Annotated in this window: 60 protein-coding genes, 1 tRNA gene and 10 pseudogenes (2 of these 71 only partly in view); 69 read left to right on the top strand and 2 right to left on the bottom strand. The window is 46.4% G+C overall.

Going from position 1 to position 57,671, the window contains the following annotated elements:
• The 58 genes and pseudogenes from L0M14_RS14815 to L0M14_RS14535 all read left to right on the top strand — a co-directional run.
• On the top strand, nt 1-135 hold the 3' portion of the coding sequence (locus L0M14_RS14815) for a hypothetical protein (protein ID WP_235117512.1). 21 nt of this gene lie to the left of the window's left edge; only the last 135 of its 156 coding nucleotides appear in the window; its start codon lies beyond the left edge, outside the window; its stop codon occupies nt 133-135.
• Between the two features lie 155 nt (nt 136-290).
• A complete protein-coding gene (gene ypeB / locus L0M14_RS14810; protein WP_235117511.1) occupies nt 291-1,652 on the top strand; it encodes a germination protein YpeB in 1,362 nt (453 codons plus the stop codon).
• 131 nt (nt 1,653-1,783) lie between these two features.
• Nucleotides 1,784-2,437 carry a flagellar brake protein gene (locus tag L0M14_RS14805; RefSeq protein WP_235117510.1) on the top strand — a complete coding sequence of 218 codons (654 nt, stop codon included), beginning with the start codon at nt 1,784-1,786 and terminating at the stop codon, nt 2,435-2,437.
• Between the two features lie 397 nt (nt 2,438-2,834).
• The gene (gene cmk / locus L0M14_RS14800) at nt 2,835-3,518 is read left to right on the top strand and encodes a (d)CMP kinase (protein ID WP_235122761.1); all 684 of its coding nucleotides are present in this window, start codon (nt 2,835-2,837) and stop codon (nt 3,516-3,518) included.
• Nucleotides 3,519-4,100 carry a lysophospholipid acyltransferase family protein gene (locus L0M14_RS14795; protein ID WP_235122760.1) on the top strand — a complete coding sequence of 194 codons (582 nt, stop codon included), beginning with the start codon at nt 3,519-3,521 and terminating at the stop codon, nt 4,098-4,100. It abuts the gene before it with no gap.
• A gap of 175 nt (nt 4,101-4,275) precedes the next feature.
• Nucleotides 4,276-5,569, top strand: a pseudogene (gene rpsA, locus L0M14_RS14790) (30S ribosomal protein S1).
• A 62-nt stretch (nt 5,570-5,631) separates the two neighbouring features.
• A pseudogene (gene fni / locus L0M14_RS14785) lies at nt 5,632-6,691 on the top strand (type 2 isopentenyl-diphosphate Delta-isomerase).
• A 204-nt stretch (nt 6,692-6,895) separates the two neighbouring features.
• Nucleotides 6,896-7,405 (top strand): YphA family membrane protein, encoded by a 510-nt coding sequence (locus L0M14_RS14780; protein WP_235122759.1) that lies wholly within the window; start codon nt 6,896-6,898, stop codon nt 7,403-7,405.
• Nucleotides 7,402-8,316 carry a YIEGIA family protein gene (locus tag L0M14_RS14775; RefSeq protein WP_235122758.1) on the top strand — a complete coding sequence of 305 codons (915 nt, stop codon included), beginning with the start codon at nt 7,402-7,404 and terminating at the stop codon, nt 8,314-8,316. The genes L0M14_RS14780 and L0M14_RS14775 overlap by 4 nt, the downstream gene beginning before the upstream one ends.
• Nucleotides 8,316-8,495 (top strand): capping complex subunit for YIEGIA, encoded by a 180-nt coding sequence (locus L0M14_RS14770; protein WP_235122757.1) that lies wholly within the window; start codon nt 8,316-8,318, stop codon nt 8,493-8,495. The genes L0M14_RS14775 and L0M14_RS14770 overlap by 1 nt, the downstream gene beginning before the upstream one ends.
• Nucleotides 8,496-8,659: 164 nt before the next feature.
• Nucleotides 8,660-9,983 (top strand): annotated as a pseudogene (der, locus tag L0M14_RS14765) (ribosome biogenesis GTPase Der).
• Nucleotides 9,984-9,995: 12 nt separating this feature from the next.
• A pseudogene (gene plsY, locus L0M14_RS14760) lies at nt 9,996-10,596 on the top strand (glycerol-3-phosphate 1-O-acyltransferase PlsY).
• A gap of 29 nt (nt 10,597-10,625) precedes the next feature.
• Entirely contained in the window at nt 10,626-11,669 is a 1,044-nt protein-coding gene (locus L0M14_RS14755) for an NAD(P)H-dependent glycerol-3-phosphate dehydrogenase (protein WP_311198885.1), read from the top strand.
• Between the two features lie 73 nt (nt 11,670-11,742).
• Entirely contained in the window at nt 11,743-12,024 is a 282-nt protein-coding gene (locus L0M14_RS14750) for a stage VI sporulation protein F (protein ID WP_235122756.1), read from the top strand.
• 92 nt (nt 12,025-12,116) lie between these two features.
• On the top strand, nt 12,117-12,296 hold the full coding sequence (locus L0M14_RS14745) for a DUF2768 family protein (protein ID WP_235122755.1): 180 nt from the start codon (nt 12,117-12,119) through the stop codon (nt 12,294-12,296).
• A gap of 17 nt (nt 12,297-12,313) precedes the next feature.
• Nucleotides 12,314-12,607: a 2Fe-2S iron-sulfur cluster-binding protein gene (locus L0M14_RS14740; protein ID WP_235122754.1), complete on the top strand. Its 294-nt coding sequence runs from the start codon at nt 12,314-12,316 to the stop codon at nt 12,605-12,607.
• A 35-nt stretch (nt 12,608-12,642) separates the two neighbouring features.
• On the top strand, nt 12,643-13,224 hold the full coding sequence (locus tag L0M14_RS14735; RefSeq protein WP_235122753.1) for a nucleotidyltransferase family protein: 582 nt from the start codon (nt 12,643-12,645) through the stop codon (nt 13,222-13,224).
• Nucleotides 13,225-13,262: 38 nt separating this feature from the next.
• On the top strand, nt 13,263-13,607 hold the full coding sequence (locus L0M14_RS14730; RefSeq protein ID WP_235122752.1) for a 2Fe-2S iron-sulfur cluster-binding protein: 345 nt from the start codon (nt 13,263-13,265) through the stop codon (nt 13,605-13,607).
• A gap of 16 nt (nt 13,608-13,623) precedes the next feature.
• Entirely contained in the window at nt 13,624-14,376 is a 753-nt protein-coding gene (locus L0M14_RS14725) for a DUF3939 domain-containing protein (protein ID WP_235122751.1), read from the top strand.
• Nucleotides 14,377-14,654: 278 nt separating this feature from the next.
• On the top strand, nt 14,655-16,133 hold the full coding sequence (gene spoIVA / locus L0M14_RS14720) for a stage IV sporulation protein A (protein ID WP_235122750.1): 1,479 nt from the start codon (nt 14,655-14,657) through the stop codon (nt 16,131-16,133).
• 256 nt (nt 16,134-16,389) lie between these two features.
• Complete coding sequence (locus tag L0M14_RS14715; RefSeq protein ID WP_235122749.1) at nt 16,390-16,662, top strand: HU family DNA-binding protein; 273 nt, start codon at nt 16,390-16,392, stop codon at nt 16,660-16,662.
• A gap of 171 nt (nt 16,663-16,833) precedes the next feature.
• Nucleotides 16,834-16,910 (top strand) — tRNA-Pro (locus L0M14_RS14710).
• Nucleotides 16,911-16,987: 77 nt separating this feature from the next.
• Nucleotides 16,988-17,902: a phosphatase PAP2 family protein gene (locus L0M14_RS14705; protein ID WP_235122748.1), complete on the top strand. Its 915-nt coding sequence runs from the start codon at nt 16,988-16,990 to the stop codon at nt 17,900-17,902.
• Nucleotides 17,903-17,988: 86 nt separating this feature from the next.
• Nucleotides 17,989-18,216 (top strand): trp RNA-binding attenuation protein MtrB, encoded by a 228-nt coding sequence (gene mtrB / locus L0M14_RS14700; protein ID WP_235122747.1) that lies wholly within the window; start codon nt 17,989-17,991, stop codon nt 18,214-18,216.
• Nucleotides 18,217-18,333: 117 nt separating this feature from the next.
• Entirely contained in the window at nt 18,334-18,867 is a 534-nt protein-coding gene (locus L0M14_RS14695) for a hypothetical protein (protein WP_235122746.1), read from the top strand.
• A gap of 102 nt (nt 18,868-18,969) precedes the next feature.
• Nucleotides 18,970-19,833: a heptaprenyl diphosphate synthase component 1 gene (locus tag L0M14_RS14690; protein ID WP_235122745.1), complete on the top strand. Its 864-nt coding sequence runs from the start codon at nt 18,970-18,972 to the stop codon at nt 19,831-19,833.
• Nucleotides 19,834-19,846: 13 nt separating this feature from the next.
• Entirely contained in the window at nt 19,847-20,572 is a 726-nt protein-coding gene (locus L0M14_RS14685; RefSeq protein WP_235122744.1) for a demethylmenaquinone methyltransferase, read from the top strand.
• A 5-nt stretch (nt 20,573-20,577) separates the two neighbouring features.
• Entirely contained in the window at nt 20,578-21,453 is an 876-nt protein-coding gene (locus L0M14_RS14680; protein WP_235122743.1) for a UbiA-like polyprenyltransferase, read from the top strand.
• Nucleotides 21,450-22,055, top strand: a complete 606-nt coding sequence (locus L0M14_RS14675) for a UbiX family flavin prenyltransferase (protein WP_235122742.1) — start codon at nt 21,450-21,452, stop codon at nt 22,053-22,055. The genes L0M14_RS14680 and L0M14_RS14675 overlap by 4 nt, the downstream gene beginning before the upstream one ends.
• Nucleotides 22,042-22,908: a menaquinone biosynthetic enzyme MqnA/MqnD family protein gene (locus L0M14_RS14670; protein ID WP_235122741.1), complete on the top strand. Its 867-nt coding sequence runs from the start codon at nt 22,042-22,044 to the stop codon at nt 22,906-22,908. Before L0M14_RS14675 ends, L0M14_RS14670 begins: the two co-directional genes overlap by 14 nt.
• A complete protein-coding gene (locus tag L0M14_RS14665; RefSeq protein WP_235122740.1) occupies nt 22,905-23,882 on the top strand; it encodes a polyprenyl synthetase family protein in 978 nt (325 codons plus the stop codon). Before L0M14_RS14670 ends, L0M14_RS14665 begins: the two co-directional genes overlap by 4 nt.
• Nucleotides 23,883-23,980: 98 nt before the next feature.
• Entirely contained in the window at nt 23,981-24,424 is a 444-nt protein-coding gene (gene ndk, locus L0M14_RS14660) for a nucleoside-diphosphate kinase (protein ID WP_235122739.1), read from the top strand.
• 167 nt (nt 24,425-24,591) lie between these two features.
• Nucleotides 24,592-25,371 carry a CheR family methyltransferase gene (locus L0M14_RS14655; RefSeq protein ID WP_235122738.1) on the top strand — a complete coding sequence of 260 codons (780 nt, stop codon included), beginning with the start codon at nt 24,592-24,594 and terminating at the stop codon, nt 25,369-25,371.
• Between the two features lie 86 nt (nt 25,372-25,457).
• Entirely contained in the window at nt 25,458-25,622 is a 165-nt protein-coding gene (locus tag L0M14_RS14650; protein ID WP_235122737.1) for a hypothetical protein, read from the top strand.
• Nucleotides 25,623-25,869: 247 nt separating this feature from the next.
• Nucleotides 25,870-27,033, top strand: coding sequence for a chorismate synthase (gene aroC, locus L0M14_RS14645; RefSeq protein WP_235122736.1), 1,164 nt, complete (start codon nt 25,870-25,872; stop codon nt 27,031-27,033).
• Between the two features lie 2 nt (nt 27,034-27,035).
• A pseudogene (gene aroB, locus L0M14_RS14640) lies at nt 27,036-28,131 on the top strand (3-dehydroquinate synthase).
• Between the two features lie 3 nt (nt 28,132-28,134).
• Nucleotides 28,135-28,515 (top strand): chorismate mutase, encoded by a 381-nt coding sequence (gene aroH, locus L0M14_RS14635; RefSeq protein ID WP_235122735.1) that lies wholly within the window; start codon nt 28,135-28,137, stop codon nt 28,513-28,515.
• 343 nt (nt 28,516-28,858) lie between these two features.
• Nucleotides 28,859-30,406 (top strand): anthranilate synthase component I, encoded by a 1,548-nt coding sequence (trpE, locus tag L0M14_RS14630; RefSeq protein ID WP_235122912.1) that lies wholly within the window; start codon nt 28,859-28,861, stop codon nt 30,404-30,406.
• Nucleotides 30,407-30,434: 28 nt separating this feature from the next.
• The gene (gene trpD / locus L0M14_RS14625; protein WP_235122734.1) at nt 30,435-31,478 is read left to right on the top strand and encodes an anthranilate phosphoribosyltransferase; all 1,044 of its coding nucleotides are present in this window, start codon (nt 30,435-30,437) and stop codon (nt 31,476-31,478) included.
• Nucleotides 31,465-32,265, top strand: a complete 801-nt coding sequence (gene trpC, locus L0M14_RS14620; protein ID WP_235122733.1) for an indole-3-glycerol phosphate synthase TrpC — start codon at nt 31,465-31,467, stop codon at nt 32,263-32,265. The genes trpD and trpC overlap by 14 nt, the downstream gene beginning before the upstream one ends.
• A 19-nt stretch (nt 32,266-32,284) precedes the next feature.
• On the top strand, nt 32,285-32,983 hold the full coding sequence (locus tag L0M14_RS14615; RefSeq protein WP_235122732.1) for a phosphoribosylanthranilate isomerase: 699 nt from the start codon (nt 32,285-32,287) through the stop codon (nt 32,981-32,983).
• Nucleotides 32,980-34,176, top strand: coding sequence for a tryptophan synthase subunit beta (trpB, locus tag L0M14_RS14610; protein WP_235122731.1), 1,197 nt, complete (start codon nt 32,980-32,982; stop codon nt 34,174-34,176). Before L0M14_RS14615 ends, trpB begins: the two co-directional genes overlap by 4 nt.
• A 2-nt stretch (nt 34,177-34,178) precedes the next feature.
• The gene (gene trpA / locus L0M14_RS14605; protein WP_235122730.1) at nt 34,179-34,997 is read left to right on the top strand and encodes a tryptophan synthase subunit alpha; all 819 of its coding nucleotides are present in this window, start codon (nt 34,179-34,181) and stop codon (nt 34,995-34,997) included.
• 16 nt (nt 34,998-35,013) lie between these two features.
• Nucleotides 35,014-36,114, top strand: a complete 1,101-nt coding sequence (gene hisC / locus L0M14_RS14600) for a histidinol-phosphate transaminase (RefSeq protein ID WP_235122729.1) — start codon at nt 35,014-35,016, stop codon at nt 36,112-36,114.
• 23 nt (nt 36,115-36,137) lie between these two features.
• The gene (locus L0M14_RS14595) at nt 36,138-37,226 is read left to right on the top strand and encodes a prephenate dehydrogenase (RefSeq protein ID WP_235122728.1); all 1,089 of its coding nucleotides are present in this window, start codon (nt 36,138-36,140) and stop codon (nt 37,224-37,226) included.
• A gap of 669 nt (nt 37,227-37,895) precedes the next feature.
• A pseudogene (locus tag L0M14_RS14590) lies at nt 37,896-38,490 on the top strand (RNA polymerase sigma factor).
• Nucleotides 38,487-39,116 (top strand): anti-sigma factor family protein, encoded by a 630-nt coding sequence (locus L0M14_RS14585; protein WP_235122727.1) that lies wholly within the window; start codon nt 38,487-38,489, stop codon nt 39,114-39,116. Before L0M14_RS14590 ends, L0M14_RS14585 begins: the two are co-directional and overlap by 4 nt.
• A 264-nt stretch (nt 39,117-39,380) precedes the next feature.
• Nucleotides 39,381-39,955 (top strand): annotated as a pseudogene (locus L0M14_RS14580) (histidine phosphatase family protein).
• A gap of 183 nt (nt 39,956-40,138) precedes the next feature.
• Nucleotides 40,139-41,005 carry a hypothetical protein gene (locus tag L0M14_RS14575; RefSeq protein ID WP_311198884.1) on the top strand — a complete coding sequence of 289 codons (867 nt, stop codon included), beginning with the start codon at nt 40,139-40,141 and terminating at the stop codon, nt 41,003-41,005.
• 119 nt (nt 41,006-41,124) lie between these two features.
• Nucleotides 41,125-41,292, top strand: coding sequence for a hypothetical protein (locus L0M14_RS31545; RefSeq protein ID WP_311198883.1), 168 nt, complete (start codon nt 41,125-41,127; stop codon nt 41,290-41,292).
• 209 nt (nt 41,293-41,501) lie between these two features.
• Nucleotides 41,502-41,681, top strand: a complete 180-nt coding sequence (locus L0M14_RS14570) for an IDEAL domain-containing protein (protein ID WP_235122726.1) — start codon at nt 41,502-41,504, stop codon at nt 41,679-41,681.
• A gap of 197 nt (nt 41,682-41,878) precedes the next feature.
• Entirely contained in the window at nt 41,879-42,907 is a 1,029-nt protein-coding gene (locus L0M14_RS14565) for an LCP family protein (protein WP_235122725.1), read from the top strand.
• Nucleotides 42,908-42,978: 71 nt separating this feature from the next.
• Entirely contained in the window at nt 42,979-43,410 is a 432-nt protein-coding gene (locus L0M14_RS14560) for a DUF2487 family protein (protein WP_235122724.1), read from the top strand.
• A gap of 396 nt (nt 43,411-43,806) precedes the next feature.
• Complete coding sequence (locus L0M14_RS14555; RefSeq protein WP_311198882.1) at nt 43,807-44,238, top strand: QcrA and Rieske domain-containing protein; 432 nt, start codon at nt 43,807-43,809, stop codon at nt 44,236-44,238.
• A 17-nt stretch (nt 44,239-44,255) separates the two neighbouring features.
• Nucleotides 44,256-44,926 (top strand): annotated as a pseudogene (qcrB, locus tag L0M14_RS14550) (menaquinol-cytochrome c reductase cytochrome b subunit).
• Nucleotides 44,927-44,947: 21 nt separating this feature from the next.
• A pseudogene (locus L0M14_RS14545) lies at nt 44,948-45,839 on the top strand (c-type cytochrome).
• A gap of 89 nt (nt 45,840-45,928) precedes the next feature.
• On the top strand, nt 45,929-46,582 hold the full coding sequence (locus L0M14_RS14540; RefSeq protein WP_235122722.1) for a DUF1405 domain-containing protein: 654 nt from the start codon (nt 45,929-45,931) through the stop codon (nt 46,580-46,582).
• 68 nt (nt 46,583-46,650) lie between these two features.
• Nucleotides 46,651-47,532, top strand: coding sequence for a sporulation protein YpjB (locus tag L0M14_RS14535; protein ID WP_235122721.1), 882 nt, complete (start codon nt 46,651-46,653; stop codon nt 47,530-47,532).
• A gap of 252 nt (nt 47,533-47,784) precedes the next feature.
• Here the strand turns inward: L0M14_RS14535 and L0M14_RS14530 are convergent, their stop codons facing one another.
• Nucleotides 47,785-48,654: a YitT family protein gene (locus tag L0M14_RS14530; RefSeq protein WP_235122720.1), complete on the bottom strand. Its 870-nt coding sequence runs from the start codon at nt 48,652-48,654 to the stop codon at nt 47,785-47,787.
• A 120-nt stretch (nt 48,655-48,774) separates the two neighbouring features.
• Here L0M14_RS14530 and L0M14_RS14525 point away from each other — a divergent pair, with 120 nt between their 5' ends.
• From L0M14_RS14525 to L0M14_RS14495, 7 genes and pseudogenes are all read left to right on the top strand, one after another.
• Nucleotides 48,775-49,113: a nucleotide pyrophosphohydrolase gene (locus L0M14_RS14525; RefSeq protein ID WP_235122719.1), complete on the top strand. Its 339-nt coding sequence runs from the start codon at nt 48,775-48,777 to the stop codon at nt 49,111-49,113.
• A 102-nt stretch (nt 49,114-49,215) separates the two neighbouring features.
• Complete coding sequence (locus L0M14_RS14520) at nt 49,216-49,716, top strand: tetratricopeptide repeat protein (protein WP_235122718.1); 501 nt, start codon at nt 49,216-49,218, stop codon at nt 49,714-49,716.
• Nucleotides 49,717-49,745: 29 nt separating this feature from the next.
• Nucleotides 49,746-50,549, top strand: coding sequence for a 4-hydroxy-tetrahydrodipicolinate reductase (dapB, locus tag L0M14_RS14515; RefSeq protein ID WP_235122717.1), 804 nt, complete (start codon nt 49,746-49,748; stop codon nt 50,547-50,549).
• Between the two features lie 14 nt (nt 50,550-50,563).
• Nucleotides 50,564-50,992 carry a methylglyoxal synthase gene (locus L0M14_RS14510; RefSeq protein ID WP_235122716.1) on the top strand — a complete coding sequence of 143 codons (429 nt, stop codon included), beginning with the start codon at nt 50,564-50,566 and terminating at the stop codon, nt 50,990-50,992.
• Nucleotides 50,985-51,677 carry a bacillithiol biosynthesis deacetylase BshB1 gene (gene bshB1 / locus L0M14_RS14505; RefSeq protein ID WP_235122911.1) on the top strand — a complete coding sequence of 231 codons (693 nt, stop codon included), beginning with the start codon at nt 50,985-50,987 and terminating at the stop codon, nt 51,675-51,677. Before L0M14_RS14510 ends, bshB1 begins: the two co-directional genes overlap by 8 nt.
• A gap of 16 nt (nt 51,678-51,693) precedes the next feature.
• Nucleotides 51,694-52,867, top strand: a pseudogene (bshA, locus tag L0M14_RS14500) (N-acetyl-alpha-D-glucosaminyl L-malate synthase BshA).
• A 22-nt stretch (nt 52,868-52,889) separates the two neighbouring features.
• Nucleotides 52,890-54,059, top strand: a complete 1,170-nt coding sequence (locus tag L0M14_RS14495) for a CCA tRNA nucleotidyltransferase (RefSeq protein WP_235122715.1) — start codon at nt 52,890-52,892, stop codon at nt 54,057-54,059.
• On the opposite strand, the gene L0M14_RS14490 is transcribed toward L0M14_RS14495, so the two are convergent.
• Nucleotides 53,990-54,265 (bottom strand): hypothetical protein, encoded by a 276-nt coding sequence (locus L0M14_RS14490; RefSeq protein WP_235122714.1) that lies wholly within the window; start codon nt 54,263-54,265, stop codon nt 53,990-53,992. The two genes, L0M14_RS14495 and L0M14_RS14490, sit on opposite strands and share 70 nt — an antisense overlap.
• Before the next feature lie 154 nt (nt 54,266-54,419).
• On the opposite strand from L0M14_RS14490, the gene L0M14_RS14485 reads away from it, so the two are divergent.
• From L0M14_RS14485 to panD, 4 genes are all read left to right on the top strand, one after another.
• Nucleotides 54,420-55,388 (top strand): biotin--[acetyl-CoA-carboxylase] ligase, encoded by a 969-nt coding sequence (locus L0M14_RS14485; protein ID WP_235122713.1) that lies wholly within the window; start codon nt 54,420-54,422, stop codon nt 55,386-55,388.
• Between the two features lie 272 nt (nt 55,389-55,660).
• Complete coding sequence (panB, locus tag L0M14_RS14480) at nt 55,661-56,515, top strand: 3-methyl-2-oxobutanoate hydroxymethyltransferase (protein ID WP_235122712.1); 855 nt, start codon at nt 55,661-55,663, stop codon at nt 56,513-56,515.
• 26 nt (nt 56,516-56,541) lie between these two features.
• A complete protein-coding gene (gene panC, locus L0M14_RS14475; RefSeq protein WP_235122910.1) occupies nt 56,542-57,411 on the top strand; it encodes a pantoate--beta-alanine ligase in 870 nt (289 codons plus the stop codon).
• 5 nt (nt 57,412-57,416) lie between these two features.
• Nucleotides 57,417-57,671, top strand: the 5' portion of a protein-coding gene (gene panD, locus L0M14_RS14470; RefSeq protein ID WP_235122711.1) for an aspartate 1-decarboxylase. Its footprint extends 129 nt past the window's final position; only the first 255 of its 384 coding nucleotides appear in the window; it begins with the start codon at nt 57,417-57,419; the stop codon falls past the right edge of the window.

Below are 57,671 nucleotides of genomic sequence, written 5' to 3'. Positions count from 1 at the left end.
GTAATCATTCGCTGTAAGCAATGCGGGGAGCGATTTGTCTTGAAAGGTAAAAAAGAAAAAGGAAAAATAGAGACGGGATTCCGTCAATGCATTTGCAGCAACGAGCATGATTTTGATATTGAGACTGATGACTAGGATGAGGCCATTCTCCATGAATAGGCCTCTTTTTTATTCCTTAGCTCCGTATGTGTTGTATACGCTTGAAATGCGCGCTCGCTATGTATAAAGCTGAATCTCCAGGCAGAAACTAACGGCAAGTTTGACGGTATGAAAGGAGATTGGAAGTCGACATGTACAAAAGACTAAGCATCGTCATGTTCCCCTTTCTTGTTCTGGCTTTGATTGGGGCAGCGGTTTGGGGTTACCTAGAGCATCAAGAAAAAAACACAATCCTGATTAAAGCGGAGAATCAATATCAGCGTGCATTCCACGATCTATCTTTCCATGTGGATAAGCTACATAGCGAATTGGGTAAGACTCTGGCTGTTAATTCAACATCGGAGCCGTCTTACAGAAAAGGATTGGTCAATGTGTGGAGGCTAACGAGCCAAGCGCAAAGCGACATTAATCAATTACCGCTTACGCTTCTCCCTTTCAACAAGACAGAAGAATTTTTGGCGAATATGGCCAATTTCTCGTATCAGATGTCTGTTCGAGATATGACCAAGCAGCCGCTTAGTTCGGAAGAAATCAAAACACTCAACACGATGTATGATCACGCAAGTGAAATTACCAATGAGCTTCGCGGTGTACAGGATAAAGTTATAGCTAATAACTTGCGCTGGATGGATGTGGAGGTTGCACTGGCATCGCAAAAAGAGGTTCATGACAATGCCATTATTGACGGATTTGCAATCGTGGATAAAAAGGTCGGAGCTTACTCAGAATTGAATTGGGGACCGGGCAGTCTCAGCGTGTTTCAAAAAAATGACGTGCAGACGCTCCCAGGCAAAGAGATGACGGCGGATGATATTAAGCAGAAAGCTGCTCAGTTCCTAGGCGGGCAGGATGCATCCCATATTACTGTTGTGGAGAACGGCGGAGGTTCACCGGAGTATCAATCCTTCACGGCTATTCTGCCTGAGGCGGGCGGCAGCGATATTCATATGGACTTTACCAAAAAAGGCGGGTACCTGGTTTATTACATGAACCCTAGGAATGTGCAGGAAACGAAGTACGATCTGCGTCAGGCTAGGGATGTTGCGAACGAATATTTGGACCAGCATGATTATAAGGACATGAGTGCCGTCAGCTATGACCAGTACCAGAATGTTGCCAATATCATCTTCGCCAAGCGCCAAAATGACGTGACCATTTATCCTGAGCAGGTCAGTGTGAAGGTTGCCTTGGATAATTTGGAGGTAACGGGCATCCAGGCTACGGACTATATCTTCGGACATAAAGAGCGAACGATCGGACAGCCTAAGATCAGTGCGGAGGAAGCGCGGAAATCGACAAGCCCGAATCTGAAAATTTCAAGCCAATCCCTCGCAATTATTAAAAATGAGCTGGATCAGGAAGTACTGTGCCACGAAATAATCGGCCGCATGAACGGGAATATTTATCGTGTCTATATCAACGCAGATACAGGGTACGAAGAAAAAATAGAAAGCATTAGGCCCGAACAGGCGAAGCAAGCAGCTTCTGCTTGACTGGTGCAAGGAAGCGGGATGTTTCTCGCTTTCTTTTTTGCTTTCTAAATTTCATCGACATGATATAATCAGGTTGAACTAGTACTTAAGAAGCAGATTTTTGACAGATTACGCGTTGGAGGTGCAGACGATTGCTTCCTAAGGTAAATCAGATCTTACATATGCAAATCAATTCAATCGACGAGGAAGAATCCAAGATTGAATACAAATCCAGAATCGCCGATATTACTGATACAGCCATCGTGATTGAAGTTCCTTTGAATGAAAAGACAGGGCGACTCAAGAAGCTGTATGCAGGGGATGAGTTGAGCACATTTTTTATCTCCGATGGCGGTGTGAAGAATTATTTCAGCACGACAGTGACTGGCTTTCAAGAAGATGTGATTCGTCTTATCGAATTGAGAAAGCCTGAGCCCGAAGCGGTAACTCAAGTCCAGCGTCGCAATTTCCTCAGGGTGCTTGCCGAGCTGGAGATGGCTGTCAAGGTCTCAGATCAGATCCATTTTATTGCAGTAACCGATGATGTGAGCGGAGGCGGTATTTCCTTTATCTGCGAGCCACAGGTTCCAATTGGGTTAAACACCCCCATTTCCTGCTGGATTTTAGTGCCTTTTAAAAACGGTGTTATAGAACATATTCCGCTTAAAGGGGAGATTGTTCGTATTAAACAGCTAGATACAGGTAAACAGCTGGCAATGGTTAGATTTATAGAGATTACAGATCGAGACCGTCAGAAGCTGATACGGTTTTGTTTTGAAAGACAAATGGAATTTCGTAAAAGATAAGTTGGCATAAACCAAGTCCGCTCAGGTAATACTGTGATCATGATGAGAATGGTGGCAGGTGACCAAGGATGCGTTCTGGTGACGAACAAGATCAGATGGATTTCTACGAGCGGCTGTTTATCCTCTTTTCTACAAAGGTAGAGAAGGTGCTAATACGGCTCATGCTCGTTTTTTTCATTCTTCTGGTGAGTGTGCAAGCTTTGCTTCAGATTCCATGGATCAGGAAGCATATAACGAGAGTGGAGCCTTTAGAAGGGAAACCGTATACCACATCTCAACAGATAGACCCGAGGTGATTCAGGTTTTGCATATGGGTATAGGGTGTGGTATAATTTTCTACATTAGCAGGCAATGCCTGCTTTTTTGTTCGTAAGGTAGTGTTAGGAGGAACAGGAGCTTGGAAAAGTTCAATATTGCCATAGATGGTCCCGCCGGAGCAGGCAAAAGTACCATAGCGCGGTTGGTTGCAGGCGCACTGGGCTTTGTTTATGTGGACACGGGAGCTATGTATCGGGCAGTAACATGGAAGGTACAGCAGGAAGGTCTGTCTCCTCACCAAGAGTCAGAGGTTATCGCTCTAGCTAGGCGCATGCGCATTGAATTGATACCTCGTCCGGAGGGACAACAGGTTCTTGTGGATGGTATTGATGTGACGAAGGACATTCGCACGACAGCCATTACAGACCATGTCTCTCAAATTGCCAGCATAGGCGATATCAGACAGCTGCTTGTTGCTATGCAGAAACAAATGGCAGCATCCAAGGGCATTGTCATGGACGGCAGAGACATTGGCACGCATGTTTTGCCTGACGCAGAAATCAAGATTTTTCTGACTGCCAGTGTGAAGGAAAGGGCGGAGCGCAGATTCAAAGAAATGCAAGACAGCGGGAACAGCGAAATGACGCTTTCACAGCTGGAGCAGGATATTGCGCGACGGGATCAGTTGGACCAGGAGAGAGAAATCTCACCACTGCGCAAAGCTCAAGACGCCATCCTGATGGACAGCACATCCATGACAATCGATGAGGTTGTCGATCAAATTCTCGGGCTTTGTAAGGACAAGGTCGGAGGTGGCAAATAGATGCTGTACAGCATCGGGAAGTTTTTATTCCGAGTTATTTTTTCTGTATTCTTTCGCTATAAGGCCATTGGTACAAGCAATGTACCCGCTCAAGGGCCGGTTGTACTATGCTGTAACCATACTAGCCTGCTGGATCCGCCGCTATTGGGTTCTCCACTCAAACGCAAGGTGTACTTTATGGCGAAGGCGGAGTTATTCAATGTTCCGATACTTGGGACTTTGATCAGCAAGGTAGGGGCTTTTCCCGTGAAGCGTGGTGGAGTAAGCAAGGAATCCATACGCCTTGCAATCCAATTGCTGAAAGACGGCAATGCAATGGGGATATTTCCCGAAGGATCACGAAGCAATGCCGGAGGTATGGGGAAGAAAGGCGCTGCCAGTCTTGCGATCAAATCAGGAGCTGCTGTTGTTCCTGTCGCCATTGTTGGCAACTACTCTTTATTCCGCAGAATGACCATTATTTATGGCAGACCGATGGATATTCGTCAGTTTGAGGGAGCTAGCTCTGATGATTTGGAGCAAGCGACGGATCTGATTATGACGGAAATTCGTGCGATTCATGCTGCGCATAGCAAAGCTTAATATTCATGTATGGAATCGTACCCTTGGAATTATACTATCTCTAAAGAGAATGGAAGTTTTTGTGACAGCTTAGTACTTGTTTATGAAGTCTCAAGTAGAGTGCCTTCTACAAGATTGGACTTTTTAAACGATATGTATAAACTATAATGTAAGTGTTGAATGAGGAGGCCAAACCATGTCTGAAGAAGTAAAAGTTCAAGATCAATCCCAAGAGGTGCAGGAAACTGCGGTATCGCAGGCTGAAGCCGAGGAAGCTATGAGCAACGTAGCAGTCCTCAAAAAGGGAGCCACTGTTAAAGGTAAAATCGTGAAAGTGGATGCCGACCAAGCATTCGTAGATATCGGCTATAAATATGACGGCGTTATTCCTGTTCGCGAGCTTTCATCCGTAGCAGTTGACGATGCTAGTCAAGCAGTACAAGTAGGTCAAGAAGTTGAATTGAAGGTCGTTTCCATTAACGACGCGAAAGAAACTTTGGTTCTTTCCAAGCGTGTTGTGGACAGCGAGAAAGCATGGGAGACCCTGCAGGGTCAACAGGAAAGCAAAGAAATTATTGAAGCTACAGTTGCAGAGGTAGTAAAAGGCGGCCTTGTAGTCAATGTAGGCGTACGCGGGTTCGTGCCTGCTTCCATGGTTGAGCGTCACTATGTTGAAGATTTCAGCGACTACAAAGGACGTACATTGCGCCTTCGTGTGAAAGAAATCGACCGCGAGAAAAAACAAAGTGATTCTTTCTCAGAAAGATATTTTGGATGAAGAGTTCGAAGCGAACAAAAAGAAAATTATCGAGGGGCTACAAGTCGGACAGGTGCTCGACGGTACAGTTCAGCGTTTGACTCAATTCGGTGCGTTCATTGATATTGGCGGCATCGATGGACTTGTACATATTTCCGAAATGGCTTGGCACCACGTTGAACAGGCATCGGATGTTGTTAAAGAAGGCGACAAGGTGAAGGTTCAAATTCTGAAGCTTGACCCTGCGAACGAAAAAATCAGTCTGAGCATTAAGGCGACTCAAGAAGGACCATGGTCCAAAGTAGAGCGTGAATTCAGTGCAGGCGATATCGTAACAGGTACAGTTAAACGCCTTGCAACCTTTGGTGCATTCGTGGAAATCGCTCCTGGTATTGAAGGTCTTGTGCATATTTCCCAAATCGCTCACCGTCATATCGGCACTCCTCATGAAGTGCTGAAAGAAGGTCAAGAGGTTCAAGTGAAAATTCTTGAAATCAATGCCGGTGAACAACGCGTTAGCCTAAGCATTAAAGAAACAGAAGAAGCGCCAGAAGCACCTGCAGCGGCTGCAAAACCGGAAAGAGAAAGACAGCCAAGAGCTGACCGTGACCGTGGGAATAGTGCAAGTCATCAGAAGGAAATTGCTAATAATGAGAACGTATCGCTGAGCAATCAAGGTATGTCTCTCACACTTGGCGAGCGTTTTGGCGATAAGCTGGCAAAATTTAAATAAGAGCGCGAGATCATTTGTAGTGGACTGGGCTTTTCTTTGAAAAGCAATAGGAGGAAATGTATATGCGCATATCACGCAAGATGGAGCATGTCCATTATGCGCTGGAGCTTGGACAGTCGGGCCAGCAAGGCTTATCCGACTTCAAGCTTGTGCACAACTGTCTTCCTGAAACCTCAATGAATCATATCGTGTTAACGACCGAAATCGGCGATCTCAAATTGAGTTCGCCGATTTTAATTAATGCGATGACGGGCGGTGCTCAGGAGACAGAAGTCATTAATCGGGAGCTTGCCATTGTAGCTAGGGAAAAGGGTCTTGCGATGGCGGTGGGCTCTCAAATGTCGGCCCTCAAGGATCCAGAGGTAGCTTCTTCGTACCAAGTGGTGAGACAGGAGAATCCCAATGGAATCATCATCGCGAACTTAGGCAGCGAAGCAACTGTGGAGCAAGCTAAGCGGGCGGTTCACATGATTGAAGCCAATGCCATTCAAATTCATTTGAACGTCATGCAGGAGTTGATTATGCCGGAGGGAGACCGCAGTTTCGTCGGAATGAAGGAACGGATAGCAGCGATTGTGGACAATATTGGCGTGCCGGTCATTGTAAAAGAAGTTGGCTTCGGAATTCTACGCGAGAATGCGCAAGAGCTTTATGATATCGGGGTTAAGTATCTCGATATCGGCGGGTCGGGTGGAACGAATTTCGCTGCTATTGAGAATGCTAGGCGTGGAGCATCGATGAATTGGCTGAATGAATGGGGAAGCCCTACTGGCATCGCATTACTTGAGGCTCTTACTGTATATCCGAGAGGCGCTATCGTTGCCTCAGGCGGTATCACGAACGCTCTGGAAGCCATTAAAGCACTTTGTATCGGAGCATCGGCTGTCGGCATGGCAGGTGCTTTCCTGAAGGTGCTGCGTAACGAAGGGGCAGCGGCGCTGCATCGTTTTGTGGACGAGCTGGAGCAGGGTCTTGTCCTGACTATGACCGCTTTGGGGGGCGAGGTCGGTCAAGGAGCTGTGGAACCGTCCTATCGTCATTACCGGGGATACGGCACAGTGGTGCTCAAGCCGGGATATATCAATAACAGAATATGCCCGAAGAGGAAGCCGGAGTAAATAATCTTTTTTTTGCCATACTAAGAATCAGACGACGCATCTGAACAATCCACGTTTGGGTGCGCAAAGATTCTCAGGGTGGTAAACGAAGATGAACTCCGGCTATCTTTCTCTTATTCTCCTTTGCATCACATTGATTTTGTTTGCCAGTGGGTGGAAGGAACTGTATGTAAGAAGTATATCGCATAAAGGAGTACTTCTTTTTTTTATGGTTTGGCTCGGCGGCAGCTGGTTTTCATTTGAAGTTAAACAGATGCACATTTATGCCGTGTTTGTATGGATCGCTCTAATCAGTGCTTATATCCTGTTCTCACTGCAGGGATTTGTTCAGAAGCTGCACTTGCTGTCCATTGGTCTATTACTGGGCTCATTCCACTTCTTGCTGCAGCAGCTGATGGCCATGGATCCAATCCTCATCGTCGGTAATCCCAAGTGGGATACTGCATTGATACTGGCAGTGGTTGCCACGGTTATTCAGCGCAAAGAACTGGAGCAGATCGCAGGTTTATCAATAGCCTGCCTATTGGGAGATTTATACCAAAGCGGTATGCACTCATGGACCAATCTGCACTCACTTGGCGGCAGTGACTTTCGAGATCAGTGGTGGCTGTCGGTGTTTGCTGCTCGCACGTTGACTATCATTATGCAGACCGCTTATGGCGGATGTAAGGCAGTCGTACAAAGCTGGATGGATCGAAGAGGAGGCTGGAAAAAGTGATAGATTGGTTTTATGCGAACCGATACACAGTTGGGATCATAATTGGAGTCATTTTTGGCATATTGGCTAGACTGAACATGCTGCGCACCGATTATCGTCAATATCCCACCTACCCTCATGGGAAAATTATTCACATCTCACTTGGTATCATAGCTGCAGGACTAGGGGCTGTGGCTGTGCCGGCGCTTTTGGAAAAGAATTACACCGCTGTCACGTTCTTGTCTCTGGCTGCACAACAGTTTCGTGATGTCCGCAACATGGAGCGTCAAAGTTTAACCAAGATTGATGAGTTGGAATTAGTCCCCCGAGGGGCTTCTTATATCGAGGGAATAGCCATGGTCTTTGAAGGAAGAAACTATCTGGTCATTTTTGCAGCATTTGTCGCATCATTCTTCAGCATTCTATTTCCTTGGTATTGGGGGATCGTCGCAGGGATTTTATCCATTGGCGTAGCAAACTATTTCAAATCCGGGAACAGCTTGTCCACGATTGCCACGATTGAACCGGCGCCGATCCGATTGGATGGTCCAGATTTATTTGTAGGACCCATCTACATCATGAATATTGGCCTTGAGGACAGCCGGAGGCTCATTCAAGAGCATGCATTAGGATTCCTTTTGAAACCCAAGAACAAGAACTGTCGGGTAACTTTAGCTAACCTAGGGCAAAGACAAGCAATTTTGCATGATATATCAACGCTATTCGGCGTTTACCGCGATGAAGGCGAGCCTTCGCTGCTCCCTATGGCAAAGCTTGATATGAACGATGGTACGCTGGCGCTACTGCTTCTACCACAGGATAAAGACGAGGAAAGAGCACTTAAGGCGCTGCATCGTGTACCGGTATTGGAGAGCGCTGTCCGGATGCCTTCCGAAGCCGGTGTGAACCAACGTAAGGAGGCGCGAAGCTAATGGCTCAAATTCTTGCAATTGTTACAATGGACCGCGAGCGGATTGGTGGAGGTGCTCCAATTTTTATTGTAGAGAATCAGGAGCAGCAGCAGAAGGTTTCGTTTTCGCTGGAGAAGATTCTTGATGCAACGGCTCATGATTTGAAAAACGGCACGATGATCTTGGTGAAGCACTCCTAATCGTCTGGGAGGGAGGACTAGCTTGCCCAAATGAGAAATTTCTCATTTGGGATTAGCCAAGCCGTGTCTTTTTTGTTATGATGTAAGTTGTGAATTTTTTCAAAAACTCAGCATAATTTATGAAGAATGTTTTGCATGGGCAAAACGCTAGGGAGTGAACAACATTGGCTAGACCTGTAATTGCAATTGTTGGACGTCCGAATGTCGGCAAATCGACGATTTTTAATCGGATCATTGGTGACCGTCTTGCAATTGTCGAAGATAAACCAGGTGTTACACGAGATCGGTTATATGGGGTTGGAGAATGGCTCAATCAATCCTTCAGTGTCATTGACACGGGCGGTATTGAGATCGAAGGCGAAGATACGATTATGAAATCTGTTCGTGTTCAAGCGGAGCTTGCCATTGAAGAAGCGGACGTGATCATCTTTATGGTGGATGCCAAGGCAGGTGTCACGCCGTCGGATGAAGAGGTTGCGCAGCTGCTATTCCGTTCGAAGAAGCCGATTATTTTGGCTGTCAACAAAGTGGACAATCTGCAGCGCCAGGATGACATCTACGAATTCTACAGCTTGGGCTTTGGCGATCCCATCGGCATCTCCGGTTCCCACGGCATCGGTATCGGTGATTTGCTCGAAGCAGCTTGTGCGCTGTTTCCTGATATAAAAGAAGATGAATACGGCGAAGAGGTTATTAAATTCGCGTTGATCGGCCGACCGAACGTAGGCAAGTCATCACTGACGAACGCCATTCTTGGCGAGGAAAGAGTAATTGTCAGTAACATCGCGGGAACGACTCGAGATGCAATCGACACACCGTTCGAACGGGACGGGCAAAAGTTCGTAATCATTGATACCGCTGGTATGCGCAAACGAGGCAAGGTTTACGAGAATACGGAAAAGTACAGCGTCATGCGGGCGATGAAAGCGATCGAACGCGCAGATGTGATTCTCATCGTGATCGATGGAGAAGAAGGCATCATCGAGCAGGATAAACATATTGCAGGTTATGCGCATGAAGCGGGAAAAGCGGCGATTTTCGTCGTCAACAAGTGGGATATCGTTGAGAAAGACGATAAAACCATGCATCAATTTACACAAAAAAATCCGCGACCATTTCTTGTTTATGACGTATGCGCCTGTCGTATTCGTATCGGCGAAAACGACACAAAGATTACATAAGCTTCTGCCCGTTGTGGTCCAGGTTGCGGAGAATCATGCCCATCGTGTTCAAACTCATGTGCTCAACGATGTAGTCTCTGATGCAGTGGCCTACAATCCGCCGCCAACGGATAAAGGCAAGCGTCTTCGCATCAACTATGCCACACAAGTCGCAGTGAAGCCTCCAGTGTTTGTCGTGTTCGTCAATGAGCCGGAATTGATGCACTTTTCGTACGAGCGATACCTGGATAACAAGATTAGGGCAGCATTTGGTTTTGAAGGAACGCCAATTCGAATCTTGAGCCGAAGAAAAGCTTCGGATGAATAAGGGGGATGCAGCTTGATTTCAATCATTGGGATCATAGTAGCCTATTTGTTAGGCTCAATCAGCTTCAGTTACTTATTCGGCAAGTGGTTAAAAGGTATTGACATCCGAAAGCACGGTAGCGGAAACGCGGGTGCAAACGAATACGCTTCGCGTGCTTGGTAAAGGACCTGCCATATCTGTTCTTTTATTAGATGGGTTAAAAGGGGTAGCCGCCGTATTTATTGGAGTATGGGCGGCTCCTGATGAAATATGGATTCGCGTGTTGTGCGGACTAGCTGCTATCGTGGGTCATAACTGGCCTGTATATTTTGGCTTTCGCGGCGGCAAAGGAATTGCAACTACGATCGGCGTAATGGCAAGTCTATGCTTTATTCCTACCTTGATAGCCGGACTGACGGCCATTGTCATTATTGCCGTTACTCGTTTTGTATCACTCGGTTCCCTCATTCTTACTGCACTTTTACCTTTCTTAATCTGGGGAATGGACCGACCTCTTCCCGTATTGTTAATCAGTATTTTGCTTTGTTTGTTTGCTTTTGTCCGACATCGAACCAACATTGTTAAGCTAATTCAAGGCAAGGAAAACAAATTAGGCTCCAAGCGCGCATCGTAATGCCGAAAGCTGGTTAGGAGGATTCCACAATGTTGAATAAAGTCGCGGTTCTTGTAGCAGGAAGCTGGGGCACGGCACTTGCATCAGTGCTGGCTGATAATGGAAGAGAAGTGCTGCTGTGGTCACGGAATGAGGAACAAGTGAAAGAAATCAATGAAGAGCACCGGAATCGGCGTTTTCTGAATGACGTCGAGCTCTCTCCCCTGATTACAGCTACAAGCTCTCTTCAGCAAGCAGTGGAAGATGCAGACGCCATCTTAATGGTGGTGCCTTCTTCCGGCATGAGGGAGGTCGCTTCGCGCATAAAGCCCTTTGTTAAGAAAGACACGCTTCTTATCCATGCGACCAAAGGATTTGAAACCGGTACGCTGAATTCGATGTCGGAAGTTATCTCGGATGAGCTTCCGCAAATAAATCCTAAACGGATCGTCGTCTTATCCGGTCCCAGTCATGCGGAGGAGGTCATCCTCAAATGCCCTACTACGGTGGTGGTGGCCGCCGGGGAGCTGGAAGCTGCAGAGGCTGCGCAGGATCTCCTGATCAACTCCTATTTCCGCGTTTATACCAATCCGGATGTAAACGGGCTTGAGGTTGGAGGCGCTTTGAAAAATATTATTGCTCTAGGCGCGGGGTTGACGGACGGGCTTGGTTTTGGTGATAACGCCAAAGCGGCCCTTCTCACCAGAGGGCTTGCGGAAATAGCTCGGCTCGGAACGGCGATGGGTGCTAACCCATTAACCTTTGCAGGTCTTGCAGGTATTGGCGATTTGGTTGCAACCTGCACCAGCAAGCATAGTCGTAACTGGCGCGCAGGCTTCAAACTGGGTCAGGGGGCGGCACTCGATGATGTGCTGAAGGATATGGGCATGGTTGTAGAGGGAGTTAAGACGACCAAGGCCGCGTATGAGCTGTCACGCAGGTATGAAGTTACCATGCCGATTACTGACGAGCTTTATCAAGTTCTGTTTGAAGGAAAGTCTCCCAAGCTAGCCGCTCAGGATCTAATGGGCCGAGTCCGAACACACGAAATCGAAGAGGTAGCTAGTATCTCTTCGCCTAAGTGGCAGGGATAGCCTACACCATCTCGCACGCACCTTCATACTATACCTTAGGAATTAAGTTATCCGAGGAATGGAGGCGGCATGTGTGGCAAATAAAGATTTATCTAAAGATATCTTGAATGTGGTAAAGAAAAAGACTGGTAAATCCGTTACCTCTAAAGATATTCAAAAAATCGCTAGCGGTGTTAAGCCTTCCACAATGCAGAGTGAAGCCCAGCTCCGGCAGTTGATCAAGCAAGTATCTGGTCTAGTGAATGTGAAAGTGTCGGATGAAATGATGAATGAAATTATTCAAGCGGTGAAAAGCAGCAAGCTGGACACGAACAATATGCAGCAATTGATGAACATGATGCTCGGCAAAAAATGATGGCATAGAGGGGGCTCCCCTTTATGCTTTTTTTGTCGTCTTATGCTATAATAGGGGCTGCTGTTGCAAAAATCACATTAGGAGTAATACGTATGTCAAGTTTAGATAAGATGTGGGCCTCTTTCGTAGCGATTGGATTAATGGTTGTGGCTTCATTGCTGATTTCCTATGCTAGAACGCGAACGAAAGGTGCGGTTCGTGTTATTTTGTCTATAATCGCCTTTTGTTTGTTTATACCGATTCTATTGTATATGCTGCTATCCTTGCTATAAACACGGAGGGTTTCATAATGTTAGAGCTAAAGACACGCAAAGTTCAAACGAAGGTAGATATTGATGCGGGATTGACTATTCTAGACCTGGCACTTAAGCACGATGTTGATTGGGGCTTCTCTTGTACGAGAGGAACTTGCGCTAGATGCAGATGCTACGTATCGGAAGGCCGCGAATTACTTGCCCCGCCTACAGAAGCAGAGGAGGCAAGATTAGAGCCTGAGGAGCTAGAGCAAGGGTATCGACTAGCCTGTCAATCTATCGTGAAACAAAACGGCGCAATTACTGTTGTACATAAGCCATATTTCTAAACATCATGGGTGATGAACCGAGAGGAGTGGACTCCTTGCTGCTAAACGAGCCATTGCTCAGCGGGATTCAGAAAATGCAAGAGCTGCTGGAACCGCACCGCACGAAATGGGTGCTAGGAGGTAGCTGCGGCTTGCTATTGCATGACGTTAAGCTGGATCGCAGTCCCAGGGACATCGACATTTACGTCGATGAAAACGCAGTAGGAACCGTTTATGAAGCCATGCGGACGTATGCGACCGATCATCCCGAGTATAGTGAAACGCCTATTTATGCCTCCATTCTAAGTCACTACCAGCTTATGGATTGCACGATAGAAGCTGTTGGAGCTTTTCGAGTTCATGCACTGGAATCCAGCTATCAGGTGGAGGCGGGATACCTATGGGATCAATATAGCTTTCATACAGAGGTAGGCAACCGTAAGCTAAGAGTCATGCCGCTAGCGCATGAACTGCTTTTTAATTTGTTAAGATGCCGCGCGGATCGATATGAACGCATAGCTGAGGTGATGCGCCAAGCACCGGAAACACATTACCCTGCATTAAAAGCGCTCCTTGCAAGAAATAACTGGAGTGCTCCTGTTTTGAAGCACATCGAAGAATTACTTCAGTTGCGGTAATGGTATAGATATCTTTTGATAGAAAGGGCTTGGCATTTATGTCCTTCGTGGAAGTTCATTTTCTACCAGACAACAAGAAGATTACGGTTCGACCCGGGACTACCCTTCTGGATGCGGGAAGACGTGCGAAGGTAAACATCCGAACCCGCTGCGGAGCGAAAGCAGCATGTTTGATGTGTAAGGTTCATGTGGTCGACCAGTCGGGCCTTGCGCCCATGAACACGAATGAACGCTTGAAGCTGGGGACACAGGCAGATGAAGGGTATCGACTTGCCTGTCAGGCTAAGGTCGTTGGCCCGGTTCAGCTCACGGTTCCCGAGGACCCGCTCAAAGCCGCCATACGTGCTCAGCTGGCCAGGCAGCAGGAAGACAATTTTTTGTAAAAAGGGATGGTTCGAATTGAAGCGTCAATTATTATCGAAGCAGCTGGGGATATCCGTCCTTTTCATTTGTTTGCTCGTTGCTCTTAGCGGATGTGCTTATCCGAGCGAGCTGCGCATGGAGAATAAGATAAACCCTGCTGAATTTATTACCGTTGTACAGCAAGCTGTTGATCAATTTCATGAGAAAACAGGTGTACTTCCCATTAAGAACAGTGAGATGGATACACCCTTATATGAGAAGTATGTGATAGATTTCGGAAAGCTTCAAAAAGGTCATTTCTTAAGCAGTGTGCCTGCGAATGCGTTTGAAAGCGGCGGCATATTTATCTATGTCTTAATTGACGTGGAAACAAAGCCTCAGGTCAAGCTGATGGATTTATCCGCATATCAAAGCGTACCTGATGTTCAAACGAAGGTTGACGAATATAAGATGAAGCATAACGGAGAAGCTCCTGTAAGTATCTCCATCAACGACCAGTTCGGTTATGTAGACTTTGATAAAATGGGCATGAAATCTCCTGAGGTGAAGTCGTCTTTCGACAGACAATCCACGATCACCTACATCATACATAAACAAACCGGCACAGTAGCCATTGATTACGCACCTGACATCATGAAATTGATTCAAGGAAAAAGCGGTACTCTAACCGACTACTTGAAGCCGGATCAGGACTTGCGGAAGCTTCTGGCCGCTCAGTCTTATTTTGTACCTATCAAAAGCTATCCGTATCGTTGGAAAGATGAACAGCCGATTCCGGTTGAAGAATAAATAGTCACGGTAAGCCCCATGCGCATCAGCTGCGAATGGGGTTTATTTAATTTTTAGAATATGTAAGAGATTCCTCTCATATATTCATTCAGAGGTTCTATAAGGAAAGCCGTATGTGCTTTCACGAAATATGAGGCACACCATAAATAAATATACAAACAAAGAATCATATTTCTATTGAAAGTACATATATTTCTTACTAGTCCAAATGAATGTACGAGTAGTCAATTGTTATCGACGAATAGTCAGTTGACGACCAAACTGTAGGAGGGATTCTCTTGGAGAAAGTGGATATCTTTAAGGACATTGCAGAACGGACGGGAGGGGACATTTACCTGGGGGTAGTGGGCGCTGTCCGCACAGGAAAATCGACCTTTATCAAGCGTTTTGTGGAATCTGTAGTGCTTCCAAACATTCAAAGTGAAGCGGATAGGATCCGGGCTACCGATGAACTCCCGCAGAGCGCTGCTGGCCGCACAATTATGACGACCGAGCCGAAATTCGTACCCAATTCCGCTGTTCAAATTTCTGTAGCTGAGGGCCTTAACGTAAACGTTCGCTTGGTAGATTGTGTAGGCTATGCAGTCGATGGCGCCAAGGGCTATGAGGACGAGAACGGACCTCGCATGATCAATACGCCTTGGTTCGATGAGCCGATTCCTTTTCAGGAAGCAGCTGAAATCGGAACGAGAAAGGTCATTCAAGAACATTCCACGCTCGGCGTTGTCGTTACGACAGATGGAACGATCTCTGACATTCCGAGATCCTCATACGTGCTTGCAGAGGAAAGAGTGATTAATGAACTCAAAGAGGTTGGCAAACCGTTCATTGTCATTATCAACTCTCAAAAGCCGAATGCAGAGCCGGCGCTGGAGCTGCGCAGCGAATTACAAAGTCGATATGATGTGCCTGTCGTCACGATGAGTGTAGCCAATGCCGGAGAAGAGGAAATGGTTTCCGTACTCCGTGAGGTGCTCTACGAATTCCCTGTTCATGAAGTGAATGTGAATTTGCCAAGCTGGGTCATGGTGCTCGAAGAAAATCACTGGCTGCGCGGCCGATTTGAAAACTCGGTACGCGACACCGTTCAGGATATCCGTCGTCTCCGTGATGTAGAACGCGTGGTTAGTCAATTTGCTGAGTATGACTTTATTGATAAAGCGGCGCTAGCCGATATGAATATGGGGCAAGGCGTTGCCGAGATTGATTTGCACGCTCCAGACGAGCTGTACGACCGCATTCTTCAGGAAGTAGTTGGTGTCGAGATTCGCGGTAAGGATCACCTCCTTCAGTTGATGCAGGAATTTACTCATGCGAAGCGGGAATATGATCAATTTGCCGAGGCATTGGAGATGGTGAAGACGACCGGGTACGGGATCGCGCCTCCTACGCTGGCTGAGATGGCGCTTGACGAGCCAGAGCTTATCCGCCAAGGATCTCGCTTTGGTGTACGCTTGAAAGCGACTGCTCCTTCCATACATATGATTCGTGTGGATGTTGAATCTGAATTCTCGCCGATCATCGGGACAGAAAAGCAGAGTGAGGAGCTTGTCCGCTATCTGATGCAGGATTTCGAAGATAACCCGCTCAAAATTTGGGAGTCCGATATTTTTGGCAGATCTCTGCACTCCATCGTGCGTGAAGGTATTCAAGGTAAGCTTGCCATGATGCCGGATAATGCCAGATATAAGCTGCAGGAAACACTTGGTAGAATTATCAACGAAGGCTCTGGCGGTTTGATCGCAATTATTTTGTAAGAGCCATAAATATGGGCAAAAAAACACTCGACAGAGTGTTTTTTGTCGATTTATAGCAAAAATCTATACATAAAAAGGAAATCTATACTTGAAATTGCTGACTCTGTGTATTACTATGAATTTATTCGTCTATCAAGCGGATTCATTATATATCTAATGATTCTAACGATTTTAGTGTGCTTATGTATATTTTCTGACAAAACGGTAAAAACAGGAAGTAACGGTAGACAGAATTCTTGGGGGGGAGGTGAATGGCATGAATAAATCTGAATTGATCAATAAGGTTGCTGAAACTTCCGAACTTTCCAAGAAAGACGCTACGAAAGCAGTTGATGCTGTTTTTGATGCAATTTCCGAAGCTCTGCAAAGCGGAGATAAAGTACAGCTTGTTGGATTCGGTAATTTTGAAGTTCGTGAACGTTCCGCTCGTAAGGGACGCAATCCACAAACGGGTGATGAAATCGAAATCCCGGCAAGCAAAATTCCAGCATTCAAACCGGGTAAAGCGCTTAGAGACGGAATTCAATAATTGCTTGTCTTACATACGATTTTTTCTATAAATAAAGAAGCCGTTCGCACGTCAAGGTGCTGACGGCTTTATTTATTTTTTTCCAAACGTGAAAGAAATTTGCCTTTACATTTTTATGTGCTCCCACTATAATTACAATCGTAATTAAGTGAGTACGCTACGTATTCGCTTCGGGGTATGGCGCAGCCTGGTAGCGCGCACCCTTGGGGTGGGTGAGGTCGCACGTTCGAATCGTGTTACTCCGACCATGAGGAAGACATCGTCAAGCCGATGTCTTTTTCTTTTGTAGGAATGCTTCTTACTAGACTGGGGGACAGCATAGGACATGCTTAAATTAAACGAAAAGATTAGGTCTCTGGATTGGACGATGTATGGTATCATCTTTTCGATCTATTTGGTTTGGCGAATTGGAACCGTTGGTGGATGGAGTCCATCCTGCTGGGGCTTGCTGCTAATTTGCTTGCTTGGCGTGCGTACAGATCAAGTTGATGTGGACTGGAAGCGTTTTTTTGTCTTTGGTATTCCGCTGCTAGGTGTCTTTTATTATTTTTATGGATCGGGCAACAGCCTATGGTGGAAGATTGCCAATTGGATGTTTGAGAACAATCGTCATCCTTGGCACTGGGACGATTATATGAATGCGATACCGCTGAATACAGGCGGATGGGCCCGCTTAATCGCCAATCCTTATCTTGATAAGTCGATGGTTTGGATCTACAACTACGGATTTGTACTTTCTCTTTGGATTTGTATTGTGCGCAGCTTTTGGACTCGCAGTATCAAGAAGATGGTTTCCTATGCCTTATCCGGCCATATGCTGCAATTTCCGCTTATTTTGCCCTTTTATAATCTAATCTTGCTTCATGAGGTTTGGTATGTGAATAAGCAGCCTGATTTACTGCATCGGACGTTTGCGGACAATAATTCGCTTCTCGTTGCTGTAATGAATTGCTTCCCCAGCATGCATACATCCATATCATTTGCCATGCTGCTGTTAGCTTTACGTGAGAAGGACCGGATTTTTAAAACGATGATGGTTACGTATTGCAGCGCTATCATTTTCTCTACACTCTATTTACAGATTCATTGGCTCATCGATGTTTGTGCAGGAATGCTGTTTGCATTTGGTACGGTAAAGCTCGCAGATTTCCTGATTCGTATTGTGACGAATAAAGTGCTGCCGGGATCCATTAAGTTATTTTACCGGAAACGAAATATAGCACAGGAAACAGCTTTGTAAGATTAGATGCAGTTGACTTCCGCTTTTATTTTCTGCATCATAGAACCTAGTTATGCTTTAAGCATGAGAACGGAGGGTTTCTTATTATGGAAGGTAATGGAAATAACAATGATTTCTTTATCATTAAAGCGAAGGACAACGGCGTTCATGTGATCGGCTTGACCAGAGGTCAGGATACTCGGTTTCACCATACGGAAAAGCTAGACAAGGGAGAGGTGATGATTGCTCAGTTTACTGAGCATACCTCAGCTGTGAAGGTTAGAGGCAAAGCGATCATCATGACGAAATTTGGTACGGTGGATACAGAAGAATAATTTAACGAGGCAGGCATAGCCTGCCTTTTCTCATTGTACAATGGTGTATAAGCCTTTTGCTTAGCATGCAGTTTACAGTTTCGAATCAGCGAAACTCGTGGGAGGTGTTTTTGTACAGTGAATTGGACGGCTCGTATAGTAATTACAGCGTTCGTGTCCGCTGCTGTGGCGGGCGGTTTGTCCTTGCTGCCAAAGTTGGATCAATATGCAGGAGCCCCTTCTAGTCAAGCTTGGTCGACAGGAAGATCGGCTCAATTAACGAGTGATAACTTGGTCGATTTACTCGTACAAGTTCCTTTACAGCTTCGAATTCGGAAGGTTGAATTAAGCGATTCGATCTTATTTATAGATCTTAGTCTTCCAAAGAATGCTGATGCTGCAACCGTTTACCGTGATTTATATACAATTGCACAAACGATGAATGCAAAAACCAAGAATGTGAATCAGGTAATGGTAAGGGTCATGGACTATGCCGGCTCAGCAGACAGCTCTTCGGCCCAACTGGTGCTTGCGATGGTTGCGGATCGTGAACACGGGAAAGACTTAAAGGAGAAGGCGAGCGAGCTGACTCAGGTACAATTGGAGAGGCAGCTGATCGATCGCTTTCGGCTTACCTATACAACAAGATGGCAGCAGAGATATCCGCTCTAAGAATCGTATATAATTTCATTGTGCTTCTCAAAGCGGGTTATGATATAATTACTTGGATGAAAACATAAAGACACAACTGCATACGGTATCGGAGGCTTTTGCATGAACTCTTTTCGAATCCCAGAAATGGCCAAACAATATACGGAGTATGACATGATTCAGAATCATACGGACTTACCTGAATTTCCTGAGCTCCGCACACGTTTGTTGTTTGCATTCCTAAGCGGCAGCACCAAATATCATACATCAAGCGAATTATACAGCTTAGCAGCGTCGCTTGTTCAGTTAGGCTTGGACACGCATGATCAGGTAACTCCCAGCAATGAACAGAAAGAGAAGAAAGCGGCGCGGTCGAGACAGCTTCAAGTATTAGCCGGTGATTATTTTAGTTCACGCTTCTATCACCTGCTATCGCAAGCAGGACAGATCGATATGATTAAGCAGCTGGCTGGAGCTATTTGTGATGTAAACCGGATGAAAATGAGTTTATATACGAAAATGAAGCAGCTCAAAGTAACGGCAGAGGATTATCTCCATCAAACCGTGGAAATCAAATCTCAGCTGTTTTTGGCTTTTTCAGAAGTTATGGCTGAGGTGTATGATCAAACATGGCCGGAAATTTTGCAAGCCTACTCCAAATGTGAAGTGCTGTTTGAAGAAATATTTCGAATTGAATCCGCGTCTAACCTTCATGGAAGCTGGGGCTTCTGGCACATTCTTCAGCATGGTACGAAGGAAGAACGCAAGCAATTACATGCAGACGAGCCTGATCATGCCAAAATTCGGACACTCATGCATAAGTACCACATTTCGTCACTGCTTTATCAAATGCTCGAGACGCATATCAAGCAGTTACATAACAAGATCGGGCAGTTGGATTCCGATAAACTCGTAAGTGAACTGTTTCACATTGCTGAACCGTTTCTTCGATTTTTGTCTAAACCCAAAGTGCTTGAAGACATATGAGGTGAAATGACAGATGGCTACAAAATCAAAAGAGGAATTTGTTCATTCCGTATTTGAACGGATCGCGCCAAAATACGATATGATGAATAATATTCTTAGCTTTCGCCGCCATAAGGCATGGCGCAAATTTACCATGAACAAGATGAAGGTTAAGCCGGGCTCTACAGCCATCGATATTTGCTGCGGAACATGCGATTGGACGATCAGTCTCGCGCAAGCCAGCGGTAGCGGTGAGATGGTAGGGCTTGATTTTAGTCAGCATATGCTGGACTTTGGCGCGGAAAAAATCAAACAGCTTGATTTGGACAAGCAGATTCGTCTCATACGAGGAAATGCCATGAGCCTGCCGTTTGAAGATAACACCTTTGATTATGCGACAATCGGGTTTGCGCTGCGCAATGTACCTGATTTGGAGCAGGTTATCCGCGAAATGCAGCGAGTGGTGAAGCCTGGAGGACTTGTTGTGTCTCTGGAATTGTCAAAGCCTACTTGGGAGCCTTTCAAATCCATTTATTATTTTTACTTTCAGCGGGTGCTTCCTTTCATGGGCAAGCTGATCGCGAAGAGCTACGAGCAGTACAAGTGGCTGCCGGAATCATTGATTCATTTTCCCGATCACAAACAGCTGGCCGCTATTTTCGCCAAACAGGGCTTGCAAAATGTAGAAGCTTATCCGTTGACTGGCGGTATTGCGGCACTGCACATAGGCACCAAGGGGAAAACTAAATCGGGAGTGTAATAGCGATGTTTACTAAATTAAAAATATTTTTGGAAATGATTAAATTTGAGCATTCCATCTTTGCTCTGCCCTTTGCCTTTATGGGGGCTATCTTGGGTTCGGTTGTTCTTACAGGCCATTTACCAAGCTGGATGCAGATTTTATGGATCACTTTAGCGATGGTTGGGGCCAGAACAGCTGCAATGGCACTCAACCGGGTCATTGATCATGTCATTGATAAGAAGAATCCTCGGACATCTAATCGTGCCATTCCAGCCGGATTGATTTCGATTCGTCAGGTCATTATTTATATCATACTTTCGTTTCTTCTCTTGTTTTGGGCAACTTACAATCTAAGCTCGCTAGCCATGAAACTACTGCCAATCGCAGTGTTTTTTCTTGTGTTTTACTCGTATACCAAGCGCTTCACTTGGACATGCCATTTTTTCCTGGGTATTACGCTAGGGCTTGCGCCTCTTGGCGGTTGGGTAGCCGTAACCGGTCAGTTTACTTGGTCATCCATCATTTTTTATTTAACAGTCGTGTGCTGGAGCGCAGGTTTCGATTTGATTTATGCCTGTCAGGATGCAGAATTTGATAAGCAAGAGGGTCTTCATTCATTACCTAGCCGATTTGGCATTAAAGCTGCATTAATGACAGCGCGAGTTCTGCATGTGCTAACGGCCGTCGGACTCGTTACTCTGTTCTTTATGACTCATTTAAGTTGGTTATATCTTGTGGGTCTTGTGATCGCTTATGTCTTGCTTTACAAAGAACACAGGCTAGTTTCCCCGACTGACTTGTCCAAGCTGAATACGGCATTTTTCACGATGAACGGTGTCCTTAGCATCGTGGTGTTTGCTTTTACATTGCTGGATATTTTCTTTATACACCGTACATGAGCGGTAATTGGATTGTAGGGATTACCGGAGCTAGCGGCGCAGTCTATGGGGTGAGGCTGTGCGAAGTGCTGTTGGAGCAGGGCTTGAGTGTCCATCTGATCATAACTGAAGCAGGGTGGAGAGTCTTGCATGATGAACTGCAGTGGAATAGCAGCAAGCGTAAAGAGACCCTTCAGGAGAGATTCGGAAAGTATCCGGGAACCTTTGAGTATCATCCGATTTCGGATATAGGAGCTTCGGTCGCTAGCGGCTCATTCCGCACTCAAGGAATGGTTGTCGTTCCTTGTTCCATGGGAACCTTATCGGGGCTTGCTCACGGCTCATCGGATAATTTGCTGGAACGTGCTGCCGATGTGATGCTGAAAGAGGGAAGAAAGCTCATTTTGGTACCTAGGGAAACTCCTTTGCACTCGATTCATCTTGAGAATATGCTGACATTGTCCAGAATGGGTGTGCGTATGCTCCCAGCTATGCCTGCATTTTATACATTGCCGCGTTCGATTGATGAAATGGTTGACTTCTTGGTGGGTAAAGTGTTGGACAGCATGGAGGTTGAGCATTCCTTATTTCAAAGATGGGGAGAAAACCATGAGGGATCGTGATGGTAAAAAAATCCGCATTGGCCGTATTAATTACACCAATGTATGGCCGATATTTTATTATTTTCCAGAGATGATGGCCGATAGAGATTTAGATATCATCGAGCAGGTCCCATCCTCGCTGAATAAAGCGATGGCTGCCGGTGAGATTGACATGGGGCCAATATCGTCATTTGCCTACGGTCAGAATTTTGGTGAATATTTACTTTATCCGGACCTGTCTGTAAGTGCTTATGGCAATGTGAATTCCATCCTGCTGTTTCACGACAAGCCTCTAAGTGATATCGCGCACGGACGGATTAAGCTGCCGACAACTTCAGCAACCTCGGTGAATCTGCTGAAGATTATCCTGGAGAAGTTTTATGAAGGTAATCCTGAATATGAATACGCATCTCCCGAACTCGATCTGATGATGGCTGATGCAGACGGAGCCTTGCTTATCGGAGATGACGCGATTCGTGAGAGCTGGCGCAGCAGCAAGTATATGATTACTGATCTTGGGCAAGAATGGGCGAAATGGACCGGTCAATGGATGACCTTTGCCGTTTGGGCGATTCGCAAGGATACGGCGGAACGTTATCCGGATTTGGTTACACGAGTATTTGAGGCTTTTGTCAAAAGCAAATGCAAGGCGCATCGACAGCCTGACGAAATGATTAGGGAAGCGCAAAGCGTTGTAGGAGGCACGGAAGCTTATTGGCATCATTATTTTCATGCGTTATGCTATGATTTTGGTCCTGAACAATGGCAGGGCTTGCAATTGTATTACCAATATTGCTTTGAGCTAGGTCTACTGCCGTGCAGATCCCAAATTGAGATTTGGTCAGAGAAAGTAAAAGATCAGGTGACAGAATGAAGAACCTTTTGGATATTTATGCAAGAAAGAAAAAGGATATAGCAGCGATCGAACGCGAGCTGGAAGAAAGCATCTACACGGATCACTCTATGCTGAAAGAAGCTTCTTTGCACTTGCTTAAAGCAGGCGGCAAAAGAATTCGGCCCGTTTTTGTGCTGTTGGCGGGCGAATTCGGAGAATACAAGCTGCAAACGATGAAGCATATTGCAGTTCCGTTGGAACTTATACATATGGCATCCTTGGTTCATGACGACGTAATTGATGATGCGAATACAAGACGAGGTCAGCTGACGGTGCGCTCCAAATGGGATAACCGTATAGCGATGTACACAGGTGACTACATTTTTGCAAAGGCACTTAGTGTTATCACACAGATTCCTAAGCAGGCTGTTCATCAAGTCATGTCAAAGGCTATCGTCGAAATGTCCATTGGAGAAATGGAGCAGATCCGGTTCTTCTATGACCATGAGCAAACGATTCGGGATTATTTGCTGCGGATTCGCAGGAAGACCGCTTTACTGATTGCGATTAGCTGTCAATTAGGCGCTATGGCGGCAGATGCGCCGGATTGGATCTGCAACAGGCTGTATGCATTTGGCTACAATATCGGTATGGTGTTTCAGATCCGTGATGATGTGCTCGACTTAACGGGAACAGAAAAACAAATCGGTAAACCGCCTGGAAGCGATATTAAGCAAGGTAATATTACCATTCCGGTCATCTATGCGTTGAAAAATCCAGTTTTGAGGCCGCAGTTGTTAGGCGAACTGGAGCGCATTCAACAGCTGGACGGTCAAACGGATGTCAGTAGGTTTATTGATCTTATTCGGGGCAGTGAAGGTATTGTGCAGGCAGAGGAGCTTTCGCAAAAGTATTTAAATAAGGCGCTGACCGCTTTAGATGATCTGCCTGATAGACAAGCGAAGAAAGACCTGATCGAGGTCGCGCGATTTATCGGCGACAGAACTTATTAATCTTCTATCCCGCAATAAATTTGAGAAAAGCTTCCAAGAAGTGTACACTGATAATACATTAAAGAACAGTACACTACGGTCTCGGAGGCGAAAGAAACATGGAACAAACATTCTTAATGGTAAAACCTGATGGTGTTCAGCGCGGTCTGATTGGTGAGATCGTAAAACGCTTTGAGCAAAAAGGTTTTCAACTGATTGGATGCAAGCTGCTTGTGATGACGAGAGAGCAAGCCGAATATCATTATGCAGAGCATAAGGGTAAAGACTTTTTTGAAAGATTGGTAACGTTTATTACTTCAGGTCCTGTATTTGCCATGGTATGGGAAGGCGAGCAGGTCATTGCACTGTCTCGGACTATGATCGGGAAGACAAATTCTCTGGAGGCAATGCCGGGCACCATTCGCGGGGATTTTGCTGTACATACGAATTTAAACTTGATACACGGCTCGGATTCACCTGCTAGCGCCGAGCGTGAAATAAAAAACTTTTTTACGGAAGCGGAGCTTTGTCGATACAGCAAAGTGATCGAGAAATGGATCTAGCTGACTGTTTCGCTCATAGTAGTGATATTACAGCCCTCTGCCCTGGCAGGGGGCTGATTTTGCGTGCAGGTACGATGATTTTTGTAATGTTCTGTCGTCTCATGCAGGAATTTCGCTACACATTCAAGAAATAAGCACATAGCAAAATGCCAAGGCAGGTGTACATCATGGAAGATCAAGATTTCGCGTTATTTATAAAGAAAGTAAAGGACTTCACAGCCATTGATTTAGCACAATACAAAGAAGCGCAGATGAAGCGGCGATTAACGACTTTGCGTATGAAGCGAGGTTATCACACCTTTGTTTCTTTCTTTGATGCCATGATGAAGGACAAAGAAATGTTTTATGAATTTTTAGATAGAATGACGATCAATGTATCTGAGTTTTGGCGGAACCCGAACCGTTGGGAGCTTGTGGAACAGAGGTTTATTCCGGAAATGCTCCGCAACAACCGGCGGCTTAAAGTATGGAGCGCAGCTTGTTCAACAGGCGAAGAGCCGTATACACTAGCTATGATCTTAGCAGAGCAAGGAGCATTAGCTGATACGCATCTGCAAGCAACCGATATTGATGATGGCGCATTGGAGAAGGCGCGTAAAGGCGTCTACCTGGACCGTTCTCTAAGGGATGTTCCGGACAAATACGTCAAAAAGTATTTTCGTCAGGACCAGGTGTTGTACCATGTGTCCGATGAATTGAAACGCGCGGTCAAGTTTCAGAAGCAAAACCTGCTTGTTGATACGTTTGATACCGGATTTGATCTTATTGTTTGCCGAAATGTTATCATCTACTTCACGGAAGAAGCAAAGCATATCTTGTACCAAAAGTTTTCTAAAGCGCTTAAGCCGGGTGGACTGTTGTTTGTAGGCTCTACCGAACAAATATTTTCGCCAGGACAGTACGATTTTGAGCCTGCTGACACGTTTTTTTACCGGAAAAAAGGATAATAGTCTTCTTGAAGTTGTATAAGATTTGCCAATAATTCCTATACTAAGAATAATAGATGCAGCTGATTGTTCTTAGGAGGGTATTGATGGACAAGAGGAAAGTAATCACCGCGTATCGCAGAGGCATGATTTCGATTCAGGAATGTGCACAAATCCTCGGAATTGATTCCATGCAGATTATGGGCTTAATGAATGACCCGCAGATGGCGGAAGCGCCTCGCGTTATTCACAATCAACCGATGCACGGCTAAGAAATGGTTCTATGCATATGAAAAGCACGTTCTATCAGGAGAGCTTGAACTCTTGACAGGGCGTGTTTTTTATTTAGCAGGCACAGGTATATTCGGTTGCCAAACTGGTAGACCTATACTATAATGACAAAAGATAATTACGCGTCAAAGCGCTAAAGCGCTCTGCTTTCGCGTAAGGTAGAGGCAGAAATTGGCGAATGCTTGCGAGGCAAGAGATTCGATGAAAATCGCTCAGGGGGGAACGGATATGAGATACTTAACTGCAGGAGAAACGCATGGCCCGCAGCTTACCGCTATTATTGAAGGATTTCCAAGCAATGTGACACTAAATTTTGATGAGTTGAATTTTCAATTACATAGACGTCAAAAAGGCTACGGCCGCGGTCGACGGATGCAAATTGAGAAAGACACGGCTAATATCGTCGGCGGCGTTCGCCATGGTAAGACAACAGGAGCGCCAATCGCGCTTGTCGTCGAAAATAATGATTGGAAGCACTGGACGACTGTGATGGGCATTGAACCGGTTGAAGGTGATAACGAAGTGAAGCGCCGCGTGAATCGCCCGCGTCCTGGACATGCTGATCTCAACGGCGGTCTGAAATACAATCAGAAAGATCTTCGCAACATTTTGGAGCGCTCCAGCGCCCGTGAGACAACGATGCGAGTTGCTACCGGTGCAGTAGCCAGACAACTGCTTGCCGAATTCGGTATTAAAGTTGCTGGACAAGTTATCCGCATTGGAGATGTTGAAGCTCAGCGTCAAGAACTGCCGATCGACGAACTGATTCGGGTAACCGAAGAGTCGCCGGTTCGTGTGGTTGACAAAGATGCAGAAGCGAAGATGATCGCAGCTATCGATGCTGCGAAGGAAGATGGAGATACTCTTGGAGGTATCGTGGAAGTCATTATTGAAGGTGTTCCTGTCGGTCTTGGCAGCCACGTTCAATGGGATCGTAAATTAGATGGAAAGATTGCTCAAGCCGTTCTGTCCATTCAAGCATTTAAGGGCGTGGAATTTGGAATTGGCTTTGAAGCAGCCGAGCGCAGAGGCTCGAATGTGCACGATGAAATCTTGTACACCCAAGAAGGCGGTTTCCGACGTGCAACCAACCGTGCTGGCGGATTTGAAGGCGGAATGACAACAGGGGAACAGATTATCGTTCGCGGTGTTATGAAGCCGATCTCAACGTTATACAAACCGCTGCAAAGCGTAGATATTGATACTAAGGAAGTTTTCACAGCGCAAGTTGAACGTTCCGATACGTGTGCAGTTCCTGCTGCAGGCGTTATTATGGAAAATGTGGTGGCATGGGAAGTAGCGAATGCCTTCCTGGATAAGTTCGGCGGAGATTCCATTGAAGAAATTCGTGCGAACCTTACCAACTTCCTGGCTCAAGTGGAGAGCTACTAATTATGAGAGAACTCACAGTTGATTTGGGAGAGCGTTCTTATCCGATTTACATCGGTCAAGGCGTACTGAACGACATTGCCGCCCTCTTCGACAAGCACGCCATCAGCCGCAAGTCGCCACTTCTCGTCGTTACCGACGATGAAGTGGCTTCGCGCCATCTGGAGCGCATGATGACGCTGCTCGGCGAAGGCGGCTTCGCCGCTACAGCCTGCGTCGTGCCCGCAGGCGAAACCTCCAAATCCCTCGCGCAGCTCGAGGGAATCGTCCTCTGCCGCCCTCCAGGCGGGCCTCGATCGCAAATCTGCGATCGTCGCCCCTGGAGGAGGCGTAGTAGGCGACCTCGCCGGCTTTGCGGCGGCGAGCTTCATGCGCGGGATCCGCTTCGTGCAGATCCCGACGACGATCCTTGCCCACGACAGCAGTGTCGGAGGCAAGGTAGCGGTCAATCACCCGATGGCAAAGAACATCATCGGGGCGTTTCATCAGCCTGAGCTGGTCCTCTTCGACATCGATACGCTGCTGACCCTTCCGCTTCGCCAAGTGAAAGCGGGCTTGTCCGAAGTAATCAAGCACGGCTTGATCTGGGACGCTGAATTTACGCAGTGGTGCGACGATAACGCCGAGAAGCTGCTCAGCCTGGATACGGATGCGTTGGAGTATGCGCTTTATCAAGGGTGCAAAGTGAAATCGATCGTCGTTTCGCAGGATGAGAGAGAAAATGATCTCCGTGCTATTCTAAATCTGGGCCATACCATTGGCCATGCTTTGGAAGCAGTCGCTGGCTATGGCGAGCTGCTGCATGGGGAAGCCATCTCAATCGGAATGGTCGGTGCAGCTAAGCTGGCGCAGCAATTCGGCTACAGTGAGGATATCCATACGGTCACTCGGAATTTATTTGTGAAATTTGGTTTGCCGGTTGCCATTCCTGCTCACTTGGATACGGACAGTATTATGAGCGCTATGATGCATGATAAGAAGTTCCAGGAAGGGACTATGGTTTATATCGTGCCTACGGAGATTGGTAAAGTTGAAATCCGCAAGGACGTACAAGTCAGTCAGGTTAGGGATATTGTGAACCAACTCAAAGGGGAGAGCTAATCTATGTTCGCAAGGGGAATTCGCGGTGCCACAACAGTAGAGCATAATGAAGAACAAGAGATACTATCTGCAACATCCGAACTGCTTCATGCCATCATAGCTGCTAATGATTGCAGACCCGAAGATATTAGTTATGTGTTTATCACAGTAACCCAAGACCTAACGGCAACATTCCCGGCTCGTGCAATTCGTACGATGAGCGGTTGGGAGCTTGTGCCACTGATGTGCGCGCTGGAAGTGCCTGTAGAGAATAGTTTGCCGAAATGCATCCGTTTAATGGTTCAAGTGAACACAACAAAGAGCCAATCCGAGATAAACCACATCTATTTAAAAGCAGCCCAAGCGCTGCGACCTGACATAGTGAATTTGACAAATCCGCAATAGCGGTAGTATAGTGTTTATAGATGAGTAAGTAGTGAGTAGAGCCTAGAGTTAGTATAGTTGAGCAGAGAACAGTTGAGTTGAGAAAGCAGAGTGTTTACGAGCATATGGTGGAGCATGCCTATTTAGGTTGCCATTTTACATATGCAGACACATCTTCTTTATTCATTTCATACTACCCTTCAACTTAAACCTAACACCTCTACTTCGGTAGAGGTTTTTTTATTATATTCCATTCAAAACGGACCCAAACTAAATGGGATATGATGGTTCCTCCATCGTAAAGCTTGACTTAAAAACGAATGAGTCTCCTTAGTGAGGAGCCTGTTGGAAGGGGAGTTCGATGATGTACACACCGGAAATCCAAGAAGTGATTCGACTTGCCAAAGATTATAATTTGATCCCTGTCGTTCGCAACCTGCTGGCCGACACGGAAACGCCGATTCGTGTGTTTCAACATCTGTATGCAGAACGTCGCGCATTCCTACTGGAGAGCGTAGAAGGCGGTGTGAAATGGGCGAGATATTCCTTTATCGGGAGTGATCCTTTCCTGATGATTCGCGCCAAGCACGGTAAAACGGAAGTGGAGACGGCAAGGGAAACGATAGTTTCCGAAGAAAGACCGGTTGAAATATTGAAAGCCTACCTTCGTTCCTATTCCAGTCCTCAGATTCCGGATCTTCCTCGTTTCACAGGTGGAGCTGTTGGGTTTTTCGGATATGATCTGCTTCAATACTATGAAAAGCTTCCGGCTCATCAAATTGATGATCTGCAAATGAACGATATCCAGTTTATGTTTTGTGATCAAGTGATCGTATTCGATCATTTTAAACAGCAGATTAAGGTTATCGCCAACGTGCATGTACCTAACTTCGCAACAGATGCCGACATTGTTGAAGCTTATCATGCAACCTGCGCGAAGATAGATGCTACGATTGAAAAGATCAAGCGACCGCTTAGCTTTGATACCATGACGCATAATCCGATCAAGGAAGAGCCGGAACTTGGTGAAATCCGTTCAAATATTACGAAAGATAAGTATATTGCCAATGTCGAGAAAGCCAAGGAATACATCCGGGCTGGCGACATTTTCCAAGTCGTGCTTTCTCAACGTTTTGAAATAGAAACAGCGGTATCGCCGCTTCAAGTGTACCGAGTCCTTCGTACGATGAACCCATCCCCCTATATGTACGTTCTCAAAATGGATGATGAAGTCATCGTTGGAACATCACCTGAGCTGCTGGTGCGTGTTGAGGAAGATAAAGTAGAAACTAGACCGATTGCGGGTACACGGCCAAGAGGCAGGACTCCGGAAGAGGATCTGGCTTTGGAAAAAGAACTGCTGGCAGACGAGAAAGAACGTGCAGAGCATCTTATGCTGGTTGATCTCGGACGAAATGACCTCGGACGTGTGTCGGAGTTTGGTACAGTAAAATGCGACACTTTTATGGATATTGAGCGTTACTCTCATGTCATGCACATCGTATCCAATGTGTCTGGTAAAATAGCAGCCAATAAAGACTTCTACGATGCCTTCCTTTCATGTATGCCTGCTGGCACGGTTTCAGGTGCTCCGAAGCTGAGAGCCATGGAAATCATTGCAGAGCTGGAGCCTGAATCGAGAGGAGCTTACGCGGGTGCCATCGGCTACCTGGGCTTCTCCGGTAATCTGGATACGTGCATTACGATTCGTACGATTATCTTCAAGAATGGCAAAGCTTACGTCCAGGCGGGTGCAGGAATCGTATGGGATTCCGTACCGGAGAATGAATTCGATGAAACGGTGAATAAAGCCAAAGCGCTGCTCAAAGCGATACGCATGGCGGAAGCGATGTTTAGTCCGGTGCCGAAGCCGGTAAGCGATATTAATAAAGATTACTTTGTCAATTCGTAGAAGGTTGGGGAGAAAGGGGAACGGATGTATGAGCGAGCAAATGACGATTCAAGGCGCGATAGCAAAGGTCATCGGCGGCGGCCATTTGAACCGTGAAGAAGCGCGGAGTATCATGTCGTGCATTATGGAAGGAGAAGCTTCGCCAGCTCAAATTGGCAGCCTCCTTACGGCGCTGCGGATCAAAGGGGAAACACTAGAGGAGATTACGGGCTTCGCCGAATGTATGAGGAGCAAGGCCGTTTCGGTGCGAGTATCTCAATCCAATTTGCTCGATACATGCGGTACCGGTGGAGATGGCGCGGATACGTTTAATATCTCGACAGCGGCCGCTTTTGTTGCGGCAGCAGGCGGAATACGTGTTGCTAAACATGGAAACAGAGCGATGTCAAGCAAGAGTGGAAGCGCGGACGTTTTGGAAGCACTGGGCGTTAATATTTCTATTAGCGGTGAACAAGCGGCTGAAGTCTTGGATCGAATCGGAATTTGCTTCATGTTTGCTCAGGCTTATCATCAGTCGATGAAGCATGTTGCAGCTCCTCGTAGAGAGCTTGGTTTCCGTACCGTATTCAATCTGCTTGGTCCTTTAACGAATCCGGCTGGTGCCGATCGCCAAGTGCTTGGCGTATTTGACAGTACGAAAACAGAGCTGATTGCAGAGGCGCTGAAGAACCTGGGCTTGAAACGTGCTCTCGTCGTTGCCAGCGAGGATGGCTTGGACGAATTCAGCATATCGGCTCCTACTAAAGTGACCGAGCTGAAAGACGATACCATCACAACCTATCTCATTACACCAGATGACTTGGGACTGCGTGCTCACAGCATCAAGGATGTAGCGGGCGGCGATGCACATCTAAACGCCGAGATTATCCGTAACATTTATGCCGGAGAAAGAGGCGCTCACCGAGACATTGTGCTGGCTAACGCTGCTGCTTGCTTCTATGTGACTGGACATTGCGGCACTCTGCAGCAAGGTGTTAAGCTTGCGGCCGACTCGATCGATTCGGGCAGAGCGGCACAGAAGCTGAACGAATACATTCAATTTACGGGAGAATTTAGCCATGTTTCTAGATAAAATTGTCGCGACTAAACAAGCGGAAGTAGAAGCAATGAAGATGACCTTCTCGATTTCTCATGCAGAGAAGGAGATCGCTTCGCTTCCCCCCTGCTTGGGGTTTGAAAAGGCACTGACTGAGCGAAGAAACCGCTCGATGGGTCTAATCGCAGAAGTGAAGAAAGCTTCCCCTTCAAAAGGGCTCATTCGATCGGACTTTGAGCCAGTCGCATTAGCACAAGCCTATGAGCGCGCCGGCGCGGACTGCATCTCGGTACTTACTGATGTAGATTATTTCCAAGGCAGCAACGACTATTTAAGCGCGGTGCGTAAGGCTGTTAACGTGCCGCTGCTGCGTAAAGATTTTACAATTGATGTTAAGCAAATATATGAAGCTCGGATGATCGGAGCGGATGCGATCCTCTTGATTGCGGCCATCTTAACTACTTCGAAGATGAAAGAATTCTTGGCGCTTGCTTCCGATTTGGGACTAGACGCGCTGGTCGAGGTTCATAATCGGGAAGAATTAGAAAGAGCGTTGGAGCTGGATACACAGCTTATAGGTATTAACAACCGTAACCTAAAAACGTTTGTGACGGATTTACATACAACAGAGGAACTAATCAGTATGATTCCCAAGGGGAAAACGGTGGTAAGTGAGAGTGGTATCTCTTCGAAGGCTGATATGACTTATCTGGAACAAATCGGTTCCCATGCCGTACTTATCGGTGAGCATTTCATGCGTCAGCCTGTTGTAGAGCAAGCGGTATACGACTTGATGGGCGAGAAATTCAGCGGCAAAAAGTAAGGAAAAGAGGCGGACAATCATGGCATTGCAGGCAGTCCCCACCATAAAAATTTGTGGACTACAAAGCGTTGAAGTGATAAAATCAATCGTACATTTGCCGATAGATCATATCGGTTTTGTTTTTGCTCCCAGCAAGCGCCAGATCACGCCGGAGAAGGCGGGCGAGCTGATTGCTTATTTGCAGTCAGAAGCTGCTGCCGGACTTAAGACGCCCCTAACGGTGGGCGTTTTTGTAAATCCGACGAATGATGAGCTGGAGCGAATCATGGCTGTGGCGAAGCTTGATGTGATTCAACTGCACAGCAAAGAAACGCCTGATTTTTGCAGGTGGGTTCGCGAGCATTTTCAGGTACAAGTGTTTAAATCCGTATCCATTTCGAAAACATCTGAATCAGTGCCAACCCCGGAGATGGTTGCAGCACAGCTGGACCCTTTTAAAGAGGCGGTTGATGCCATTCTGTTGGATACGTTTGATCCTGTGTACGGCGGCGGCTCCGGAAAGACTTTCGCATGGGATTGTATTCCTGTTTATCAAGAATGGGCGCGCAGGAGCGGCGTACGTCTTTTAGTAGCGGGAGGCCTTCAACCGGATAATGTCGATCAGTTAACATCGGTCTATTCACCTGATGGAGTAGACGTTTCCAGTGGTGTAGAGACCAGCGGTGTCAAAGATATAGCTAAAATTACTGCATTTGTAGAAAGGGTGACCCGTAAGTGACGCAAATACCTGACGCTCAAGGCAGGTTTGGAAAGTTCGGGGGCCGTTACGTGCCGGAGACGCTGATGAATGCGCTCATCGAGCTGGAAGAAGCTTACCAACGATATAAGGATGATCCTGAATTTATAGAAGAAGTTCGTTATCTGCAAAAGCAATACTCGGGGCGCCCGACCCCTTTGTATTATGCAGAACGGCTGACAGAGAAGCTCGGCGGAGCAAAGATTTATCTCAAGCGGGAGGATCTGAATCATACCGGAGCTCATAAAATCAATAATACGATTGGACAAGCTGTGCTTGCCAAACGAATGGGCAAAAAGAAAGTCATTGCAGAGACGGGCGCCGGACAGCATGGCGTGGCTTCGGCAACTGTGGCTGCTCTGCTCGGTTTGGAGTGCAAGGTATTCATGGGTGAAGAGGATACCAAGCGCCAACAGCTCAATGTATTCCGGATGAAGCTGCTCGGGTCTGAGGTCATTCCGGTAACATCCGGTACAAGAACACTGAAGGATGCATGTAACGAAACCCTTCGATATTGGGTTAGTCATGTTCAAGATACCTACTATATTCTTGGTTCGGTAACCGGACCGCATCCTTATCCTATGATGGTTCGTGATTTTCAACGTGTCATCGGCGACGAATCCCGCGAGCAAATTTTGGAAACGGAAGGACGTCTGCCGGATGCTGTAATCGCATGTGTAGGAGGCGGCAGCAACGCGATGGGGATATTCTATCCGTTTGTTAACGATACGGATGTAAAGCTTATAGGTGTTGAGGCAGCCGGTCGCGGTGTCGATACGGATGAGCATGCAGCTACGATGACGATGGGAACTCCTGGAGTGTTTCAAGGGTCGATGAGCTACCTGCTGCAAGATGAATTCGGTCAAGTACAGCCTGCACATTCTATTTCTGCAGGTCTGGACTATCCGGGGATTGGTCCCGAGCACGCATATCTGAAGGATATCGAGCGCGCTCAGTATTTCCCTATTACCGATCAGGAAGCACTTGACGGATTGCAGCTCCTTAGCCGTACGGAAGGGATCATACCAGCTCTCGAGAGCGCACATGCCATCGCGCAGGTTGTGAAGGTTGCGCCAACCATGGATAAAGATCAAATTATCGTCGTCAGCCTGTCCGGTCGCGGAGATAAAGACGTAGAAGCCATTATGGGTTATTTGGGTGAGGGGAGAGAATAAGCATGAACCGTATTGATCAACGATTTGCTGAGTTGAAGGAGCGCGGCGAAACAGCTTTAATTCCCTTTTTGACCATTGGAGACCCATCGCTGGATGCTTCAGTCGAATTGATTCTTGAGATGGAGCAAGCCGGTGCGGATCTAATCGAGCTAGGTGTGCCTTATTCGGATCCGCTTGCGGACGGCCCCGTCATTCAACGTTCTTCCGAGCGCGCCCTGCAGCGCCGCATTTCTGTTTATGATGTGATTGAAGTTGCCAATAAAGCGCGTAAACGTGGCTCCAAGCTTCCGTTTATTTTGTTTACTTATTACAATCCCGTCCTCCAAATTGGACTTGATAAAATCTTTAAGCTCATGCAGGAGAATGAAATTAGCGGAGCCATTATTCCGGACCTGCCGCTGGAAGAAGACAGTGAGACAAGAGAGGTTGCAGAGCGTTACGGAATCCATCTCATTCCGCTTGTTGCACCGACATCAAATGAACGTGTCAAGCGAATAGCAGCAGGTGCTAAGGGCTTCGTATATTGCGTTTCGTCACTCGGTGTCACTGGCGTTCGTTCAGAATTTTTCGGAGGGATCGATGAATTCTTATCGACCGTTCGTGAAGCGGCTCAGGTGCCTATTGTCGTGGGATTTGGTATTTCCAACCGTGAGCAAGTGGAGCGCTTTGAAAAACAGTGTGACGGAGTCGTAGTGGGCAGTGCCATCGTAAGAACGATTGAGGAAGTGCTGCACCATTTACAGGCAGATAGCGCACATCCTGAAGGACTCTTGCAAATACGCAAGTTTGTGGGACAATTAAAAGGTACGACAATTCAATAAGAGGTGACCTGAACCTATGCAACCTAAACAATCGATCGTTCATTTACCAGTCTACCAGCCTGGCAAGCCTATTGAGGAAGTAAAAAGAGAGCTGGGTCTTTCTGAAATTATTAAGCTCGCGTCTAATGAAAATCCTTTCGGCAGCTCGCCAAAGGTGAAAGCGGCAATCGAAGCCGAGCTGGCTAATATCAGCCTATATCCTGATGGCGGAGCTGTTGATTTAACATCCGCCGTTGCCAAGTATCTTGGTGTAGAGACGAACCAACTTATTTTCGGAGCAGGTTCGGATGAAGTTATTTTGATGCTCGCCAGAGCGTATCTAGTCCCAGGGGACGACACGGTGATGGCGAAGCATACGTTTCCGCAATACAAGCATAACTGTGAGATTGAAGGGGCCAACTGCATTGAGGTGCCTTTGAATCATGGTACACATGATCTTGATGCTATGTTAGCGGCGATTACTGACCGTACGAAGATCGTATGGATTTGTAATCCAAACAATCCTACAGGAACTATGAATACGGATGAGGAAATTAAAGCTTTCTTATCCAAAGTACCTTCAAACGTGCTTGTTGTGCTTGACGAGGCCTACTGTGAATACAACACAACAGGTGAGTATCCTGACAGTATTGAATTGATCAAGCAGTATGAGAATGTGATTTCTCTTCGCACTTTCTCCAAGATTTACGGATTGGCATCTTTACGGATTGGATACGGCGTCGGTCATCCTTCGGTCATTCGCACGATTAATCAAGTTCGCGAACCTTTTAATACGACTCGCATGGCTCAAGCAGCTGCCATCGCGGCGATTCAAGACAATAAATTTATTGAAAAATGCCGAACTGCCAATTCTGCCGGATTGGCCTACTTGACGGAGCAGTTTGCCAAGCTTGGTTTAACGGCGTTCCCAGCACATGGCAACTTTGTGATGGTGGATGTTGGCCGCCCTGCAGCAGCAGTATTTGAAGGTTTACTGCGCAAGGGGATTATTGTGCGCGGTGGACATCAATTGGACTTCCCGACATCAATTCGTGTGACAATCGGCAGCAGCGAGCAAAATGAAAAATTCATTGCTGCATTAACTCAAGTTCTAGCTGAGACAGCAGTACAAGCATAATAAACACGTTAAAGGTTGATTTGATGATAAAAATTGCGATATTCGGCGTAGGGCTGATCGGCGGTTCGATTGCCTTGTGCTACAAAGGAAAACCGGGCTACACCGTAGTCGGTCATTCGCCCAATCCCAAGTCAGTAGAGAAGCTGCTCAAACGGAATGTTGTGGATATGGCGACAACTTCCATGCAAGAAGCTGTTGAGGGCGCAGATTATATATTCCTCTGTGTGCCAGTGGGAATGCTCGAAGACTACTTGCTGCAGCTATCCAAGCTTCCTCTTAAACCAGGCTGTGTGATTACGGATGTTGGCAGCACGAAGGCATCAGTGACTGAATGCGCGTCAAAACTTGCCTTAGAAGGCGTTTATTTCATTGGGGGCCATCCTATGGCAGGCTCTGAGAGGCATGGGGTAGAAGCCGCTTCATCTCACTTGTTTGAGAATGCATTTTATGTGCTTACACCGGCGCTTGGGACACCTCAAGAAGTCGTAGATAGGTTAACAGACCTGCTGAAGATTACGAAGGCGCAAATCGTTCAGGTTGAGGCCAAAGAGCATGACGATATTGTGGGCGCGATCAGCCATCTGCCGCATATCATTGCAGTAGCTTTAGTGAATCAAGTTCGAGGATATAACGAATCGAACCCTCTTTATCAGAATCTAGCTGCCGGCGGATTCCGCGATATTACACGTATTGCTTCTAGTGAGCCGACAATCTGGCGGGACATTTTATTGAACAATCGGGATGTACTCTTGCGGTTGCTCCGAGATTGGAATGTAGAAATTGATCGTTTTGTTGACTTGCTGAATAACAATGATGGAGATGGGATCGCCGATCAGTTCCGCATAGCCGGAGAGTTTCGGGGGCAACTGCCCGAGCGTCGAAAAGGTATGATAACGTCCTTATATGATATTTATGTAGATATTCCTGACCACCCTGGCATCATAGGTCAAATTACGACCTTGCTTGGTAATCAGAGGATTAATTTAAGCAACATCCAGATCATTGAAAGCAGAGAAGATGTTCCTGGAGTGCTAAGATTATCTTTCCGTAATCAAGAGGATGCGGATAGGGCCGCAGAATTGTTGAAAATCAACTATACAGTTCGAATTTAACAGAAGTAAAGACTGGGTGACCTTTTCTATGATAAATAGGAGAAGGGGACCCGGTCTTTTTTAGTAGATAAGAAAGTATAAGTTTTATACTTTTGCTTCGCATCAACCTTGATAAACGCGCTCGTCCTTTAAGGACGACGAAGTTCGTTTATCCTTGACATATAAGAATTTATAAGTTTCACTCCATAATTCGGCTTATATGTTTTATAAACGTACTCGTCATTAAAGGACGGAGTAAGCCGTTTATCTCACATCAAATAATTGTTGAATCCGTTTTCAAAAAAAGTATTGACATAATGAAAACGGATACATATAATAAAAGTACAGTATGGTTTCTCTCCACTCCTTATCCGATAATCGCACCATAAGTGCAGCCGCCAATTTGGCGGTTTTTTTTTGTCTAAATAGCCATATTTTAATAAATTGCTTGATACAATGAAAAGACGGGCTGTCATGCAAAGCATACAATAGAAAGATCTGTTCACGAACATTTTACATATTATTGTCGAAATAAGCAGGAATTTTGCGTTCGATCAAGAATGATAATAAACCGCCTTATTTGATGCTTATAAATTGTTGCGATTCACGCAACTTTTCATTCCCGCCGAAGTACAACATTGTATAGCCGGCTGGGAATTTATCAGGAATCGCGAGGAGGATCGCCGCGTAATGACCGATTCCCAGTTGATACGAGAAATCAAGGATGGCAACGTTCAGCTCTATAATGAGTTAATGCGTCGTTATGAGCGTAAAATCCTTGCATTCATCTACCATATGCTCAAAAGCACACAAATGGAGGCAATCGCTGAAGATTTGTGTAATGAGACATTTTACAAAGCATATCGGAGCTTACATTCATTTCGAGAGGTAGAAGCCTCTTTTTTCTACGTGGCTGTACACAATTGCTCGCAATACCGTACTGAGTGAGCTGCGTAAGAATAAGAGTATTCAGGTGTCTTTGGAGCAAAGCGGGCATACGCCTATTGCATCCTTTGATTCATTGCCGGAACAGACCATGCTGCGTAATGAGAAGGTTATTATGGTTAGAGAAGCAATTAACAGTTTACCGGAGAAGCAAAGATCGGCTTTAATCTTACGAGAATATGATCAGCTTGATTATCAAGAAATTGCAAATATACTTGGCCAGACGGTAAGCTCAGTGAAATCGTTATTGTTTCGGGCTAGAGCTTCTGTCAAGCTTCAGCTGGAGCCCTATTTCAGCGAATCAATATTTGAAGAGTACGAAGGGATGAAGCAACGATGAAGTGTAGTGACATTCAGGAGTTATTTGGTGTCTATTGGGATTTGCCGAATGATGACCTGAGACGCGCAGCGGTAGATCAGCATATTGCTGGTTGTCCGGATTGCGCGGAGGAATATCAAATCTGGGAAGAGAGCACGATTCTCATACGGAGCGCTTCGTTGGATAAAGAGCTTCCCGAGTACGAAGCCACGGTTTCGAATCATGTGATGAACCGGATCTATCAGGATGAATCATGGCGGATTCCAGTACCCGATCGTATGTATGCGATCTCGTATAAGCTCAGAAGAAACCTCACTGCGGTCATTGCGTTTTGTTTAGCTTTATTCATGTTTAGCTTTTTATTTGCGGTTGTTTATGGAGAATCGCCTGAGTCCTCTATGGCCAAAGCCGACAATTCTCTATACGATTTGCAAGCACCTCAAGCCTTGAAAAGCGACTCCTCCGAGTCGATGAACGGGCGTCAGATGGTGACTGCCGTTGCCAGCTTAAACAACAGCTTCATGGAGCCGCTAAGCTTTCATGTAGGACCGATCCATTCGTACCCGCATTATTTATTAGTAGTGTCAATCTTAGGGCTGATCAGTACCATGTTAATCATGAATTGGCTTTCACGTACGAAAGCGTAAGTATTGTGAAGAACAAAGTGCTCCCCGGTGGACCAGTCAACATCGATTAAAGATAAGCTAGTATGAAGAGCTCAGTAGGTTTCGGTGAAGCGTAGCGGTCGCCTTTGACAGTTTGTTATCACCTTATAAGGCCTTTAGTTCAAAGAGATAACGAATTGTTAACAGCGATCTGAGAAAAGCTACTGAAGCTCGTAATGACACCTATTTTATCAACAAACTGACTGCTCCGTAAGGAGCAGTTTCTATTTGCAGGGAGGATGTATCATGACGACAATTGGACTAATCCGACATGGGAGTACCGAGTGGAATCGATTAGGGAAGCTTCAGGGTCAATTGGATACGGAATTAACAGAGGAAGGCAGATTGCAGGCTCGAATGCTGGGTAGAAGGCTTGCTGATGAGAATTGGTCAGGTATGATCAGCAGCGACTTGAAACGTGCGAGTGAAACAGCAAGTATAGTCTCTGAGATCTCGGGTATTCCGTTTCTTCATACAGATGTAAGGCTTCGCGAGAGGAGCTTTGGGCTAGCTGAAGGTACTACGCTGGCCGAGCGACATGCTCGTTGGGGAGAGAACTGGAAGCAGCGGATTTAGGTGGAGAAAGCGATGAGCAAGTATGGGCTAGATGGGAGCAATTAATCAGTGAATTGACTCAACAGCACCCACAGGGCAGACTTCTCATTATTTCTCACGGTGGATTTATTGTACAAGTACTTCGCGGACTTCAGATGGAGCGAGAGGAGTTTTTAAATAATACGTCGTTGACAGTACTCAAGCGTTCGAATGACAAATGGGAGCTTGAGCTCTATAACTGCCAAGCACATTTAGCTGCATTATGAGAAACTTCTTTCCTTACCTGTAACTCTATTAGATTTAGGACGAATAATACTTTATTAGGAAACTGGCGTCGCTCTAACCATGAGCGGCGTTTTTTTGTGGTCAATCCGAATATTTTCGGAAAATAATCCCATAATGGTTACTAGAAACCTTGAAGGACAAGGTATCTAGCACTGGGGGATAACATGGAAATGAACCTAGCAGATATGCTCAGCTATGCCGACATCCATGATCTAAGCAGAATAGCGACTACTTATGAATGCGAGTGTAACGGACATTCGAAGAATGAACTGATTCAATCGATCCTAAGCACAGCGCTCCGAAAAGAGATTTTTGAAAAGCATGTGGAAAGCCTCAGGATCGAGGATGTACGGTTTCTGAATTCGTTATTATTTGATTCCAGGAATGCGTTCAGTTTAGAAGAATTAACGGCCAGAGTTCAGCAATCCCGCTTTTCGAAAGAAGCAGATGAGGGTTGGAATCCGCGTGATATGATTATCAAATTCAAACAGCGTGGATGGCTTTTCAATGGATATTCCCAGCAAACGAAATATTTGTATCATGTACCACATGATCTGAAGAAAAAATTTCGTGATGTGCTGATGAATCAATTTAAGCAAGATATGGCGTACAGCGGGGAACCGAATGTCTACCGGGACGAGCAGATGCTGATTGTTGACGATATATTTCATTTTCTCAAGTATATCTCCCTGCAGCAGGAAATTCCTCTTACAGCGGACGGTACCATGTATAAACGTCAGCAGCAGCAAATTTATGAAAGACTGTCCGTTCAGGAGGACATGGTACAAAAAGGGGTCTGGCGCTTTGGTTACGGGAGAATGTTCAAAGAATACCCAAACCGATTCTCACTTATATACGACTATTGCTATTATCACCATCTGATCGCTGAGAATCATCAAGGGCTTGTACTAACTCAAGAAGGTAGAGCACGGGTAGAGGAGAACAGGAAGGAAAATATATCTCATGTCTATCGTTTTTGGCTTCGTCTGTATAAAAATCCGATCCCGAATGTACATGTCATTGCGAATTGATCGACCGACTTGCCAGCCAATGGGTGACTTCGGATTCACTGGGTAAAGTTTTAACAAACCTGATCAAACCTTTTTATTATGATAACTCCGAATCCGTCTTTGAACAAAGAATTCTTCAGATGCTGATGCATTTGGGAGTAGTTCGGGTCGGAGATGATGAGAATCTGGGGACGGTTGTTCAAGTGACCAAATTGGGTAGCAGCTTGATTCAAGGAACGTTTGTTGCCGAGCATGATAAAGTTGAGTTAATTCTGGATCCAAACGGATCCATCCGTGCTTCGTTATAAAAAAGTAAGGTGATGATGCGGTAGGTAAAGACACATTCATGTGCGAAGAGGGCGTTTGCAGGAAACGCAGCAGGGCTAACTGAATATGCTTTAGTAGGGGCATTCACATTTGAATCCATAGAATGTGAGAAATCAACAGGAGACGCTCTTGCCATGAATGTTCCTGACAAACCGCGGACACAAAGTGGAGGTAGGTCCTATGGGAAAAAATGAATGTATCTAATGACGCGCTTTTGGCACTTTTCGCTGAAATGGTTTGGGACGACGCCATTCGCAAATATAAAGAAGAAAATCTCTATAAGGAGATAGACTGTGCTTTAGCCAAAGGCGATCAAGAAACGTTCCTGGCCCTAACTTCTGAGCTGAAAACACTACAATCGCTGGGTTAGAACGTGTTTGGTTATTGACGCATTATCGTCAAATTTCGGTACCTCAAAGACATGTGATGAAAAAATCATGTGTCTTTTTTTGCTATTCGAAAGCGATTTCCGAAAAAAATGTGGAATTTTCATCGAATTTCAGAACCAAATCAGGCTTTCATTCGTCAATACCTATGTTGATTTTACTGCGAGGAGTAGACATGAGAATGAAAGTAAGGAAAAGAAAACGAACAAGCAAGCTGTTGATAGTTCCCGTATTACTAATTGGCATCCTGATCGCTTCAGGCGGAACTTATGCGGCATATATGTACGCGAAAGTCAATACGACTTTAGAACAAATCTCTGTTCCTTCAGAGCCTTCCGAGCGCAATCAAACCGTGACTATGACGACGTATAATCAGGATCAGCAGATTGAATCGGTCGATAAGCCGCTAACGTTCCTTCTGACCGCAGTTGATGAGAGAGCAGGGAGCGAAGGCTCGCTCAATACGGACGTGATGATGCTCTTTAGCCTGAATAAGACTACGAAGAAAGCAACAATTGTCTCGATTCCAAGAGATTTGGAAGTGACACCTGAGCAGTCAGGTCTAGCTGAATCTCACAAAGCGAATTATTTTTATGCTTACAATTATAATAAAAACAAGAAGACCGCTTTGCAGCAGACCAAGCTTATGTACAGCCGCATCTATCAGGTTCCGATCGACTATATGGCAATTATAAATTTTGAGGGCTTCAAGCAGCTTGTCGATGAGCTGGGGGGCTTACAGGTCAATGTAGACATGGATATGAAATATACCGACACGAGTGATGGAACTCATATTGATTTAAGGAAGGGTGAGCAGCTGCTGAGCGGTAGTCAAACGCTTGATTTCATCCGTTACCGAAAATCTAATCAGGGTACCAAAGAATCCTCGGACGTAGCTCGTAATGAGCGAGAGCAGGCTGTGCTTGATCAAATTCTCGATAAACTAACCTCCTTCAGAGGAGTAACGGCTTGGAGTAAGCTGCTTGAGATCATTGGGAAAAATGTGAAAACCGACATGCCAGTCGATGAGCTGAAGGCGCTGGCAGCCTCTTATCAAGAGGTAAAGCCTGAAACGATTCATTTTATTCATTTGGATGGAGAATGGCACAGTCCCTATCTGGTTATCCCGCCTACAGACCTGAATCAAGCCCTGAATGAGCTTAAAGGTCACAATACGGTAGCAATTGACAGTTTCATAAGGACAGATTAAAGTAGCAAATAGAGCTTGGATGGCATACATAGCAAGCTCTTCTTCTGCAGAATATATATGGAGGGGATTCCATGAAATTCAGTGAGGTAGAGCAAGAGCAATGGTCCGAATTGGAGCCTTATTTGGATACTTGCTTATTGCCGCTTACAGGTCTAAACGGAACGGAAAAACCGTGGGAGGCAACCAAGGCGCTGGAGGACTTGAGAGATGCGCTTGAAACGATAGAGCTTCCATTCAAAGGGAGAGTAGTGACTTACCCGGCGCTTCATTATGTAACAGGTGTAGATGCGACCGGACAAATAAACGCTCTGACTCTTCAATTGAAGGAAGCGGGTTTTCGGTTTGTAATTGTCCTAACGGCTCAACACGAGGCATTTAGTGAAGTGCCCCAAGAGCCTGATTTATTCATTACAGTAAATATGAATGAATGGACAAGCCATGCTGCCGCATGCAAATCTGATATTTCAAAACAAGTCCAGCACTTATGGTATGGGGCCAACTAAATTTATCCGTATCCGCGTATCAATGGAAATAAAATTGCAAAGGATAAGGAGAGTAAACGGTTTTTGAGGTGGACAGAAGTTGTGACAATTTCGTTAAAATTTGTCCAAAGCCCGAGAATTACGTCATTGAAAACAAGCCGGGCATTCTTGACGCCCTAAGGGTCGTAGGCTATTATTAGTAATGTCCTAGTTATGTAGTGTAATGTCGAACGACACGTGATAGAGGTTTCTGTGCGTCCGCACCCGCGGACGCCGGCCAATGTAGGAGGGTAGACCTGAGAATGAGTGACCACAACAATCACAATGAAGAACAGCATGGAAAGAAACCGGGAAACAAAGCGCGAAATGTCCCGTCGACAATTTCTTTCTTACACCCTAGGTGGTGCTGGAGGATTCATGGCAGCCGGTATTTTCGTACCAATGCTGAGGTTTGCTGTTGATCCTGTGCTTCAACCAAAGAAAGCATCAGACTGGATTAAAGTTGTCGAAGAAAGCAAGGTTACGAATGAACCGCAATCGTTCACATTCCAAATCCATCAAATTGATGGCTGGTATGAGAGTGATGCAGAGCTAGTAGCTTGGATTTCTAAAGACAGCAGCGGCAAGCTGTTTGCTTTGAACCCAACTTGTAAACACCTTGGATGTACAGTTAACTGGAACGACAATCCTGCTTACAAGAATCAGTATTTCTGTCCTTGCCACGGCGCTCACTATACGCAAGACGGCAAAAACCTTGCGGTAGCGCCTAAGCCATTAGACGAGTACTCGGTAAAAGTAGAGAACGGATTCGTTTACGTGGGACAACTGCATGCCAACACAAGAGTATAAGGAGGCGTCACGATCAGATGTTTAAAAATGTATACAACTGGATTGACGAACGTCTTGATATTACGCCGATGTGGAGGGATGTTGCAGACCACGAGGTTCCTGAACACGTTAACCCTGCTCATCACTTTTCCGCATTCGTATACTGCTTCGGCGGTTTGACGTTTTTCATTACAGTGATTCAAATTTTGTCAGGTATGTTTCTAACGATGTATTACACGCCTGATATTATCAACGCATATGCGTCGGTAGACTATTTGCAGCATAAGGTTGCATTTGGTGTAATTGTAAGGGGATGCATCACTGGGGTGCCAGTCTTGTAATCGTCATGATGTTCTTACATACCTTGCGCGTGTTCTTCACAGGTTCTTATAAAGCTCCTCGTGAAATGAATTGGGTTGTTGGGATGCTTATTTTCTTCGTAATGTTAGGACTTGGTTTTACAGGATACCTGCTTCCTTGGGATAACAAAGCTTACTTTGCAACTCAAGTAGGTATCAAGATTGCCGCGTCTGTACCGTTCATCGGTCAATACATACAGACATTGCTTCAAGGTGGACAGATCGTTGGAGCTGAAACTTTGACTCGTTTCTTTGCAATTCACGTGTTCTTCCTGCCTGGCGTTCTGCTCGCTTTGCTTGCCGGACACTTCTTTATGATTCGCAAACAAGGTATTTCCGGACCGCTATAATTGAAAGGAGGGCCTACTAGCGTGGCGCATGGTCATAAGTCTGACGAAAAAGTTGTTTACGTTGGGGATTCCCGCGTAGTTAAAAAATCACCGGAGCAGCGTTTGATTCCTAGGGATTATTCAGCGTATCCGGGGAAATCAGAAGCTTTTATTCCTAACTTTTTGCTGAAAGAATGGATGGTAGGGGTAGTAGTTCTGGTTGGGATGCTAGTGCTCGTTATGTCGGATCCGGCACCTCTTGGTTATCCGGCTGATCCGAAGAATACACAATTTATTCCTATGCCTGACTGGTACTTCTTGTTCATGTACCAATTATTGAAATATCCGTATACTTCAAATCAATTCGTCGTACTCGGAGCAGTGGTTGTTCCTGGTCTTCTGTTTGGAGGATTGCTTCTTGCTCCATTCCTGGATACAGGCAAAGAACGTCGTTTCTACAAAAGACCGATTGCTTCTTCCTTGATGATCTTATCTTTGGTTGCATGTTCTTATCTGACTTACACATCTTGGGCACATTACCAAGAAGAGTTGAAGGAGAAAAAACATCATTCCTGAGCACATCAAGCGCGAAGAAGAGCTACAAGCTAATAAAGGTGCATCTGGAGGCGGAGCAGCTAAGACCCCTGCGAAAGCAGCGGCGCTTGTTGCGGCTGATGATCCTGCGGCTGAAATCTACAAAAAAGCTACATGTATTTCTTGTCACCAAGCTGGTCTTAAAGGTATGCCGGCATCCGGTGTTCCTGCACTGCTTGGAGTTGGAGACAAGCACTCCAAGGATGAAATTTTAGGTATTATTAAGAATGGTAAAGGCAACATGGGCACACAATATCAAGCAAATATTGATAAAGGTCTTACTGATGCCGATATCGATAAGCTTGCAGACTGGTTGTCCCGCCAAAAGAAAGCTGAGTAAGAACAGAACCTGACCGACAATTGCGGTCAGGTTTTTTTACCAAATAAGGATGCGGTTCATCGTTTCATCACATAAAAGGAGGAGCTCGTTTGCAGGAAGGATTCTCTATATCTTATTTTTGGAGTCAATCTTTTTTACGTTCCAGAGGTTTTCTATGGCTGCTGTTAATCTGTAATTTATTAGGTACGATTTACGGATACATTTGGTATTGGAATCAGATGGTGGATACGATTGCCGAAAGTCCAATTTGGTACGTTTTGTTTGTCCCTGATAGTCCAACGGCTAGCTTATTTTTCACTTTATCGCTCATTTACTTGTTAGCTGAGCATAATCCAGAGTGGAAGCCATCCAAACTCTCTCAGGCCATTCGAGGGTTTATTGACGCTTTTGCTCTTATTACCTCATTCAAATATGGGATATGGGCGGTAACAATGATCTGGATGGGGGCTTGGCAGGGAGTTCCGGTTGGTGGAGAAGGATGGATGCTGACCGCATCGCACTTAGCTATGGCAGTGGAAGCGTTATTATTTGCGAGATGGTACACCCATCGGCTGGCAGCAATTATACTGGTTGCCATTTGGACATTTTCTAATGATTTTATGGATTATGAGCGTGGAGTGTTTCCAAGATTACCTAGAGAGCTTTGGGATAATTTGGGCCAAATTCAGCTCTTTACAATTTGCCTTAGCATAATTGGAATCGTAATTGCAGCAGTCTTTTTAGTGCGTAGAAAAAATAGATAGGACCTTACGGTACTTGGTCTAATTTGGGACAATCCTCCATAAGATGATGGTGAAGGAGGGAATGTCCCATGTTTGTTGATTCAGGAATAAAACGGGTAACCGCTTTTCTGCTAATTATCATCATGGCATGCGGGATATCGGCTTGCAGCAGCGTGATCGGCCAAGACAAAGGACATGCATCTGTACAAACGGATCCTGAGCAGGCGAAGAAAATGGATTTATTAAATGAAGCAGCGGAAGATATGTACAAAAAAACCATGGAAGGCCAAGTGGTGGAGGCGCGCACCAGGCTTATGCAGATTTCGGATCAAATCCCTAAGATGCGTTTTGAGGGAGTAACATCTGTAGAAGGGCTGAATGCACTGACGGAGACCATCACACAGGCCAAACGTGTATATAATGCGGTTAGTTACTCCCAGAATGAAGGACAAGTTGCCGTAGCCAAACTAAGACTAGCCACGGATGCGCTTACGCATAAGAATCAACCGATGTGGCTCCAGTATTATAAAGTTTTAAAAAATGATGTGACCAATCTAGAGCAACAGGTGAAAGCGAATCAAAGCAATGAAGCAATTGCCAGCTTCAATAAGTTGTCTCAACACATCTCTGTTGTCCGTCCTTCCATGCTGATCAGCAGGGAACCCTCGGATGTAGAGAAGCTGGATTCGTTGATGACGTTTGTCCATAATAATTTGAACAGCTCCCCCATGGATGCGAAGAGGGTGGAAGCTGGCATTGAACAATTGAACAGAACGATTGATGAGCTTTTCATGAAGAAAGCAGAGACAGCCGCTTATGTACCGATTACGGATCCGAATCAGCCGATCCTGTGGTCGCTTGGAATAGGTCTCATTATTGTAAGTGTATTGTCATACTCCGGATGGCGGATGTTCCAATCGGGCCGCCATGTCGTTTCGGTGAAGCATAGCAAGGAAAGAGAACCCATGTAAGAGAAAACAAGTAAGTGTAGAGACACCAGGTCATTGAAATCCCATTACCGCCTTTGTGCGGGTATTGGGATTTTTTTATTTGCTTAGACAGTATAAGTTGTATACTTTGCTTCGCATCAACCTTTATAAACGCGACTGTCCTAATGGGATCAGTGAAGTCGTTTATCCTTGCATCATTTATTCTTTTGAGGCTTCTCGTAACATACAAGAAATATCTTGAAGCCAAGTATTCAGTTATGTAAGTGGGGGTTACTAGGGTGTTTTAAAGCCTTCGCCAAGAACATCATGTACATCGCCAATGATAATAAATGCACTAGGATCAATGGCTTTAATAATGTCTCTAAGCTTGCGGGTTTCATGACGGTAGACAACACAGTAAATGACTTCCTTATTTTTGCCAGAGTAAGCACCGCGGGCCGGAAAAAGGGTAACCCCTCTGTCCAGTTCTTTGGTAATTGTCGAAGCAAGGAATTCTGTGTGTTCGCTTATAATCGTGAACGCTTTGGCGGCATAAGCACCCTCAGAGATATAATCAATCATCTTTGAGGTGACGAAGACAGCAACCAGTGAATACAGCACCTTTTCCTTGGGCAAGTACAACAAGGAGGATCCGATTACGATTACATCGATGATTAAGATCACTTGCCCGACACTCCATCCCCGCTTTTTATGACCGATTCGAGCGACAATATCGGAGCCGCCAGTCGTACCTCCGTATCGAAATACTAGACCTAATCCTGTTCCAAGTGTAAGTCCTGCATATAAGGTGGCCAGAAAATAATCCTGAACCGTAGTAAAAGGGACGATCCAACCATTACGGATTAGCGATTCCATAACCCATAGAAACACTGAAAGAGAGATAACTCCGAAAATCGTATAGATCATCGAGCTTCTCCCAAATATTTTCCATCCCAAGTAAAACAAAGGTATATTGATGATTAGAGTAGATACAGAAGGAGGGATATGAAGCACGTAATTCAGAAGCAATGAGATTCCTGTCACTCCGCCCTCCATTAATTCGTTGGAAATTACAAAATAATGCAGACCAAATGCATAGATTGCAGTGCCAAGCATGATGGCAACGAATTGCGTGAGGCGATGGGGCAAATAATTCGTTAGCATGAAAGTATCCTCCAATAAGCAGGGTATGAGCAAAAAAACGAAAAAAATTTGTCAACTTTTCGTCTTTAGTTTAACATGGTAATGATATCCTCGTTTGTATTCAAGGAAAGAAGGGTGAGCATGTCAGAAAGAACACTTAAAGACCTCCAACAGGAGGTTGATACTTATATTTCCCAGTTTAAAGAAGGCTATTTCAGTCCGCTCGCTATGCTTGCGAGAATGTCGGAAGAAGTGGGCGAACTGGCTCGCGAAGTTAATCATCAATTTGGTGAAAAGCCTAAGAAGGCCACTGAAGCTGCCAATTCAATTGAGCTTGAGCTGGGAGACATTCTGTTCATTACGATATGTTTTGCCAACTCTCTTGGCATTGATTTAACGGAAGCTCATGATAAAATCATGCATAAATTCAATACACGAGACGCCAACAGATGGACGAAAATTAACACCGAAAACACATAACCTTCATAAACTGTACCATCCCACTATGCAAGGGACCCGGAAGAGCTGCGTTTGCAGAAGCTAATCTAGCCAGGGCAAAGCTATGGAAGGAGGATGGGCAGAATGGATGGAGAGCATGAAATACAAAAAGCATACGAATCCATACTTGGACATGATTTTCAGAAAGCCATAGAGTGGTTTGAAAAAGCGATCGCAGTCGAGCCTGACAACGCTGCCTATCATTATAAGTTATCAATTACTTATGCGAGAAGCAATAAGCTCCATAAAGCGATTGACCATGCGACCAAAGCCGCTCATCTGGAAGAAAGCAGTCAGGCATACAAATACCATTTACAAATACTACATGCAAGAGCTCTAGTTGAAGAAGCGCAGTATCATGTAAATGAAAAAGAAGAGCATCCAGAGAAGGCCATATTCCTGTTAAAGGAAGCGATAGCGCTGGATCCTTTAGCGATTGAGGCCTATCTGATCCTTGGTGAAGTGTTCGCAAAGAGACATGATTACCACCGCGCCCGTCAAACGGTGTTGGAGGCGCTGCGTTTGGAGCCGGATCACGAACTCGCCAAGCAGCAATTGGATCTGTATGAACGTCAAATGAAATAACATTACACGATAAAGGGGACCTAGCATATATGGATCGTAAGATTAGAGTTGCGGTAGTGGGAGCAAGCGGGAGAATGGGCCTTGAGGTGGTGAAGACGGTTCTAAGCGAACCTGATATGGAGTTGGTTGCAGGTGTAGCCCGTTCTACAGGTCCCGTAGATTTAGGTACATTAGTCGGTCTTGCGCCATGCGGAGTGACTATGACAAGTGATGTTGAGCTAGCTTTTGTAGAGTCGAAGCCGGATGTGGTTGTCGATTTTACAGGTCCTCACTCCGCCTTCTCCCATACTTCGCTTGCAATCCGTCACGGGATTCGTCCCGTTATGGGAACAACAGGCTTCACATCGCAAGACATCGAAGAACTGGACAAGCAATGTCAAGAGAAACAAATTGGAGGCATTATTGCTCCGAACTTTTCAATCGGCGCTATTTTGATGATGAAATTTGCTGCTCAAGCCTCTAAATATTTTCCGAATCTGGAAATTATCGAATATCACGGCGACCAAAAACTGGACGCTCCATCTGGAACTTCCATTAAAACTGCTGAAATGATCTCGGAGGTACGGGAGGAGCGGCGTCAAGGAAATCCAAAAGAGGAAGAAACGATTGAAGGTTCGCGCGGCGGCTATTACAATGGGTTCAGGATACATAGCGTCAGATTGCCTGGAATTTTTGCTCAGCAGGAAGTCATTATGGCGGAACCGGGCCAAGCGCTGAAAATTCGCCACGATTCCTATGATCGAGCAGCTTATATGCCAGGGGTTGCACTGGCTGTACGTAAAGTTATGACCTATACGGGCATGGTATATGGATTTGAGCATTTTATTGACTAAGGAGTGGAAGTTGGATGTTAAAAATAGCACTTATCGCACACGATCGAAAGAAGGACGAAATGGTCAATTTCGTTACAGCCTATGAGCATGTGTTTGATGGGCACAAATTATATGCAACAGGTACGACCGGCCAACGGATTATGGATAATACTAATCTGAATGTGCACCGGTTTATGTCAGGACCGCTCGGTGGAGACCAACAGATTGGCGCCCTGGTAGCCGAGAATGAAATGGATTTTATTATCTTTTTGCGTGATCCGTTGATGGCTCAGCCGCATGAGCCGGATATCATTGCACTGCTTCGTCTGTGCGACGTTCAAGGCATACCATGTGCAACAAATATCGCAACAGCGGAGCTGTTAGTTCGAGCACTGGACCGCGGTGATTTTGCATGGAGAGAGCTTGTCCACAAGTACAAGCCTGGTATCGACGCCAATGAGTGAGCAGCTGGACTTTCTTATTTTCGGGGCGCATGCCGATGATGCGGAGATCGGGATGGGGGCAACGATTGCGAAGCATTCAGCTGCCGGGTTGCGAATCGGCATATGCGACCTGACACTGGCGGAAATGTCATCCAACGGTGATGTTGAGACCAGAAAACGGGAAGCCGCTGAGGCAAGTCATGTACTCGGACTGGCGATGCGATCCAATTTGGAGCTGCCGGATCGCGGGCTCTTACCCAGTCCTGAATTCATAGAGAGGATTACACTCGAGATCAGGAAGCATCGTCCGCGTGTCGTCTTCGCCCCATATTGGCAGGACCGGCATCCAGATCATATTGCCTGTTCGCAGCTGGTTCAGGAAGCCGTATTTAATGCGAAGCTGCGCAAATTTTTGCCGGACTCGGAAGCTGTCAATGTGCAGCAACTGTATTTTTATTTCATCAATGATGTGTATGAAGCGGATGTTATGGTAGACGTCTCAGAAGTATATGATCAAAAAATTGCTTCGCTGAGCGCTTACCGCTCACAATTCGAAACGGGTACAGATACGGTGGCGACGCCGCTGAATCAAGGCTACATCGAAAGGGTTGTGGCTCGTGACAGACTCATGGGGCAAAAACGAATGATTACCTACGCTGAAGGCTTTATCTCGAAACTGCCGATATTGGTGGATCGTTTCGAATAAAGAGAAAGAGGGAACAATGAGCGAAACACTGAAAATTGGTATTACCTGCTATCCGACTTTGGGGTGGCTCCGGTGTCGTAGCGACTGAGCTGGGAAAGCTCCTGGCGGAAAAAGGTCATGAAGTGCATTTTATTACGCACAGCATGCCTTTTCGTTTAGGGAAATTCCATAAAAATATCTTTTATCATGAGGTTGAGGTTAGCGACTATTATGTGTTCCGTTATCCTCCTTACGACTTGTCTCTAGCCAGCAAACTGGCACAAGTGGCGAACATGGAGAATCTGGATATATTGCATGTGCACTATGCGATTCCTCATGCCGTATGCGCATTGCTCGCCAAGCAGATGATGGGCAGTAATCTGAAGGTTGTGACGACGCTGCACGGGACGGACATCACAGTACTGGGACAGGATCAATCCATAAGCGACCTGATTCGTTACGCCATTAACGAAAGCGACGCCGTAACGGCAGTATCCCAGGATTTAATCAATGAAACCAGATCACTGCTGGATATCAAACGTCCGATTGATCTAGCTTATAATTTCGTCGATAAGCGGGTGTATTACCCGAGAGATATTAGTAAGTTGAGACAAGAGTTCGCTAACCCGGATGAGAAAATTCTCATTCATATTTCTAATTTCCGTCCGGTTAAAAGGGTTTGCGACGTAGTGGATATCTTCAACAGGGTGAGCAAGCAAATCCCGTCACGGCTTCTCTTTGTTGGCGAAGGGCCTGATCTGTCTAAGATTATTTCGAAGGTCAAAGAGCTGGGGTTAAGCGATAGAGTCACATTCTGTGGAAAGCAGGACGATGTGGCGCAGATTATTTCGATGGCGGATGTCATGCTGCTGCCGTCAGAGAAAGAAAGCTTCGGATTGGTGGCTCTCGAGGCTATGGCATGCGGAGTTCCGACTGTAGGTTCCAACGCAGGTGGCATTCCGGAGCTGATTACGCACGGGGAAACCGGCTATCTGGCGGATATAGGCGATACAGAAAAAATGGCGGAGTATGTGGTGCAGATGCTAAGTAACTCTGAAATGTATGAACTCATGGTTCAAAAATGCTTGTATCGTGCCCGTCAAACGTTCTGTAACGATCTAACTACCGTACAATACGAAGAAATCTATTATAGGGTCCTAGGTAGAGAGTTGCCTGAATCTCACCGTCTGACAGCTTCCTCGTGTCAGTAATTCAACAGGTAAGGGGCTCACTATGCAAGAACTAGAGATTGAAAAAGCGATGCAAGAAGGCGCTAAGCTGGTGCTTGGTGTGTTGGAAGAAGCAGGCTATCAAGCCTATATGGTTGGTGGCTGTGTCCGGGACCGAGTGCTTGGCAGACCGATCAAAGACATAGATATCGCGACCTCGGCTCTGCCGGAGCAGGTCACCGCTTGTTTCGAGCGGACAGTACCGACAGGGCTTCAGCATGGCACGGTTACTGTTGTGCTGGAGCAAGGTACGTATGAAGTGACGACCTTCCGCAAGGAGTCGGAATATGAGGAGTTTCGCCGCCCGGCTTCGGTTGAATACATTTCGGATTTGACCGAAGACTTAAAGCGGCGGGATTTTACGATGAACGCCATGGCGATGGACAAGGCGGGAATCATCCTCGATCCGTACGGCGGTCAGCAGGATCTACAGGAAGGCATCCTCCGCTGTGTGGGTACAGCGGAGGAACGATTTGGCGAAGATGCGCTCCGCATGCTTCGCTGTATCCGTTTTGCCTCGACGTACGGACTGGAGATCGAGGCAGGTACGTGGCAGGCGCTGCTTACGCAAGCTTCGCTGCTGCGTCACATCGCTATGGAGCGAGTGCGCAGCGAGCTGCAGCGCATGATGGAAGGACCTGCGCCGGCGCGCGCGGTCCGGCTGCTTCTCGCGAGCGGCCTTACGGCCCATGTCAAAAAGCAGCTTCCGCTGCCTTTTGACCGCTGGCTCGCGCATGACGGCACGCTGGACGCAGTCAGCGCGCTGCCCCAACAGCATGCCCGCTGGGCGCTGCTGCTGATGCTCCTGGAGACGTCGGCGGCGATATGCCGCGAGGCGCTCCAGGAGCTGACCTTCTCCCGCGTCGATATGGACGCGGTCATCGGCATGCTCGGCCTCAAGCAGTGGCTGGCCGAGCAGCTCTTGCCCAGCGGCGGCGCGGATGCTGCCGCTGGTGCTGCCCCAGACCCGGCGCACATGGCGCGGGTCTGGAAGCTTGGGGCGGTCCGCCGCGGCGAAGCGGCCGCCCGTGGTCTGCTGCAGGTGCTGGGCGCCCTGCAGCCGTATGCACCGAAGCGCGGCGAGTCGGAGCTCGCGCGCTTCCTTCAAAACGCCGCGCCGAGGCTTGTCCGGCGCGGCGAAGAGTGGCTGAGCGAGGTTCCTGCTTCAGCCTGAAGGAGCTCGCCGTCTCTGGCGGCGAGTTGACGGCGCGCGCTGGCCGCAAGCCGGGGCATGGCTGGGAGCTCTGCTCCAGGAGCTGCTGGAGCAGGCAGCGCTGGGCGAGCTTCCCAACGAGCGCGAAGCCTTGTTGCAGCGCGCGAAATCATCCAGCTGAGCTCAGCAAACAGCAGCACGTCGAACCAACCAACTGAGCTCAGCAAACTATAGCACGTTAACCAAACCAACTAAACTCAGCATGAAGCAGCACGTCGAACCATCCAATCAATCTCAGCATACTGCTGCAGTACCCGAACCATCCAACTGACTTCTGCCAGCGGCAGAGGATCATATAGAATGTGAGTTGAACGGAATGACATGAATGAGCGGATCTTGCAGGTGTTCGAAGAGTTTCCGGACAGCTACGTGTCAGGGGAGGAACTGAGCCGAAGATTAGCGTGCAGTCGAACGGCCATATGGAAGCACATTGAGGAATTGCGAGAAGCGGGTTATGAATTTGAGGCTGCGCCCCGTAAGGGCTACAGGCTGGTCAAAAAGCCGGAAACCTACGATAAAATCAAGCTGCTCGCAGGGCTTCGTAGTAAGGTAATGGGCCAACAGGTGCACATGTACGGCGAGGTGGACTCTACACAGACAATTGCGCATTCGCTTGTAGGTGCCGGTGCTTTTGAGGGGACCTTGGTGTTGGCTGAAGCGCAGACATCCGGCCGAGGCCGAATGGGGCGTAAGTGGCATTCCCCGGCAGGGAAAGGCATTTGGATGAGTCTCGTGCTGACTCCGAGAATACCTGTCTATTTTATGCCTCAATTAACCTTACTTGCTGCTGTAGCGTTATGTCGATCCATTCAACAAATGTGCTCCGTAGATATTGGCATTAAATGGCCCAATGATCTCCTCATCCGCGGTAAAAAGGTGAGCGGCATTCTGCTGGAAAGCAGCGGCGAGGATGAACGGCTTAAATATGTGATTGCGGGTATTGGGATCAGCGCCAACCTGAAGACGGAAGATTACCCGGAGGAATTGCTGCCAATAGCAACTTCACTGGCGATCGAATCAGGACAAGAAATTAGCAGAGAGCAGTTAATCCAAGCATTTCTTAAAGAATTTGAAGATCTGTACTTCCTATATAGTGAGCAGGGCTTTGCTCCGATTCGCCTGCTGTGGGAAGCACTCAGTGTGACACTGCATAGGCCGATTCGTACGCAAGGACCGGCTGGAATCATAGAAGGAATCGCTGAATCGTTGGACGATTCAGGAGCATTGACCGTTCGGACAGCAGATGGAGCACGAATCAAAGTATTTTCCGGTGATATCGAGCTCAGGTGACCGTATCAAAAGGAGCCTGAGTTTGGTATACTAGAGGAAAGGTTGTAGGACCTGTAAGCGAGGCGGTATCCTAACAGAACTGCACTCCACCTTGCGGGAAAACCTTGCATGTATGTTAGCAATATATTCTGTATGGAAATAAGTAGATTGGATTCTGCTCTGAGCCTTAAAGGACCGAGACGGAAGAATCATAACGGATTCTTTTGCATGCGCTCCTTTTAGCTCTGAGGCTAAAAGGTTTTTTTATTTTATAAAAGAAAGCTGGGATTGCCATGGAGCAGCGTAAACCGCTGACGACAGCGAAAATGAGAAAGATGAAGCAGGACGGAGTCCCGATCACCATAGTGACGGCGTACGATTATCCGTCTGCGAGGCTTGCCGAGGAAGCGGGAATTGACGTGATTTTGGTCGGCGATTCACTAGGGAACGTAGTACTGGGCTATGATTCTACGCTTCCCGTGACCATCGACGACATGGTCTATCACACGCGGGCAGCTGTACGTGGTGCGGCGAATACGTTCGTGGTTGCTGATATGCCCTTTATGACCTATCACGGAAGTGTGGATCAAGCGCTCAAGGGAGTGGCCCGATTGATGCAGGAAGGCGGAGCCAAAGCGGTGAAGCTGGAAGGCGGCGCTGAGATTGCTGGAACGGTGGAAGCTATTGTAAAGGCAGGTGTTCCCGTTGTAGGGCATTTGGGCCTAACACCTCAGTCCGTCCACCAAATTGGCGGTTTCCGTGTTCAAGGCCGCAGCTCAGAGCAAGCGGAAAAGCTGCTGAGCGACGCGAAGGCGTTGGAGCAGGCAGGGGCCTTTGCATTAGTCATTGAATTAGTAACTGACGAGCTTGCTGCATGGGTGACTAAACAGCTGTCGATTCCAACAATCGGTATCGGTTCCGGTGTTCACTGTGACGGACAGGTGCTCGTTTTTCATGATTTACTTCAATATGGACCTGTTACGCCCTCAAGAAAATTTGTTAAAACCTATGGCAATGTCGGAGAAATGGTGCGTAATGGAATCAGTGCGTATGTAAAAGAAGTCAAGGCCAGAACGTTCCCGGCCCCAGAGCACACCTTTCATATGGACAATGATGTTGTACAATATTTGTACGGGGACAAGGGGTGAGCGGAACTATGGAAGCTACACAAACCATGCAGGTTATTCGTACGATACATGACTTGCGTGCACAGGTTCGCAATTTTCGGCGCGGAAGCGATGCTTTGGTCGGATTTGTGCCGACAATGGGATTTTTACATGAGGGCCATATGAGCTTATTGAAAGCGGCTAAGGAGCAGTGCAGTTTAGTCATACTCAGTATTTTTGTCAATCCGCTGCAGTTTGGACCTAATGAGGATTTTGACCGGTATCCGCGCAATGAGAAGCGCGACCTTGAGCTCGCTGAAGCCGCGGGTGCGGATTTTGTTTTTATGCCGGACGTCAAGGAGATGTATCCGAGCGAAGTTCGCACGACTGTTTCTGTGACCAAGCTAACGGACCGTCTGTGTGGAGCCTCAAGGCCCGGGCACTTTGACGGGGTGGCGACAGTCGTCAGTAAACTGTTTCATATTGTGCAGCCGGATAAGGCCTTCTTTGGGCTCAAGGATGCTCAGCAAGTGGCGGTCATCACGCAGATGGTGCAGGATTTAAATATTCCTGTGGAGATCGTACCGTGCCCGACCCTTCGGGAAAGCGACGGGCTTGCGATGAGCTCTAGGAACGTGTATCTTCAGGAGGAAGAACGCAGGCAGGCATTGGTCTTGTCACAGGCATTAAACAAAGCCAAGGAGGCCGTATTGGACCGTTCCATCGTTACCTCTGAAGCGTTAACGGCGTTAATCCGCAATCATATTCAGACAGCCCCACTTGCCGTGATCGATTATGTTGAAGTTCTGCAATTCCCATCGCTTCAGCCTTTTGAGTCCACCCACTCTATGGTTAACGATTCACTAATTGCGGCAGTCGCCGTTAAATTCGGCAAAACCAGACTCATTGATAATCTTATACTCTCTGTAAGGAAGTGATTGATATGTTTCGCACTATGATGAAGGGTAAGATCCATCGCGCAACGGTAACGGAAGCGAATTTGAACTACGTAGGCAGTATTACGATTGATGAGGATTTGATTGATCAAGTAGACATGCTGCCCAATGAGAAAGTACAAATCGTTAACAATAACAATGGTGCCCGTCTAGAGACTTATATTATTCCAGGCCCGCGCGGTTCAGGTGTGATTTGCTTGAATGGAGCGGCAGCTAGACTGTGTCAAACCGGTGATACGATT

The sequence above is a fragment of the Paenibacillus hexagrammi genome (genome assembly GCF_021513275.1).
In the GTDB taxonomy this organism is placed as follows: domain Bacteria; phylum Bacillota; class Bacilli; order Paenibacillales; family NBRC-103111; genus Paenibacillus_E; species Paenibacillus_E hexagrammi.
The sequence above is the reverse complement of the archived record's forward strand: the minus strand, read 5'-3'. Positions and strand labels throughout refer to the sequence as shown.

Coding starts and splice junctions, on each gene's coding strand:
- ypeB (WP_235117511.1), top strand. CDS start 291: ATGTACAAAAGACTAAGCATCGTCATGTTCCCCTTTCTTGTTCTGGCT.
- L0M14_RS14795 (WP_235122760.1), top strand. CDS start 3,519: ATGCTGTACAGCATCGGGAAGTTTTTATTCCGAGTTATTTTTTCTGTA.
- L0M14_RS14780 (WP_235122759.1), top strand. CDS start 6,896: ATGGTTTGGCTCGGCGGCAGCTGGTTTTCATTTGAAGTTAAACAGATG.
- L0M14_RS14770 (WP_235122757.1), top strand. CDS start 8,316: ATGGCTCAAATTCTTGCAATTGTTACAATGGACCGCGAGCGGATTGGT.
- L0M14_RS14755 (WP_311198885.1), top strand. CDS start 10,626: ATGTTGAATAAAGTCGCGGTTCTTGTAGCAGGAAGCTGGGGCACGGCA.
- L0M14_RS14745 (WP_235122755.1), top strand. CDS start 12,117: ATGTCAAGTTTAGATAAGATGTGGGCCTCTTTCGTAGCGATTGGATTA.
- L0M14_RS14740 (WP_235122754.1), top strand. CDS start 12,314: ATGTTAGAGCTAAAGACACGCAAAGTTCAAACGAAGGTAGATATTGAT.
- L0M14_RS14730 (WP_235122752.1), top strand. CDS start 13,263: ATGTCCTTCGTGGAAGTTCATTTTCTACCAGACAACAAGAAGATTACG.
- L0M14_RS14715 (WP_235122749.1), top strand. CDS start 16,390: ATGAATAAATCTGAATTGATCAATAAGGTTGCTGAAACTTCCGAACTT.
- L0M14_RS14705 (WP_235122748.1), top strand. CDS start 16,988: ATGCTTAAATTAAACGAAAAGATTAGGTCTCTGGATTGGACGATGTAT.
- mtrB (WP_235122747.1), top strand. CDS start 17,989: ATGGAAGGTAATGGAAATAACAATGATTTCTTTATCATTAAAGCGAAG.
- L0M14_RS14690 (WP_235122745.1), top strand. CDS start 18,970: ATGAACTCTTTTCGAATCCCAGAAATGGCCAAACAATATACGGAGTAT.
- L0M14_RS14685 (WP_235122744.1), top strand. CDS start 19,847: ATGGCTACAAAATCAAAAGAGGAATTTGTTCATTCCGTATTTGAACGG.
- L0M14_RS14680 (WP_235122743.1), top strand. CDS start 20,578: ATGTTTACTAAATTAAAAATATTTTTGGAAATGATTAAATTTGAGCAT.
- L0M14_RS14675 (WP_235122742.1), top strand. CDS start 21,450: ATGAGCGGTAATTGGATTGTAGGGATTACCGGAGCTAGCGGCGCAGTC.
- L0M14_RS14670 (WP_235122741.1), top strand. CDS start 22,042: ATGAGGGATCGTGATGGTAAAAAAATCCGCATTGGCCGTATTAATTAC.
- L0M14_RS14665 (WP_235122740.1), top strand. CDS start 22,905: ATGAAGAACCTTTTGGATATTTATGCAAGAAAGAAAAAGGATATAGCA.
- ndk (WP_235122739.1), top strand. CDS start 23,981: ATGGAACAAACATTCTTAATGGTAAAACCTGATGGTGTTCAGCGCGGT.
- L0M14_RS14655 (WP_235122738.1), top strand. CDS start 24,592: ATGGAAGATCAAGATTTCGCGTTATTTATAAAGAAAGTAAAGGACTTC.
- L0M14_RS14650 (WP_235122737.1), top strand. CDS start 25,458: ATGGACAAGAGGAAAGTAATCACCGCGTATCGCAGAGGCATGATTTCG.
- aroC (WP_235122736.1), top strand. CDS start 25,870: ATGAGATACTTAACTGCAGGAGAAACGCATGGCCCGCAGCTTACCGCT.
- aroH (WP_235122735.1), top strand. CDS start 28,135: ATGTTCGCAAGGGGAATTCGCGGTGCCACAACAGTAGAGCATAATGAA.
- trpE (WP_235122912.1), top strand. CDS start 28,859: ATGTACACACCGGAAATCCAAGAAGTGATTCGACTTGCCAAAGATTAT.
- trpD (WP_235122734.1), top strand. CDS start 30,435: ATGAGCGAGCAAATGACGATTCAAGGCGCGATAGCAAAGGTCATCGGC.
- trpC (WP_235122733.1), top strand. CDS start 31,465: ATGTTTCTAGATAAAATTGTCGCGACTAAACAAGCGGAAGTAGAAGCA.
- L0M14_RS14615 (WP_235122732.1), top strand. CDS start 32,285: ATGGCATTGCAGGCAGTCCCCACCATAAAAATTTGTGGACTACAAAGC.
- trpA (WP_235122730.1), top strand. CDS start 34,179: ATGAACCGTATTGATCAACGATTTGCTGAGTTGAAGGAGCGCGGCGAA.
- hisC (WP_235122729.1), top strand. CDS start 35,014: ATGCAACCTAAACAATCGATCGTTCATTTACCAGTCTACCAGCCTGGC.
- L0M14_RS14595 (WP_235122728.1), top strand. CDS start 36,138: ATGATAAAAATTGCGATATTCGGCGTAGGGCTGATCGGCGGTTCGATT.
- L0M14_RS14585 (WP_235122727.1), top strand. CDS start 38,487: ATGAAGTGTAGTGACATTCAGGAGTTATTTGGTGTCTATTGGGATTTG.
- L0M14_RS14575 (WP_311198884.1), top strand. CDS start 40,139: ATGGAAATGAACCTAGCAGATATGCTCAGCTATGCCGACATCCATGAT.
- L0M14_RS31545 (WP_311198883.1), top strand. CDS start 41,125: ATGCTGATGCATTTGGGAGTAGTTCGGGTCGGAGATGATGAGAATCTG.
- L0M14_RS14570 (WP_235122726.1), top strand. CDS start 41,502: ATGAATGTATCTAATGACGCGCTTTTGGCACTTTTCGCTGAAATGGTT.
- L0M14_RS14565 (WP_235122725.1), top strand. CDS start 41,879: ATGAAAGTAAGGAAAAGAAAACGAACAAGCAAGCTGTTGATAGTTCCC.
- L0M14_RS14560 (WP_235122724.1), top strand. CDS start 42,979: ATGAAATTCAGTGAGGTAGAGCAAGAGCAATGGTCCGAATTGGAGCCT.
- L0M14_RS14555 (WP_311198882.1), top strand. CDS start 43,807: ATGGCAGCCGGTATTTTCGTACCAATGCTGAGGTTTGCTGTTGATCCT.
- L0M14_RS14535 (WP_235122721.1), top strand. CDS start 46,651: ATGTTTGTTGATTCAGGAATAAAACGGGTAACCGCTTTTCTGCTAATT.
- L0M14_RS14530 (WP_235122720.1), bottom strand. CDS start 48,654: ATGCTAACGAATTATTTGCCCCATCGCCTCACGCAATTCGTTGCCATC.
- L0M14_RS14525 (WP_235122719.1), top strand. CDS start 48,775: ATGTCAGAAAGAACACTTAAAGACCTCCAACAGGAGGTTGATACTTAT.
- L0M14_RS14520 (WP_235122718.1), top strand. CDS start 49,216: ATGGATGGAGAGCATGAAATACAAAAAGCATACGAATCCATACTTGGA.
- dapB (WP_235122717.1), top strand. CDS start 49,746: ATGGATCGTAAGATTAGAGTTGCGGTAGTGGGAGCAAGCGGGAGAATG.
- L0M14_RS14510 (WP_235122716.1), top strand. CDS start 50,564: ATGTTAAAAATAGCACTTATCGCACACGATCGAAAGAAGGACGAAATG.
- bshB1 (WP_235122911.1), top strand. CDS start 50,985: ATGAGTGAGCAGCTGGACTTTCTTATTTTCGGGGCGCATGCCGATGAT.
- L0M14_RS14495 (WP_235122715.1), top strand. CDS start 52,890: ATGCAAGAACTAGAGATTGAAAAAGCGATGCAAGAAGGCGCTAAGCTG.
- L0M14_RS14485 (WP_235122713.1), top strand. CDS start 54,420: ATGAATGAGCGGATCTTGCAGGTGTTCGAAGAGTTTCCGGACAGCTAC.
- panB (WP_235122712.1), top strand. CDS start 55,661: ATGGAGCAGCGTAAACCGCTGACGACAGCGAAAATGAGAAAGATGAAG.
- panC (WP_235122910.1), top strand. CDS start 56,542: ATGCAGGTTATTCGTACGATACATGACTTGCGTGCACAGGTTCGCAAT.